This window comes from Massilia atriviolacea, from assembly GCF_003953935.1.
In the GTDB taxonomy this organism is placed as follows: domain Bacteria; phylum Pseudomonadota; class Gammaproteobacteria; order Burkholderiales; family Burkholderiaceae_D; genus Telluria_A; species Telluria_A atriviolacea.
In genome coordinates this window covers 1-57,671 of record NZ_RXLQ01000014.1, presented here as the reverse complement: position 1 = coordinate 57,671, position 57,671 = coordinate 1, and the positions used below count along the sequence as shown (strand labels likewise).

At 66.4% G+C, this 57,671-nt stretch carries 49 protein-coding genes (1 of these 49 running past the window's edge); 28 read left to right on the top strand and 21 right to left on the bottom strand.

Annotated elements, in window-relative coordinates; genetic code table 11:
* Window positions 1–1,798, top strand: the 3' portion of a protein-coding gene (locus EJB06_RS23405; protein ID WP_126076438.1) for a hypothetical protein. Its footprint begins 1,058 nt before the window's first position; 1,798 of the gene's 2,856 nt are visible here — the last part of the coding sequence; the start codon falls outside the window, past its left edge; the stop codon is at window positions 1,796–1,798.
* Between the two features lie 165 nt (window positions 1,799–1,963).
* On the opposite strand, the gene EJB06_RS32920 is transcribed toward EJB06_RS23405, so the two are convergent.
* Entirely contained in the window at window positions 1,964–2,089 is a 126-nt protein-coding gene (locus EJB06_RS32920; protein WP_267876911.1) for a hypothetical protein, read from the bottom strand.
* 38 nt (window positions 2,090–2,127) lie between these two features.
* Window positions 2,128–3,042: a LysR family transcriptional regulator gene (locus EJB06_RS23400; protein ID WP_126076437.1), complete on the bottom strand. Its 915-nt coding sequence runs from the start codon at window positions 3,040–3,042 to the stop codon at window positions 2,128–2,130.
* Between the two features lie 266 nt (window positions 3,043–3,308).
* On the opposite strand from EJB06_RS23400, the gene EJB06_RS23395 reads away from it, so the two are divergent.
* The 10 genes from EJB06_RS23395 (at window position 3,309) to EJB06_RS23350 (ending at window position 14,192) form a co-directional block, all read left to right on the top strand.
* Entirely contained in the window at window positions 3,309–5,615 is a 2,307-nt protein-coding gene (locus EJB06_RS23395; RefSeq protein WP_126076436.1) for a TonB-dependent receptor, read from the top strand.
* Window positions 5,616–5,617: 2 nt separating this feature from the next.
* Window positions 5,618–6,565: an alpha/beta fold hydrolase gene (locus EJB06_RS23390; RefSeq protein WP_126076435.1), complete on the top strand. Its 948-nt coding sequence runs from the start codon at window positions 5,618–5,620 to the stop codon at window positions 6,563–6,565.
* A 51-nt stretch (window positions 6,566–6,616) separates the two neighbouring features.
* Window positions 6,617–7,804 (top strand): substrate-binding domain-containing protein, encoded by a 1,188-nt coding sequence (locus EJB06_RS23385; protein ID WP_126076434.1) that lies wholly within the window; start codon window positions 6,617–6,619, stop codon window positions 7,802–7,804.
* On the top strand, window positions 7,801–8,580 hold the full coding sequence (locus EJB06_RS23380) for an ABC transporter ATP-binding protein (RefSeq protein ID WP_126076433.1): 780 nt from the start codon (window positions 7,801–7,803) through the stop codon (window positions 8,578–8,580). Before EJB06_RS23385 ends, EJB06_RS23380 begins: the two co-directional genes overlap by 4 nt.
* A complete protein-coding gene (locus tag EJB06_RS23375; RefSeq protein WP_126076432.1) occupies window positions 8,573–9,298 on the top strand; it encodes an ABC transporter ATP-binding protein in 726 nt (241 codons plus the stop codon). Before EJB06_RS23380 ends, EJB06_RS23375 begins: the two co-directional genes overlap by 8 nt.
* Before the next feature lie 56 nt (window positions 9,299–9,354).
* Window positions 9,355–10,368 (top strand): branched-chain amino acid ABC transporter permease, encoded by a 1,014-nt coding sequence (locus tag EJB06_RS23370; RefSeq protein ID WP_126076516.1) that lies wholly within the window; start codon window positions 9,355–9,357, stop codon window positions 10,366–10,368.
* Window positions 10,369–10,377: 9 nt separating this feature from the next.
* Window positions 10,378–11,460 carry a branched-chain amino acid ABC transporter permease gene (locus EJB06_RS23365; protein ID WP_126076431.1) on the top strand — a complete coding sequence of 361 codons (1,083 nt, stop codon included), beginning with the start codon at window positions 10,378–10,380 and terminating at the stop codon, window positions 11,458–11,460.
* Window positions 11,461–11,703: 243 nt separating this feature from the next.
* The gene (locus tag EJB06_RS23360) at window positions 11,704–12,366 is read left to right on the top strand and encodes a choice-of-anchor J family PEP-CTERM protein (RefSeq protein ID WP_126076430.1); all 663 of its coding nucleotides are present in this window, start codon (window positions 11,704–11,706) and stop codon (window positions 12,364–12,366) included.
* A 22-nt stretch (window positions 12,367–12,388) separates the two neighbouring features.
* On the top strand, window positions 12,389–12,769 hold the full coding sequence (locus EJB06_RS23355; RefSeq protein ID WP_126076429.1) for a post-PEP-CTERM-1 domain-containing protein: 381 nt from the start codon (window positions 12,389–12,391) through the stop codon (window positions 12,767–12,769).
* On the top strand, window positions 12,759–14,192 hold the full coding sequence (locus tag EJB06_RS23350; RefSeq protein ID WP_126076428.1) for a PA domain-containing protein: 1,434 nt from the start codon (window positions 12,759–12,761) through the stop codon (window positions 14,190–14,192). The genes EJB06_RS23355 and EJB06_RS23350 overlap by 11 nt, the downstream gene beginning before the upstream one ends.
* 89 nt (window positions 14,193–14,281) lie before the next feature.
* Here EJB06_RS23350 and ppa read toward each other — a convergent pair whose 3' ends face one another.
* The 5 genes from ppa to hemC form a co-directional block, all read right to left on the bottom strand.
* Window positions 14,282–14,827: an inorganic diphosphatase gene (ppa, locus tag EJB06_RS23345; RefSeq protein ID WP_126076427.1), complete on the bottom strand. Its 546-nt coding sequence runs from the start codon at window positions 14,825–14,827 to the stop codon at window positions 14,282–14,284.
* Window positions 14,828–15,002: 175 nt separating this feature from the next.
* Complete coding sequence (locus EJB06_RS23340) at window positions 15,003–16,199, bottom strand: heme biosynthesis protein HemY (protein ID WP_126076426.1); 1,197 nt, start codon at window positions 16,197–16,199, stop codon at window positions 15,003–15,005.
* Window position 16,200: 1 nt separating this feature from the next.
* The gene (locus EJB06_RS23335) at window positions 16,201–17,367 is read right to left on the bottom strand and encodes a uroporphyrinogen-III C-methyltransferase (protein WP_126076425.1); all 1,167 of its coding nucleotides are present in this window, start codon (window positions 17,365–17,367) and stop codon (window positions 16,201–16,203) included.
* Window positions 17,364–18,134, bottom strand: coding sequence for a uroporphyrinogen-III synthase (locus tag EJB06_RS23330; protein ID WP_126076424.1), 771 nt, complete (start codon window positions 18,132–18,134; stop codon window positions 17,364–17,366). The genes EJB06_RS23335 and EJB06_RS23330 overlap by 4 nt, the downstream gene beginning before the upstream one ends.
* Entirely contained in the window at window positions 18,127–19,158 is a 1,032-nt protein-coding gene (gene hemC, locus EJB06_RS23325; RefSeq protein WP_370660150.1) for a hydroxymethylbilane synthase, read from the bottom strand. Before hemC ends, EJB06_RS23330 begins: the two co-directional genes overlap by 8 nt.
* Window positions 19,159–19,300: 142 nt before the next feature.
* Here hemC and ppc point away from each other — a divergent pair, with 142 nt between their 5' ends.
* Window positions 19,301–22,111 carry a phosphoenolpyruvate carboxylase gene (gene ppc, locus EJB06_RS23320; RefSeq protein ID WP_126076423.1) on the top strand — a complete coding sequence of 937 codons (2,811 nt, stop codon included), beginning with the start codon at window positions 19,301–19,303 and terminating at the stop codon, window positions 22,109–22,111.
* A gap of 177 nt (window positions 22,112–22,288) precedes the next feature.
* A complete protein-coding gene (locus EJB06_RS23315; protein ID WP_126076422.1) occupies window positions 22,289–23,656 on the top strand; it encodes a PAS domain-containing sensor histidine kinase in 1,368 nt (455 codons plus the stop codon).
* A gap of 752 nt (window positions 23,657–24,408) precedes the next feature.
* On the opposite strand, the gene rpoD is transcribed toward EJB06_RS23315, so the two are convergent.
* Window positions 24,409–26,976: an RNA polymerase sigma factor RpoD gene (gene rpoD / locus EJB06_RS23310; RefSeq protein ID WP_126076421.1), complete on the bottom strand. Its 2,568-nt coding sequence runs from the start codon at window positions 26,974–26,976 to the stop codon at window positions 24,409–24,411.
* Between the two features lie 541 nt (window positions 26,977–27,517).
* On the opposite strand from rpoD, the gene EJB06_RS23305 reads away from it, so the two are divergent.
* Together EJB06_RS23305 and EJB06_RS23300 are read left to right on the top strand one after the other, a co-directional pair.
* On the top strand, window positions 27,518–28,000 hold the full coding sequence (locus tag EJB06_RS23305; RefSeq protein WP_126076420.1) for a ProQ/FINO family protein: 483 nt from the start codon (window positions 27,518–27,520) through the stop codon (window positions 27,998–28,000).
* Between the two features lie 10 nt (window positions 28,001–28,010).
* Window positions 28,011–28,619, top strand: a complete 609-nt coding sequence (locus EJB06_RS23300; protein ID WP_126076419.1) for a 3'-5' exonuclease — start codon at window positions 28,011–28,013, stop codon at window positions 28,617–28,619.
* 41 nt (window positions 28,620–28,660) lie between these two features.
* On the opposite strand, the gene EJB06_RS23295 is transcribed toward EJB06_RS23300, so the two are convergent.
* From EJB06_RS23295 to EJB06_RS23285, 3 genes are all read right to left on the bottom strand, one after another.
* Entirely contained in the window at window positions 28,661–30,763 is a 2,103-nt protein-coding gene (locus tag EJB06_RS23295) for a PQQ-dependent sugar dehydrogenase (protein ID WP_126076418.1), read from the bottom strand.
* Window positions 30,764–30,875: 112 nt separating this feature from the next.
* Window positions 30,876–31,280: a RidA family protein gene (locus EJB06_RS23290; protein WP_126076417.1), complete on the bottom strand. Its 405-nt coding sequence runs from the start codon at window positions 31,278–31,280 to the stop codon at window positions 30,876–30,878.
* A gap of 98 nt (window positions 31,281–31,378) precedes the next feature.
* The gene (locus tag EJB06_RS23285; protein ID WP_126076416.1) at window positions 31,379–32,266 is read right to left on the bottom strand and encodes a LysR family transcriptional regulator; all 888 of its coding nucleotides are present in this window, start codon (window positions 32,264–32,266) and stop codon (window positions 31,379–31,381) included.
* 154 nt (window positions 32,267–32,420) lie between these two features.
* Between EJB06_RS23285 and EJB06_RS23280 the strand changes: the two genes are divergently transcribed.
* Both EJB06_RS23280 and EJB06_RS23275 read left to right on the top strand, forming a co-directional pair.
* Entirely contained in the window at window positions 32,421–33,125 is a 705-nt protein-coding gene (locus EJB06_RS23280; RefSeq protein ID WP_126076415.1) for a c-type cytochrome, read from the top strand.
* Window positions 33,126–33,140: 15 nt separating this feature from the next.
* On the top strand, window positions 33,141–34,415 hold the full coding sequence (locus EJB06_RS23275) for a c-type cytochrome (protein WP_126076414.1): 1,275 nt from the start codon (window positions 33,141–33,143) through the stop codon (window positions 34,413–34,415).
* A 78-nt stretch (window positions 34,416–34,493) separates the two neighbouring features.
* On the opposite strand, the gene EJB06_RS23270 is transcribed toward EJB06_RS23275, so the two are convergent.
* From EJB06_RS23270 to EJB06_RS23260, 3 genes are all read right to left on the bottom strand, one after another.
* Window positions 34,494–35,087 carry a putative adenosine monophosphate-protein transferase Fic gene (locus EJB06_RS23270; protein ID WP_126076413.1) on the bottom strand — a complete coding sequence of 198 codons (594 nt, stop codon included), beginning with the start codon at window positions 35,085–35,087 and terminating at the stop codon, window positions 34,494–34,496.
* Entirely contained in the window at window positions 35,077–35,238 is a 162-nt protein-coding gene (locus EJB06_RS23265) for a YhfG family protein (RefSeq protein WP_126076412.1), read from the bottom strand. The genes EJB06_RS23270 and EJB06_RS23265 overlap by 11 nt, the downstream gene beginning before the upstream one ends.
* 73 nt (window positions 35,239–35,311) lie before the next feature.
* Window positions 35,312–36,454 carry a Kelch repeat-containing protein gene (locus tag EJB06_RS23260; protein ID WP_126076411.1) on the bottom strand — a complete coding sequence of 381 codons (1,143 nt, stop codon included), beginning with the start codon at window positions 36,452–36,454 and terminating at the stop codon, window positions 35,312–35,314.
* A gap of 156 nt (window positions 36,455–36,610) precedes the next feature.
* Between EJB06_RS23260 and EJB06_RS32685 the strand changes: the two genes are divergently transcribed.
* Complete coding sequence (locus EJB06_RS32685; protein ID WP_229427240.1) at window positions 36,611–37,120, top strand: helix-turn-helix domain-containing protein; 510 nt, start codon at window positions 36,611–36,613, stop codon at window positions 37,118–37,120.
* Between the two features lie 138 nt (window positions 37,121–37,258).
* Here EJB06_RS32685 and EJB06_RS23250 read toward each other — a convergent pair whose 3' ends face one another.
* The 7 genes from EJB06_RS23250 to EJB06_RS23220 form a co-directional block, all read right to left on the bottom strand.
* Window positions 37,259–37,531: a DUF8617 domain-containing protein gene (locus EJB06_RS23250; RefSeq protein WP_126076410.1), complete on the bottom strand. Its 273-nt coding sequence runs from the start codon at window positions 37,529–37,531 to the stop codon at window positions 37,259–37,261.
* 34 nt (window positions 37,532–37,565) lie between these two features.
* Window positions 37,566–38,339, bottom strand: a complete 774-nt coding sequence (locus tag EJB06_RS23245) for a hypothetical protein (protein WP_126076409.1) — start codon at window positions 38,337–38,339, stop codon at window positions 37,566–37,568.
* Between the two features lie 271 nt (window positions 38,340–38,610).
* Window positions 38,611–39,438, bottom strand: a complete 828-nt coding sequence (locus tag EJB06_RS23240; RefSeq protein WP_126076408.1) for an IS5 family transposase — start codon at window positions 39,436–39,438, stop codon at window positions 38,611–38,613.
* 39 nt (window positions 39,439–39,477) lie between these two features.
* Entirely contained in the window at window positions 39,478–40,377 is a 900-nt protein-coding gene (locus EJB06_RS23235; RefSeq protein WP_126076407.1) for a hypothetical protein, read from the bottom strand.
* Between the two features lie 204 nt (window positions 40,378–40,581).
* A complete protein-coding gene (locus tag EJB06_RS23230) occupies window positions 40,582–41,736 on the bottom strand; it encodes a type IV pilus twitching motility protein PilT (RefSeq protein WP_126076406.1) in 1,155 nt (384 codons plus the stop codon).
* A gap of 111 nt (window positions 41,737–41,847) precedes the next feature.
* The gene (locus EJB06_RS23225) at window positions 41,848–43,029 is read right to left on the bottom strand and encodes an MFS transporter (RefSeq protein ID WP_126076405.1); all 1,182 of its coding nucleotides are present in this window, start codon (window positions 43,027–43,029) and stop codon (window positions 41,848–41,850) included.
* Window positions 43,022–44,104 carry a 3-deoxy-7-phosphoheptulonate synthase gene (locus EJB06_RS23220; protein WP_126076404.1) on the bottom strand — a complete coding sequence of 361 codons (1,083 nt, stop codon included), beginning with the start codon at window positions 44,102–44,104 and terminating at the stop codon, window positions 43,022–43,024. The genes EJB06_RS23225 and EJB06_RS23220 overlap by 8 nt, the downstream gene beginning before the upstream one ends.
* 292 nt (window positions 44,105–44,396) lie before the next feature.
* Here EJB06_RS23220 and EJB06_RS23215 point away from each other — a divergent pair, with 292 nt between their 5' ends.
* Genes EJB06_RS23215 through EJB06_RS23170 form a run of 10 tightly spaced genes read left to right on the top strand, consistent with a single transcriptional unit; the run spans window position 44,397 to window position 57,346 of the window.
* Window positions 44,397–45,605, top strand: a complete 1,209-nt coding sequence (locus EJB06_RS23215; protein ID WP_126076403.1) for an isochorismate synthase — start codon at window positions 44,397–44,399, stop codon at window positions 45,603–45,605.
* The gene (locus EJB06_RS23210; RefSeq protein WP_126076402.1) at window positions 45,602–47,227 is read left to right on the top strand and encodes a (2,3-dihydroxybenzoyl)adenylate synthase; all 1,626 of its coding nucleotides are present in this window, start codon (window positions 45,602–45,604) and stop codon (window positions 47,225–47,227) included. Before EJB06_RS23215 ends, EJB06_RS23210 begins: the two co-directional genes overlap by 4 nt.
* Before the next feature lie 14 nt (window positions 47,228–47,241).
* Window positions 47,242–48,117, top strand: a complete 876-nt coding sequence (locus EJB06_RS23205) for an isochorismatase (protein WP_164558009.1) — start codon at window positions 47,242–47,244, stop codon at window positions 48,115–48,117.
* Window positions 48,114–51,974 (top strand): non-ribosomal peptide synthetase, encoded by a 3,861-nt coding sequence (locus tag EJB06_RS23200; RefSeq protein WP_198420902.1) that lies wholly within the window; start codon window positions 48,114–48,116, stop codon window positions 51,972–51,974. The genes EJB06_RS23205 and EJB06_RS23200 overlap by 4 nt, the downstream gene beginning before the upstream one ends.
* Window positions 51,971–52,801: a siderophore-interacting protein gene (locus EJB06_RS23195; RefSeq protein WP_126076401.1), complete on the top strand. Its 831-nt coding sequence runs from the start codon at window positions 51,971–51,973 to the stop codon at window positions 52,799–52,801. Before EJB06_RS23200 ends, EJB06_RS23195 begins: the two co-directional genes overlap by 4 nt.
* Window positions 52,798–53,718, top strand: coding sequence for an ABC transporter substrate-binding protein (locus EJB06_RS23190; protein WP_126076400.1), 921 nt, complete (start codon window positions 52,798–52,800; stop codon window positions 53,716–53,718). The genes EJB06_RS23195 and EJB06_RS23190 overlap by 4 nt, the downstream gene beginning before the upstream one ends.
* Complete coding sequence (locus EJB06_RS23185; RefSeq protein WP_198420901.1) at window positions 53,715–54,692, top strand: FecCD family ABC transporter permease; 978 nt, start codon at window positions 53,715–53,717, stop codon at window positions 54,690–54,692. The genes EJB06_RS23190 and EJB06_RS23185 overlap by 4 nt, the downstream gene beginning before the upstream one ends.
* Entirely contained in the window at window positions 54,689–55,735 is a 1,047-nt protein-coding gene (locus EJB06_RS23180) for a FecCD family ABC transporter permease (RefSeq protein ID WP_126076398.1), read from the top strand. The genes EJB06_RS23185 and EJB06_RS23180 overlap by 4 nt, the downstream gene beginning before the upstream one ends.
* Window positions 55,735–56,529 (top strand): ABC transporter ATP-binding protein, encoded by a 795-nt coding sequence (locus tag EJB06_RS23175; RefSeq protein ID WP_126076397.1) that lies wholly within the window; start codon window positions 55,735–55,737, stop codon window positions 56,527–56,529. Before EJB06_RS23180 ends, EJB06_RS23175 begins: the two co-directional genes overlap by 1 nt.
* Window positions 56,530–56,563: 34 nt before the next feature.
* Window positions 56,564–57,346 (top strand): 2,3-dihydro-2,3-dihydroxybenzoate dehydrogenase, encoded by a 783-nt coding sequence (locus tag EJB06_RS23170; RefSeq protein ID WP_126076396.1) that lies wholly within the window; start codon window positions 56,564–56,566, stop codon window positions 57,344–57,346.
* The last annotated feature ends 325 nt before the right edge of the window (window positions 57,347–57,671 follow it).

The following is a 57,671-nucleotide window of genomic DNA, read 5'->3' as shown; positions in this document are numbered from 1 at the left end:
GGTGGGCTACGAAAAAGGCGAGCTGGCCAACATCCACAACGTGCTGCAGGGCGAAGAGCACGAGCACTTCCAGTCGCGCCTGAGCCGCGCCGACGAAAGCGAAGGCAACTACAACGACGGCGACGCCGAAGTGTCGCAGGAAGAAACCGCCTTCGACCGCTTCGACATGGGCCAGGCGGCATTCCAGACCGCGCGCAAGCAGCAGGACCGCAATGCCAGCATCAACCTGACGTCGAACTACGGCACCGTCAACGCGCAGGCCTCGACCTTCATGAACAACTCGAACGGCGGCGACCAGTCGCGCTCCGCCGACCTGCGCCAGTCGCGCGAAATCATCGACCGCGCCGTGGCCCTGGTGCGCGAACGGGTCGGACGCCAGCGCTTGCGCACCCGCAGCGCCGAAGTCTACGAAAGCGACGTGGTGCGCCACAGCGCGCCGGCGGCCACCGTGCGCGCCCAGTACCGCTGGGTCGACAAGGTCTACCAGGCGCAGGTCTACACCTACGGCGCGCGCGCCATGTACGAGGTGATGGTGCCGGCGCCGGCCGCCATGTTCCGCCACCTGCTGGCCCAGCAGCCAGGCTTCGGGGGCCACGCCGGCCCGGCGCCGCTCAAGCCGCTCCTGCGTCCGGCCGAGATCAGCGACGCCAGCTGGCTGGCCATCGCCGAGCGCTTCGACGTGACCCTGCCGCCGCCGCCGACATCGGCCATCGTCGAATACGCCAGCCTGACGTATCCGGCCGGCGCCAGCGGCGGCACGACAATGAGCGGCACGTTCAACTCGCCGCGCGCGCTGGAACAGGGCTACGCGGCGGCGGCGGCCGGCGTGTCGATGAGCTGGTACGGCGTCGACAACCAGTCCGGCATCACCGCCAGCGTCGGCACCAGGCTGTTTTCCAGCAGCCCGGCCGGCAGCACGCCGATTGCCGCCCAGGCCATCGGCACCAACAGCGGCGCGGTCAGCTACAACGCCAGCGGCTGGGGCCAGCTCGACCAGTTCACTGTCAACTTCTACCTGGTCTGGGCCCGCACCAAGGCGGCTGTCGAGAAGTGGCAGCTGGAATGCCACCAGATCATCATGGACAAGTACGAAAGCGAGCTGAAACTGCACCACGAGCGGCTGGCGGCGGCGCGCGCCGGGGAAGACGGTCCGTACGCGGCGCTGGACGAAGAACAGATGCGCACCATCGAACGCACCGAACTGAAACGGGCGGTGCTGGAAATCGTGCGCAGCGGCAGCGGGCACGCCGCGCCGCCCTCGCCCATCGTCATCGGCAGCGCGGCGCCGGCCATCGCCCCCGAGCGGCTCGAGCAGGCGGCGCGCGAGGTGCGCTTCTTCGAGTACGCCTTCGAATGGGACCAGGCGACCTACAGCTTCTTCCCGTACTTCTGGAACGAGGGGGCGCCGCAGTGGGCGGCCTCGCGCTTCGAGCATCGGGGCGACAGCGTGTTCACGGCCTTCCTGAACGCCGGCTTCGCCTCGGTGATCCTGCCGGTGCGCAGCGGGTATGAGGACGCGGCCGCGCTGTACCTGCAGACCGGGATCGTGTCCGACATCGCCGTGGTGCCGGCCGACAGGGCCTTGGCCGACCTGAACCGCGAAGTGCAGCTGGTCAACCGCAACATGCCGATGGAAGGCGCACCCGAAGGCGCCGCCTGGACCTACCGGGTGCCGACCGCGCTGATGGTGCTCGACGACGGCACCGACATCGCGTTTCCCAAGCTGACGCCGCCGGCGGACCAGGCCGAGACCATCCTGATCCCGCCGCTGTTGATTGAGGATAGCCGGCTGGAATGAACAGGAGGCGCCTCGGCATTCTTCATCTAGAGGCATTTTTTTGAATCGAGGAAAACGCGATGGCGTGATTCGCGATTGAAAACGGGGCCGGGCAAAACCCGGCCTTGTTCATCGCGGCGAATTTTCAAACGACCGCAGCCCGGCAACGAGACCGCCGACATTCCGTCAGCCCCGCGCTTCCTTCTGGTGGCGCACTGCCGGGATCGCCACCGCATCCGGCGTCATACGGTAGCGTACGACATATCCGCTGTCGCCAACATCGACCGCCCGTTCGCGATAGGCCTCAAGCATGTCTTGCGCCGGCCGGCCAAGCTGCGCTCCTCGGCAGATCAGCGCCGCTCCTGCCGCCCATGGACAAACAAGGACGGCTGCCGGTCCGAATACTCGCGCAGCAGATTCCACACCGCCCTGACCCGCTGCAAGCGGTACAGATCGGTCGGCGCCGCCAGCCAGAACGAGCGCTCGGCGAAAAACTGGTCCAGCACCGGCACCAGGCGCCCGTCGTCCGGCACCGCATACGGCGGCGCCATGATCAGCCCCATCCCCAGCGCCGCCGCCTCCACCTGCGCGGTCATCCCGGTACAGCACAGCCTGCGCCTCGGCGTGAAGCCCAGCTCGTTGAGATAACTGAGCTCGCGGCTGGCCAGCCGGTCCTGCACATAATCGACAAAATCGTGATGCGCCAGGTCGGCGCGCTCGCGGATCGGCGGATGGCGCGCCAGGTAGGCGGGCGATGCGTACAGATAGAAACGGAACGAGGCCAGCCGCGTGATCATGTAGCGCCCGGTGCTGGGCGGATCGAGCATCACGCCCAGGTCCGCCTCGCGGTTGGCCAGGTTGGCAAAGCGCGGCAGCACCAGCAGGTCGATGCTCAGGTCCGGGTGCGTCTGCAGCAGCCCGACCAGCAGCGGCGCCACCACGCGCACGCCGAACACTTCCGGCACCCCGAGCCGCACCACCCCGTGCGCCGCCACTTCGGTGCCGCCCAGCTGCTCGGTGGCGGCCAGCGCCGCGCTCTCCATCGCCTCGGCGTGCGGCAGCAGCGCCTGTCCCATCTCGGTCAGCTCGTAGCCCTCGCGGCTGCGGTCGAACAGGGTGGTGCCGAGCTGGATTTCGAGGCGGTCGATGCGGCGCGCCACCGTGGTGTGCTCGACCTCCAGGCGGCGCGACGCACCCGACAGGGTGCCGGCGCGCGCCAGCTCCAGGAAGAAACGCAGGTCTGTCCATTCAGGCAAGGTATTCATGGAGGCGATGTCCGATATTCACGCACAATATTGTGCACCAGTGCACATGGTGCACGCAATCTTTTGATTTTTACGTATTACTAAAAAGTAAAGTGGCAAGCTGACTAGCCCCTGCAAGAACAATAAGTTGCATAAACCACCACTGTGCATTTTTGCACAGTCCTTGGGCGTGTCGTTATCTTTCCCTCAAATTCGAATGGGGGCACACTGTATGGCTTCTTTTCCGGCTTACCGCATTGTCCAAAAAAATCCAAGGAGACAACACCATGCGTTCGACCACCGTTCGACATTTTCCCTTGCATCGCATCGCCGCCGCCGTGCTGGCCCTGTCCGGTGGCGCGCTGGGCTCGGCTCAGGCGCAGACCGAAGCGGGCGCGCCAACCGCCCAGCCCATCCAGGACGCCGGCGTGGTCACCGTCAGCGCCCGCCGCCGCCCCGAAAACCTGCAGGACGTGCCGGTCTCCGTCACCGCGTTCGGCGGCGACCAGCTGTCGAAACAGGGCACGCCCGACATCACCGCGCTGGCCCTGTCGATCCCGAACACCACCCTCAAGGCCTCGCGCGCCACCAATTCGACCCTGACCGCCTTCATCCGCGGCGTCGGCCAGCAGGATCCGCTGGCCGGCTTCGAGGCCGGGGTCGGCATCTACCTCGACGACATCTACCTGGCCCGCCCGCAGGCGGCCGTGACCGACATCTACGACGTCGAGCGCATCGAAGTGCTGCGCGGCCCGCAAGGCACCCTGTACGGCCGCAACACCATCGGCGGCGCGGTCAAGTACGTCACGCGCAAGCTCGGCCCCCGCACCGATGTCCGCGCCCGCCTCGCACTGGGCAACTACAGCCAGCGCGAAGCGGTGCTCACCGCCAGCACGCCGCTCTCCGACACGGTGCGCGTGGGCGGATCGATCGCCCGCTTCAAGCGCGACGGCTACGGGCGCAACCTCGTCACCGGCGCCCACAACTACGACAAGGACATGACGGCCGGCCGCCTCTCGGCCGAATTCACGCCCACGCCGGAGCTGTTCATCCGCCTCTCGGGCGACGCCACCGAAGACGATTCCAGCCCGCGCAACGGCCACCGCATGACGGTCGGACGCACCGGCGGCGCGCCGATCCTGTCGAACGTGTACGACACCCGCGCCAGCCTGACCCGCGCGCTCGGGCACGAACAGGAAGTCTCGGCCCACGGCTGGTCGGCGCTGCTGGAGTACACCATCAACCCGCAGCTGAGCGTCAAGTCGGTGACCGCCTCGCGCCGCGACAAGTCGTACGCGCCGATCGACTTCGATTCGCTGCCCGTGGTCGACTTCGAAGTGCCCGCCCTGTACAAGAACAAGCAGTTCAGCCAGGAATTCCAGTTCACCTACACCGGCGACAAGGTCCAGGGCGTGGCCGGGGTGTACTACATCGACGCCAACGCCTACAACATCTTCGACACCATCCTGGCCGGCGCCTTCCCCAGTTCCACCTACACCCTGGGCGATATCGACACCAAGGCCTGGGCCGTCTTTGCCGACGCCAACTACAAATATAACGAGGCGCTCAGCTTCTCGCTGGGCGGGCGCTACACGGTCGACCAGCGCGAAGCGGGCATCCTGCGCCAGATCTACCTGGGCCTGAACGGCTCGCCGGCGATGGGCAATCCGAACGCCGTGCTGTTCCGCACCGACACCGACTTCACGCGCGGCGAACTGGAACGCGAAGACAAGAAGTTCACGCCCAAGGTCGGCATGGCCTGGAAAGCCAGCGCCAGCCAGAACGTCTACGCCAGCTGGGCGCGCGGCTTCAAGGGCGGCGGCTTCGATCCGCGCATGAACGTGGTCGGCACCAGGCTCAGCCCCGCCAGCGCGCGCGCCGGCTACCTGCCCGAAACCATCGACACGCTGGAACTGGGCCTCAAATCGTCCTACAACAACAACCGCATCCTGACCAACATCGCCGTGTTCGACAGCAAATACAAGGATGTGCAGATTCCCGGCTCGGTGGAGGTCGACACCAACGACGACGGCCGCCCCGACAGCTTCGCCGGCGTGACCACCAATGCCGGCAAGGCCAAGATCCGCGGCGTCGAACTGGAAGCGAGCGCCAGGCTGACCGATGCCTTGAGCGTGACGGGCATGTACAGCCACATCAACGCCGAGTACAGCCAGTTCCTGACCTCGCAGCTGGTCGGCGGCGTGCCGGCCCTGGTCAACGTCGCCAGCGAGCGCTACTTCCAGAACACGCCGAAGAACTCGGCCAACCTGCGCGCCACCTACGACATGCAGGTGCCGCTGCTGGGCCGCGCCGGCACCGCCAGCATCAGCGCCAGCGCCGCCTACAAGGACGAGACCACCCAGTTCGAATACGCTTCGGTGCTCGACCAGCCCGGCTACACCCTGTACGACCTGAGCCTGACCTGGACCAGCGCCGACAGCAAGATCCGCGCCGGCCTGCACGGCAAGAACCTGGGCGACAAGCGCTACCGCACCGGCGGCTACGTCTTCCCGAACCTCGGCAGGGAGGGCGTGCTGACGGCCTTCTACGGCGCCCCGCGCACCGTCTCGGCCACCCTCGAATACCGGTTCTGAGCATGGGAGCCCAGGTGCAGGAACACGATGGCGCACATCTCGCCCACTTCCCCGAGGCCGCCAACGAAGCGGCAAGGGCCCGCCAGTTCAGCGAGGTCAGCTACCTCAGCGACGACGGCCTGACCCTGTACGCGCGCGATTATCCCGGCCACGGCGGGCGCGCGCGCCTGCCCGTGATCTGCCTGCACGGCCTGACGCGCAACTCGGGCGACTTCGACGAACTGGCGCCGTGGATCGCCAGCCAGGGGCGGCGCGTGCTGGCGCTCGACGTGCGCGGGCGCGGCCAGTCCGCGCGCGACCCCGACCCGGCCCACTACAACCCGGCCGTGTACGCGGGCGACGTGATCAAGCTGGCGCACGACCTGGGCATCGAACGCGCCGTGTTCGTCGGCACCTCGATGGGCGGCATCATCACCATGACCCTGGCCCTGCGGCGCCTGAAGCTGATCGCCGCCGCCGTGCTCAACGACGTCGGCCCTGTGATCTCCGAAAAAGGCCTGTCGCGCATCGCCACCTATGCCGGCAAGAGCGCCACCGTGCTGAGCTGGGAACAGGCGGCCGAGTACATGCGCGAGATCCACCAGCCGGCCTTTCCCTCGAACGACATGGCCGAGTGGAACAAGTGGGCGCGCCGGGCCTTTTGCGAAAACGACGCCGGCCACCTGGTGCAGCGCTACGACCCCAACATCGCCCTGCCGCTGCAGTCCGGCAAGATCAAACCCTCGTCCTGGGCCTCGCGCATGGCCTTCCGGCGCCTGGCGCGCAACCGCCCCACCCTGCTGGTGCGCGGCAGCCTGTCGGACCTGGTCGAGCCGGAACAGGCCAGCTACATGCAGCGCACCGCCCCCGCCATGCAGTACGCCGAAGTGCCGGGCGTGGGCCACGCGCCGATGCTGACCGAAGCGCCGGCGCGGCAGGCGATCGAACGCTTTCTGGCGCAGGTAGACTAGCAAGCCAGGCCCCACCATATAAAAGACAACACCATCCCAAGAGGAGACACGATGCACAAACTCAGCACCCTGGCAGCGGCCGTCCTGGCCACGCTGGCGGCCACGCTGCCGGCAGCGGCCGCGCCCGACCTGAAAATCGCCCTCATCGCCGGCAAGACCGGCATGCTCGAAACCTATGCCAAGGAAACCGAAACCGGCTTCATGATGGGACTGGAATACCTGACCGGCGGCAAGATGGAGATCAACGGCCGCAAGCTGAAGGTGATCGTCAAGGACGACCAGAGCAAGCCGGACCTGGGCCGCACCCTGCTGGCCGAAGCCTACGGCGACGACAAGGCCGACATCGCGGTCGGCACCACCTCGTCCGGTTCGGCCATCGCCATGCTGCCGGTGGCGCAGGAATACAAGAAGATCCTGATCATCGAGCCGGCCGTGGCCGACGCCATCACCGGCGAAAAATTCAACCGCTACATCTTCCGCACCGCGCGCAGCTCGATGCAGGACGCGCTGGCCGCCGCCAGCACGCTCAAGGCCGGCAGCGTGGCCTTCCTGGCCCAGGATTACGCCTTCGGCAAGGATGCGGTCAAGGCCGGCAAGGAAGCGCTGGCCGCCACCGGCAGCAAGGCCCAGGTGGTGCACGAGGAATACGCGCCCCAGAGCAGCACCGACTTCACCGCCCCGGCCCAGCGCATCTTCGACGCGCTGAAAAACAAGCCCGAGCCGCGCCTGCTGCAGATCGTCTGGGCCGGGCCGAATCCGATGAACAAGCTGGCCGACATGAAGCCCGAGCGCTACGGCGTCGTCCTGTCCCCGGGCGGCAACATCCTGCCCGTGATGAAGACCTGGAAGAACTTCGCCGGCACCCAGGGCACCATCTACTACTACCACGGCTTCCCCAAGAACAAGATGAACGACTGGTTCGTGGCCGAGCACAGCAAGCGCCACAAGGGCCCGCCCGACATGTTCACCGCCGGCGGCTTCGCGGCGGCCAGCGCGGTCGTCACGGCATTGACCAAGGCCAATTCCGGCGATACCGAGAAGCTGATCGCGGCCATGGAAGGCATGGATTTCGAAACGCCCAAGGGCAAGATGACCTTCCGCAAGGAAGACCACCAGGCCCTGCAATCGATGTACCACTTCAAGATCAAGAAGGATCAGAAGAACGAGTGGGACCTGCTGGAACTGGTGCGCGAAATCCCGGCCAGCGAACTGCCGCTCCCGGTGAGGAACAAGCGATGACGCCGGCGGCCATGCCGTCGCTGTCGACGCGCGAGCTGAGCATCCGCTTCGGCGGGCATGTGGCGGTCGACCAGGTCAGCGCCGATTTCTATCCCGGCACCCTGACCGTGATCGTCGGTCCCAACGGCGCCGGCAAGACCACCTACTTCAACCTGATCTCGGGCCAGTTGCCGGCCAGCTCGGGCACGGTCCTGCTCGACGGCGCCGACATCACCCGCCATGGCGCGGCCAGGCGCACCGCGCTCGGCATCGGGCGCGCCTTCCAGCTGACCAACCTGTTCCCGCACCTGACGGTCGCCGAAAACGTGCGCCTGGCGGTACAGAGCCGGGCGGGCGCCGGCATGAACATGCGCTCGATGTTGACGCGCTGGTCCAGCCATACCGACCTGATCGTGCGCGCCGACTATTACCTGGAGCGCGTCTCCATGGCAAGCCGGCGCGACACGCGCGTGATGGCCCTCTCGCACGGCGACAAGCGCAAGCTGGAAGTGGCCATCCTGCTGGCGCTGGAACCGGCGGTGATGATGTTCGACGAACCGACCGCCGGCATGAGCGTGGACGAAGTGCCGGTCGTGCTCGACCTGATCCATCAGGTCAAGGCCGAGCGCAACAGGACCATTTTGCTGGTCGAACACAAGATGGACGTGGTGCGCTCGCTGGCCGACCGCATCATCGTCCTGCACAACGGCAGCCTGGTGGCCGACGGCAATCCGGCCGAGGTGATGGCCTCGCCCATCGTCCAGCAAGCCTACCTGGGGACGCCCGAACATGCCTGATCCGATCCTTCAACTGAGCGGGGTCCACACCCACATCGGCGACTACCACATCCTGCAAGGCGTGGACCTGGTGGTGCCGCGCGGCGGCCTGTCGGTCCTGCTGGGGCGCAACGGCGCCGGCAAGACCACCACCCTGCGCACCATCATGGGCTTGTGGAAAGCCTCCGCCGGCACGGTGCGCTTCGACGGCCACGACATCGCCGCCCTGCCCACGCCCGACATCGCCCGGCGCGGCATCGCCTACGTGCCCGAATCGATGGCCGTGTTTTCCGACCTGAGCGTGCGCGAGAACCTCTACCTGGCGGCGCGCGACGGCCCGCTCGACGAGGCGCGCGTGGAATGGATCTTCGGCTTCTTTCCGGCGCTGCGCAAATTCTGGCACTACCCGGCCGGCAATCTGTCGGGCGGGCAAAAGCAGATGGTGGCGATCGCGCGCGCCATCGTCGAACCGCGCAAGCTGCTGCTGATCGACGAGCCGACCAAGGGCCTGGCCCCGGCCATCATCCAGAGCCTGATCGCCGCCTTCCGCGAGCTCAAGCAGACCGACACCACCATCCTGCTGGTCGAGCAGAACTTCAGCTTCGTCAGGCGCCTGGGCGACACGGTCTCGGTGATGGACGACGGCAAGGTAGTGCACGCCGGCGCCATGGGCGCGCTGGTGGACGACGAAAACCTGCAGCAACGCCTGCTCGGGCTGTCACTGAGCGCCCATCAATGATGAACACGGAGACCAACAACGTGACCACCAAATCGCCTCCGGTGAGCGCCGCGACCATGCTGCCCGCCGCCCCGGCCGACGCGCCCCTGCCGGCCGCCAGGCGCGACCTCGCCCCGCTGCTGCTGGTGCCGGCGCTGATCCTGCTGATGCTGCCGGCGGTCGGCAGCTTTCCCACCTGGGTCACCCTGACCGTCGCCGGCCTGGCCATGGGCATGATGATCTTCATCATGGCCAGCGGCCTGACGCTCGTGTTCGGGCTGATGGACGTGCTCAACTTCGGCCATGGGGCCTTCGTCTCGGTCGGCGCCTATGCCGCCACCATGGTCCTGATTCCCATGCGCGGCTGGCTCGAGGCCGACGCGCTGCTGCTCAATCTGGGCGTGCTGGGCCTGGCGATCGCGGTGGCGATGCTCTCCACCGCGCTGCTCGGCTGGGCCTTCGAGCGCATCGTCATCGCGCCGGTGTACGGCCAGCATCTCAAGCAGATCCTGATCACCATGGGCGGCATGATCGTGGCCGAACAATCGATCAACGTGATCTGGGGCGCCGAGCAGATTCCCCTGCCGCTGCCGGCCAGCCTGCGCGGCGCCGTGCTGCTGGGCGACGCGGCGGTCGAAAAATACCGGCTGGTGGCGGTCGTGATCGGGCTGGTGGTGTTCGCCGGCATGTTCCTGGTGCTGAACCGCAGCAAGATCGGCCTGCTGATCCGCGCCGGCGTCGAGAACCGCGAGATGGTCGAAGCCATGGGTTACCGCATCCGGCGCCTGTTCGTGGCCGTGTTCGCGGCCGGCTCGGCGCTGGCCGGCCTGGGCGGCGTGCTCTGGGGCCTGTACAAGGAAACCCTGAACGCGGCCATGGGCGGCGAAATGATGGTCATGATCTTTATCGTCGTCATCATCGGCGGGCTGGGCTCGGTCGGCGGCTGCTTCATCGGCGCCCTGCTGATGGCCCTGGTGGCCAACTACGCCGGCTTCCTGCTGCCGAAATTCGCGCTGGTGTCGAACATCGCCCTGATGATCGCCATCCTGCTGTGGCGCCCGGCCGGCCTGTATTCCAACCTGCGCCGCTAAGGAAACTCCATGCTCAATCACCTGTTATCCGGCGACCTGCCGCGCAGCCGGGCCTTGTCCGCCACCCTGCTGCTGATCCTGCTGGGACTGGCGCTGGCGCCCTTCCTGACCAGCGGCGCGCGCCCGCTCAACACCGCCGCCACCATCTGCGTCTACATCGTGCTGGTGGCTTCCTACGACTTGCTGCTCGGTTACACCGGGATCGTGTCCTTCGCCCACACCATGTTCTTCGGCATCGGCGCCTACGGCGTGGGCCTGGGGCTGTCGCATGGCGAGCCGAGCTGGAGCGCCTTATGCATCGGCGTCGCGCTGGCCCTGCTGCTGACCCTGGCATTGGCGCTGGTGGTGGGCCTGTTCGCGCTGCGCGTGCGCGCCATTTTCTACGCCATGATCACGCTCGCCGTGGCGGCCTCGTTCGCCGTGCTGGCCTCGCAACTGTCCGACCTGACCGGCGGCGAGGACGGCAAGACCTTCAGCGTGCCGGAGCTCCTCACGCCGGGCTTTCGCCTGGTCGAGAACGAGGTGTTCGGGCGCGCCATCGACGGCAAGCTGATTACCTACTACATCGTGTTCGGCGGCTGCCTGCTGCTCTTCCTGTTCCTGCTGCGGCTGGTCAATTCGCCCTTCGGCCGCGTGCTGCAGGCGATCCGCGAGAACGAGTTCCGCGCCGAGGCGCTCGGCTACCGCACGGTGCTGTACCGCATCTGGGCGAATGTGCTGGCGGCCCTGGTGGCGGCGCTGGCCGGCGCGCTGATGGCGCTGTGGCTGCGCTACGTCGGCCCGAAAACCATGCTCGGCTTCGAGGTGATGACCGACATCCTGCTGATCGTGGTGATCGGCGGCATGGGCACCATGTACGGCGCGGTGGTCGGCGCCACCCTGTTCATCATCGCCCAGAACTACCTCAAGTCGCTGATGGCCGAAGGCTCGGCCGCGCTCGCAGGCCTGCCGCTTCTGGCGCAGGCCCTGCATCCGGACCGCTGGATGCTGTGGCTGGGCGTGCTGTTCGTGCTGTCGATCTACTTCTTCCCGATCGGCATTGTCGGCAAGCTGCGCCTGCGCAAGCCCGCCGCCCGCACTGCCAGCAACTGACTGTTCGCGACGGCGTCCCTGCGCCCGCAGGGACGCCCTTTTTTTGTCCGCCTGCCCCGCCGCATCAGGCTTCACCGCGCTTGTTCATTGAAGTTCCCCGGAAGCGCCCGAAAACGCCCCCCGTTCATTAAGCGCACATCAATGCCGGCGGTTTGCCCCCTCCTATGATGGGTCAACCGTGGCCTCGCGCCTGCCAGCGCGAGTGGAACAGCCATCCTTCTGGCAATTGCTGAAAGAACGACCATGAAATCCCTGCACAAACTGATTGCCGTGGCGGCCATCGCCGTGGCCGCCGCGCTGCCCGCCGTGTCGCACGCGATCGAACCCATCGTCGTCCTCAACGAAGACTTCAACGACATCGGCACGCTCGACAACTGGTCCCTCGTCAACAACAGCGTGCCGCCCGGACAGGCCTGGTCGCAAGGCAACCCGGGCGTGTTCCCCGCCCCGTCCGGCCCGCCATCGTCCTATCTCGCCGCCAATTACCTGAGCGCGCAAAACGGCATGGGCAGCATCGACAACTGGCTGATCACCCCGGTCGTGACCCTGATCGGCCCCAGCGAACTGTCGTTCTTCACCCGCTCGGCCAGCGCCACCGGCTTCGGCGACACGCTCGAAGTGCGCTTTTCCCCCGGCACGGGCAGCGATACCGGCGGCTTCAACACGGTGCTCGGCATCCTCGGCGGCATCTCGGACTATCCCACTGTCTGGCAGCAAGTTATCTCCAGCATCAACTACGACGGCCAGGGGCGTTTCGCATTTCGTTACGTCGGCGACGCCTCGGCGGCGAACTATATTGGCCTCGACGCTGTCGTAGTCACTACGGTGCCCGAACCCGGCACTTATTGGATGCTGCTGGCCGGCTTGGGCAGTCTGGTCTTGCTTCGCCGCAGGCAGATAACGTGAACCAACTCTGGAGACTTTCGATATGTTGAGTAAAACCCTGATCAGCTGCTGCGCGCTGGCTGCCCTGTCGACGACAGCCGTGGCGGCGGAGCAATCCGAGGGCATGGCGGTGGTGCGCGACAAGCAAACCGGCCAGCTGCGTCCGGCCAGCGCCGCCGAACTGCGCGCCATGCAGGGCCACCTGCCGCAGCCGCGCGTGGCCGCGCCGCAGGCGCAAGCGAGCGTGCGTGCCGACGGCACCCGCAGCGCGCCGCTCGGCGAGCGCGGCGTGGTGTATTCCGTGCTCGCGCGCGCGCCGGACGGCAAGCTGGTGCAGCGCTGCCTGGAAGGCGAAACCGGCGCCCGGCACGCTGTCCATCACGATGCCGCAGCGCCAGCCGGGGAGCAGCGTCATGAGCAATAAGCGCACGTCCCTGCGGCACGCCGCCGCCATCCTCGCCCTTGCCTGCTGCAGCTTCGGCGGCGCGCAGGCGGCCGCCACCATCACCATCGTCAACGGCAACGCGCCCAACGCGGGCTTCAACGACCCCACGCCGGCGCAAGCGGTCGGCGGCAACCACGGGCGCACGCTCGGGGCGCAGCGCCTGATCGCCTTCCAGCACGCGGCCGACATCTGGGGCCGCACCCTCAACAGTCCGGTGCCGGTCAGGGTGGCCGCCTCGTTCGAGCCGCTGCCCTGCAACGCCGAGGGCGCGGTGCTCGGTTCGGCCGGCGCGACCGAAGTGTTTTCCGACTTCCCCAAGGCGCCCAAGGCCGGCACCTGGTATCCGGGCGCGCTGGCCAGCAAGCTGGCGGGCAAGGACATGGCCTCGCCGGGCGAAGCGCATATCCGCGCCCGCTTCAACTCGCGCCTCGGCCTGTTCCCCGACTGCATGCCCGGCTCCGGCTTTTACCTCGGACTCGACCGCAAGGCCGGCGACCAGGTCGACCTGGTGGCCGTGCTGCTGCACGAACTGGCGCACGGCCTGGGCTTCCAGAACTTCACCGACGAAGGCACGGGCGAATTTTTCCTGGGCACGCCATCGATCTGGGATCACTTCCTGGTCGACATCCGCAGCAACAAGGCCTGGGTCAACATGAAGGACGAAGAACGGCGCCTGTCGGCCATCGGCGGCAGCACGCTCTCGTGGAACGGCGAGCGGCTCTACAAAGTCACCGCCCAGGTGCTCGCGCCCCAGCCCAACCTGGCCATCAGCGGCATGGCGGCGGGCCAGGCCGGCGGCAACCACAAGGTGGGCGAGGCATCCTTCGGCCCGCAGCTCGGGCTCAACGCGGTGACGGGCGAGCTGATGCCCGTGATCGACCAAGCCAACGGCAGCGGCCTGGCCTGCACGCCGCTCAGCCCGGCCAACGCCATGGCGGTGCGCGGCAATATCGCCCTGGTCGACCGTGGCGCCTGTCCCTTCGTCACCAAGGCGCGCATCCTGCAGAACGCCGGGGCGCGCGGCATGATCGTCATGGAAAATACCGGCGATCCGGTCAGCGGCCTGGGCGGCAGCGACCCGGCCGTGCGCATTCCTGCGGTGCGCATCGACAAGGCCACCGGCGAGCAGCTCAAGTCGGTGATGTACCGGCGCTCGCGCACCTCGTCGGGCGTGATCGCCAGCCTCGGGGTCGATCCCGACAGGCTGTCGGGCACCGACTGGGTGCGCCGGGTGCGCATGTACAGTCCGGAAGAATACTCGCCGGGCTCGTCGGTATCGCACTATTCGGTCGATACCAGGCCGAACCAGCTGATGGAGCCGTCCATCAACGCCGACCTGATGCACGACGTGATTCCGCCGCACGACCTGACCTATCCCCTGCTGCAGGATATAGGCTGGTAAGCGCGCCACGAAACGAGGACCCGCGAAAGCGGGTCCGTAAACGCACGACGCGCTCCGTGGGGAGCGCGTCGGGTAACTGCCTGGACGACTTAAGCGTTTGCCGCTTTGTCCTTATCGTAAGCGGCGATGCCGTTCATGATTTCTGCCTTGGCATCCTCGGGACCGCCCCAGCCTTCGACCTTGACCCACTTGCCCGGCTCCAGGTCCTTGTAGTGCTCGAAGAAGTGCTGGATCTGCTGCAGGCGCAGTTCGTTCATGTCTTCCGGCTTTTGCCAGTGCTTGTAGATCGGCAGGATCTTATCGACAGGAACCGCCAGCACCTTGGCGTCGCCGCCCGCTTCGTCGGTCATTTTCAGCACGCCGATGGCGCGGCAGCGGACCACGACGCCAGGGATCAGCGGGAACGGGGTGATGACCAGCACGTCGCACGGATCGCCATCGTCGGCGATGGTGTTCGGCACGTAGCCGTAGTTGCACGGGTAGTGCATGGCGGTGCCCATGAAGCGGTCGACGAAAATCGCGCCCGATTCCTTGTCCACTTCGTACTTGATCGGATCGGCATTCATCGGGATTTCGATGATCACGTTGAAATCGTTCGGCACGTCGCGGCCGGAGGAGACTTTATTCAAACTCATGGGATTTCCTTAGATTGCTGAGGGGTCAATGGCCGACATTATAACGAAGTTTCACGCGGGCTTGTGCATTGCAGCAAGCGGATGCGGATGCGCGGTGCGCCACAGGGGATAAGGTCAAGGCCGCCGCCGCCGCGCCCGGGTGGCTCCCGGTGGCGGCAAGGGCGGCCGTGGCGGGCTATAAAATACTGGCCAGCGCGCACTGCCTGAAGTGCGCGTTCGCCTCTTCCTGCTGTCCCAGCGCTTCGTGCATCTGCGCCAGTTTCAGGTGCGCCTCGCGCACCATGCGCGGCTCGGTCGCGTCCGACAATGCCTGTTCCAGGTAACGCTGCGCCTTGCCCCACAGTTTCTGTTTCAGGCACAGCGAGCCGAGCGTCAGCGCCAGTTCGGCATCGGTCGGGCGCTGTTTCATCCACGCTTCGCAATGCTCGATCTGGGCCAGCAAGGCCGGCGAGCCGGCCTGCGCGGCGGACTCGCGGTAGGCGCGCACCACGCGGTCGTCCCAGTCGGCGCGCAGCGCTTCTTCGGCGCTGGCGCGCGCTTCGTCGTGCAGACCGCGCGCATTCAGGGCCGCCGCCGCGCGTGCCGCGATGTAGGGTTTTACCCGGTCGGCGGTCGGCACGGTGGACCAGACGCGCAGGATCGATTCGGCGTCGTGCGAACTGTCGCACAGCAAGGCGTCATAGGCCAGCTCGCGCAGGCGTGCCGACAGGGCCGGATGCAGCGCCTTGTGCTTGTCGAGCGAGCGCACCAGGCGCAGCACTTCGGGCCAGTTCTTGGCTTGCTGGTGCGCCTTCATCGACCATTGCAGCGCGTGGATGTGGCGCGTGCCGCTGGCATTGAGTTCGGCCACGGCGTCGAGCGCCGCCTGCGGCTGATGATCGTCGACCAGCAGTTCGGTCATGGTCATCAGGCGCGCGGTTTTCAGCGAATTGTCGTGCACCACGCCGGCCAGCCAGTTGTCGCGCCGCGCGGACTGGCGCATGCGGTGCGCGGCGCGCGCCCCGATCAGGGCGGCGATGCCGGCGTTTTCGGGCAGTTCGGCGGCGCGCATGGCGGCTTTTTCGGCATGTCCGAAGCGGCCTTCGAACAAGGCCTTGAGCGCATCGCGCAAGCCCTTGTTGCCGTCGCGTTCGCGCTTGGCTTTGCGGTAGGCGGCCACCCGCGCCGGCATGCCGAAGGTGGCGCGCGCCGCGCGCAGCAGCGCGTAGACGACCACGAACAGCAGGGCCACGACCACGACGAAGAAATTGAGCGACATGTCGATCCGGTGCGGCGGATAGAAAAACACCACGTTGCCCGGATTGAAGCGTGCCGTCACGGCAATGCCGATGGCCGCTGCCATCAGCGCGACTAACCAGAGAAGAAGACGCATGTTATGGCTTCGCCTTGTAGTTGCGCACGGCGTTCAGGCTGTCGGACAGGGACGGCATCTCGATCGCCAGATTGCTGGCCTGGACATGGCGCAACTGCGCCTGCGCGGTCTGGGTGCTGCCCGCGCGCGTGTCGAAATACTTGCTCAGCGCATCCTGCGCCGCCACCAGGTCGTTGCGGAAGGCGACTTCGTTGCGCGCCAGCAGCGCCATGCGCGCGTTCAGCAGGCGCAGCTTGACGTTTTCGCGCACAAAATACGTTTCCGAGGGCGAGAGCATCAGCGCTTCCGGCGTGTCGACGCGGCGCACGCGGATCAATTGACGAATTTCATCCCACATCTCGCCGGTCCAGCTCGACCACACGTCCTGTACCTTGTCCAGCATCGAGTCCTTGGCCGCGGCAGTAGCCGCAGCGCTGCCCGGCTTGACCGCCGCCTGCGCGGCCATCGCCTTGGCCACCTTGGCCGTCTTGACCGGCAGCGCCGGCGTTTCGTCGGCCAGCATCGGCAGGGTGTTGACCTGGGTAATCACGTTATCGAGGCGCAGCGCCACGCCGGTCAGGTCCAGCGCCGGCAGGGCCTTGAGCTTGTCGATATCGCCGGCGATGGCGCGGCGGATGGTGATGAACTGCGGCGTGTCCGAGCGCGACAGCGAACGGTCGGCGTTCTGCAGCGCGATCAGGGCGCCCTGCACATTGCCGGCCAGCTGCAACTGCTGGCTGGCGGTCGAGAGCACCTGCTCGATTTCGGCCAGCGCCCATTCGTCGCGGTTCTTCGACAGATCCTGGTACAGCTGCTCCAGCGCCAGTTGCTGGCTCTGGGCTTCGACCTGGCGGTTTTCGAGCAGGCTCACCTTGGCCTGCAAGTCCTTGGTCTGGTCCTGCACGGTGCGCGCCAGCACGCTCGTTTCGGTATTGACGACTTCGCCCTTTTGCAGGCGGTTGGCCATTTCCATGCGCAGCTTGAGCAGATTGCTGCGGGTCGACCAGGCGTGCGCGGCCAGCAGCAGGGCCAGCAGGATGACGACCACCGTCATCGGGCGCTGCAGGATCTCGGTCATGCTCTCGCCGCCGGACGAGCGCGCGCGCGCCTTGTACTGGTCGGCCGGAGCAGGCTGGGGTGCGGCGCCGGGCGCCGCGTTGTGTTCAGGTAATGTAGGCAATTCGTTCATGCTCGTGATTGTAACGCGGCAAGCAAACGTTCGTCGCCTGATCCGCACAGCGTCAACCGGTGCAAGCCCAGCCCAGTTGCCGTTTCGGCAATACGGGCATGCGGCACGATCAGATGCTGTTGTTGCATTTTTTCCACAAGGGCGGGGTCGCCCATCTGCGCGACCAGCGCCACCAGCCCGCGCAGCGCTTCCGAACTGGTGACGATCCAGTCGTTCTCGCGCTCCAGCACGCTGCGCAGCTGCTGCGCCAGCGCCTCGGTCAGGGGCGGCACGCTGCGGCGGTAGGCCGGCACGGTGGCGACGATGACGCCGGCCGCGCGCAGGCCGTCGGCCATCAGCTCGCGCCCGCTTTCGCCGCGCACGATCAGCACTTTCTGGCCGGCCAGGGCCGCCAGGTCGAGCGTCTCCAGCAGGTTTTCCGAGTCGCTGCGGGCGGGGTCGCGCGGACTGACGATGGTGGCCGTGTTGTTGTTGATGCCATGCCGCTCCAGTGCCGCGCGGCTGCCCTCGCCCAGCACCGCCAGGGTCACCCAGGTCGGCCACACCGTAATGTGGGCGAAGGCGGCGTCGATCGCGTTGGGCGAGACGAAAGCCACCATCGCGCAGTCGTGCATGCCGGCCAGCGCCGCCTTGAGCGGGCCCTGGTCGTCCAGCGGCGCAATGTCCAGCAGCGGCAGCAGCACCGCCTCGCGCCCGAGCGCCGTCACCTGCTCGGCCAGCGCGCCGGCCTGCGCCAGCGGACGGGTGATGATGACGGGATCAGGCATCGGCAAGCGGCGCCGGTGGCGCTGAGGCGGCCTCGTCCGCTGCGGCGGCGTCGGCCTTGCAGTCGGCCAGGATCGCGCGCGCATCTTGCGTGTCGAGCAGGTCCGACACTTGCTGTCCCAGCAGTTCCGGGTCGTCGGCCGGGCCATGCAGTTCGGCGTGCGCGCTGCGCTTGCCGTCCGGCGTGGCGACCATGGCGCGCAGGTGCATCACGCCATCGTCGATGGTGGCGTAGGCCGCCAGCGGAATCTGGCAGCTGCCGCCGAATACCTTGGAAACCTTGCGTTCGGCCGCCACCCGCTGCGCCGTCGGCACATGGTTCAGCGGCGCCAGCACGGCACGCAGGTCGACCCCGTTGGTGCGGCCCGACACGATTTCGATCGCCATCGCGCCCTGCCCGGCGGCCGGCAGCGAGTGCGCCGGGTCCATCAGCGAGCGGATGCGCTGCGGCAGCCCCAGGCGCTTGAGCCCGGCGGCAGCGAGGATGATGGCGGCGTAGTCGCCGCGGTCGAGCTTGCCCAGGCGCGTGTCCAGGTTGCCGCGCAGCGGCTTGATCGTCAGGTGCGGGTAGCGCGCCGCGATCAGCGACTGGCGGCGCAGGCTGCTGGTGCCGACCACCGCGCCCGGCGGCAGTTCGTCCAGGCTGCCGAAGTCGTTCGACACGAAGGCGTCGCGCGGGTCTTCGCGTTCCAGCACGGCGGCCAGTTCGAAGCCTTCCGGCAAGTCCATCGGCACGTCCTTGAGCGAATGCACGGCCAGGTCGGCCCGTCCTTCGGCCATGGCCACTTCGAGTTCCTTGACGAACAGGCCCTTGCCGCCGACCTTTGATAAAGTGCGGTCCAGGATCTGATCGCCCCGGGTGGTCATTCCCAGAATCTCGATGCTGCACTGCGGATATAATAAAGCCAATTGCGCGCGAACATGCTCTGCCTGCCACATGGCGAGCCTGCTCTCGCGCGAAGCGATAATGAGCTTGGAGGGCTGCTGCGGACGCGAAGGCGTACCAGTCAATTCAGTTGCTTTCAAAACGGATTCTTTCACTGTCGTAAAACCTCAAACCGGTTATGGCAGTCATCGGCACATGCATAAGATCACAAATTTTATCATGCGTCCCCTTTGCAGAACCTGGCCAGAAGCCTTTGCACCAACTTTCACTCTGTGGTCCAACATGGTAAATTCATCCGCTGCACAAGAAAACCCTCCAGTCCTCGACAAGGACGCCCCGCTGAAAGAAGATATCCGCCTGCTCGGCCGCCTGCTCGGCGACGTGCTGCGCGACCAGGAAGGCGAAGCCGTCTTCGATGTCGTCGAGACCATCCGCCAGACGGCGGTGCGGTTCCGGCGCGAAGACGACGCCCAGGCCGGCCAGGACCTGACCGCCCTGCTGCACAAGCTCACGCGCGAGCAGACCATTTCGGTGGTGCGCGCGTTTTCGTATTTTTCGCACCTGGCTAATATCGCCGAAGACCAGCACCACATCCGCCGCCGCCGCGCCCACCTGCTGGCCGGGTCGGCCCCGCAGCAGGGCAGCGTCAGCTTCGCCCTGTCCAAGCTGAAAGCGGCCGGCGTCGCCAGCGACACCGTGCGCACCTTCTTCGGCGACGCCCTGATCGCCCCGGTCCTGACGGCGCACCCGACCGAAGTGCAGCGCAAGAGCATTCTCGACGCCGAGCACGACATCGCGCGCCTGCTGGCCGAACGCGACCTGCCGCTGACCCCGCGCGAGCGCGTGGCCAACATGCAGCTGCTGCACGCCCGCATCGCCACCCTGTGGCAGACGCGCATGCTACGCTACTCCAAGCTGACCGTGGCCGACGAAATCGACAACGCCCTGTCCTACTACCGCATCACCTTCCTGCACGAACTGCCCGGCCTGTACGACGACATCGAAGAAGAAATCGCCGCCCACTACCCGGACCAGGCGGCGCACGCGATCGACAATTCCTATGTGCAGATGGGCAGCTGGATCGGCGGCGACCGCGACGGCAACCCGAACGTCAACGCCGGCACCATGCAGCACGCGCTGGTGCGCCAGGCCACCACCATCCTCGACTTCTACCTCGACGAAGTGCACGCGCTCGGCGCCGAGCTGTCGATTTCGACCCTGATGGTCGGCGCCAGCCCGGCCCTGCAAGCGCTGGCCGACGCCTCGCCCGACCAGTCGCCGCACCGCAGCGACGAGCCCTACCGGCGGGCCCTGATCGGCATGTACGCGCGCCTGGCCGCCACCGCGCGTTCGCTCGGCGCCACCAACATCCTGCGCAAGGAAGTCGGGCACGCCGCGCCGTATGGCGACGCGGCCGCATTCTGCGCCGACCTGGACGTGCTGGCCGACTCGCTGCGCGCCAACCACGGCCAGCTGCTGGTCAAGCCGCGCCTGGCCACGGTGCAGCGCGCCGCCGCCATTTTCGGCTTCCACCTGGCCTCGCTCGACATGCGCCAGACCTCGGACGTGCACGAGCGCGTGCTGGCCGAACTGTTTGCCGCGGCCGGCGTCGAAGCCGACTACACCAAGCTCGCCGAAGAACAGAAGGTGCAGCTGCTGCTGGCCGAACTGGCGCAGCCGCGCCTGCTGTATTCGCCGTACGCGCAACTGAGCGAAGAGACCGCGTCCGAACTGGCGATCCTGCGCGCGGCCAAGGATATCCGCCAGCGCTACGGCAAGCGCGCGATCCGCAACTACATCATCTCGCACACCGAGACCGTGTCCGACCTGCTCGAAGTACTGCTGCTGCAGAAGGAAACGGGCCTCTTGCGTCCGCGCGACAGGCAGCTCGACGCCATGGTCATTCCGCTGTTCGAGACCATTCCCGACCTGCAGCGCGCGGCCGGCATCATGAACGAATGGATGGCGCTGCCGCTGGTCAAGGAACTGATCGCGCACCAGGGCCAGCTGCAGGAAGTCATGCTCGGCTACTCCGATTCGAACAAGGACGGCGGCTTCCTGACCTCCAACTGGGAGCTGTACAAGGCCGAGATCCACCTGGTCAAGGTGTTCGCCGACGCCGGCGTCAAGCTGCGCCTGTTCCATGGCCGGGGCGGCACGGTCGGGCGCGGCGGCGGACCTTCGTACGAAGCGATCCTGGCGCAGCCGCCGGGCACCGTGAACGGCCAGATCCGCCTGACCGAACAGGGCGAAATCATCGCCTCCAAGTTTTCGAACGCCGAAATCGGCCGCCGCAACCTGGAGCTGCTGGTCGCCGCCACGCTCGAGGCGAGCCTGATGCCGCACCCGGCCGAAGGCGCCAAGGCGGAGCAGCTGGCCGGCTTCGAAGCGATCATGGCCGACCTCTCCGAGCGCGCCTACAAGGCTTACCGCAACCTGGTCTACGAAACGCCGGGCTTCACCGACTACTTTTTCTCGGCCACGCCGATCGCCGAAATCGCCGAGCTCAATCTCGGTTCGCGCCCGGCCTCGCGCAAGTCGACCAAGCGCATCGAAGACCTGCGCGCGATTCCCTGGGGCTTTTCCTGGGGCCAGTGCCGCCTGCTGCTGCCGGGCTGGTACGGCTTCGGCTCGGCCATCACGCAATGGGCCGAGGAAGGCAGGCGCGACGAGAAGATCGCCACCCTGCAGGCCATGTTCAAGGAGTGGCCGTTCTTCGCCACCCTGCTGTCGAACATGGACATGGTGCTGGCCAAGACCGACCTGGCGATCGCCTCGCGCTACGCCGGCCTGGTGGCCGACGTCGAACTGCGCGAGCGCATCTTCAAGCGCATTTCGGCCGAACACGGCACCACCCTGCGCTGCCTGGAGATGATCACCGGCGCGCATGAACGCCTGGCCGGCAACCCGCTGCTGGCGCGCTCGATCCAGAACCGCTTCGCCTACCTCGACCCGCTGAATCACTTGCAGGTCGAGCTGATCCACCGCCACCGCGCGCTGTCGGGCGAACCGGGCAAGGTGGACGAACGGGTCCATCGCGGCATCCACCTGTCCATCAACGGCGTGGCCGCCGGCCTGCGCAACACGGGTTAAACCACCCGCCGGGCGGCGCGCACCAGCTGGCGCGCCGCCCTGTTTTCACCTCCCATCCCCTGCCCGCATGCACGCGGCATACGCCCGATTCGTTGTCCTGAACAAAGCATGCTTTTTCCAAAAAGTTGGCATAGAATGAATTAAGCAACAACCTGTCTAAAACACAAGGGGGTGCGCATGAAAACGTGGAGCGTGGAGTCGCTTTGCCTGACCGTAGCCGCCATCGCCCTGGTGCTGGCGTCCCTGGTGGCCCTGATCGCCGTCGGCGACGCCCACGCGGTGCCGCGCTGGTTGTTTTCCCTCACGATGGCGCTCTCCGGCGCCGCGCTGGTGGTCAGCCTGCGCATCCGCGCGCTGGCCATGGCGCGCAATGCCGCCCAGCGCCGCTACCGCCACTTCATCGACACCGCCCACGAGGGCGTCTGGACGCTCGACGGCGAGGCCCGCACCACCTTCGCCAACCCGCGCCTGGCCCAGATGTTCGGCGCCACGCCCGGCACCCTGCTGGGGTGCCCGATGCAGGATTTTCTTGGGGATAACCCACGGCGCGACCTGGCCGAAATGACCAGCGCCGACGCCGCCCATGTCGGCTGCACCCACGATCTGACCTACCGCCGGGTGGACGGCAGCGTCGGCTGGGCCATCGTCAGCGGCCGGCCGATGCTGGGCGACGACGGGCTGGCGCAAGGCACTTTGCTGATGCTCACCGACATCACGGGCCGCAAGGCGGCCGAGCTGGAACTGGCGGCGGTGCAGATCGGCCTGGAAGTGCGGATCCGCATGCGCACGGCCGAGCTGGAGCGCAGCAACGCCCAGCTGCGCATCGAAGTGGCCGAGCGCCAGATGGCCGAGCACGCGCTGGCCGAATCGTTCCGCGAGCTGCGCCAGTTGAGTTCGCATCTGGAAACCATCAAGGAAGAAGAGCGCAAGCGCATCGCCAAGGGCATCCACGACGAGCTGGGACAGAACCTGATGGCGCTCAAGATCGATGTCGAAATGCTGCACGCGCGCGCCGGCCAGCGCCACCCCCTGCTCAAGCGCAAGGTGGGCGACGTGCTCGACACCATCGACCTGACCATCCGTTCGGTGCGCGCGATCATGAACGACCTGCATCCGAGCACCCTGGAACTGGGCTTGCCGGCGGCGGCCGAGTGGCTGGTGCAGCAGTTCGAGAAGCGCAGCGGCATCGCCACCTCGCTGTCGGTGGCCGAGGGGGACGGGCCCTTGCCGGACAGCCACCGCACCGAAGTGATTTTCCGCATCATCCAGGAATGCCTGCTGAATATCCTGCGCCACGCCCAGGCCACCAGGGTCGAGGTCGGGCTCGATATCGGCATGGAGTACCTGACCATCACCATCGTGGACAATGGCGTCGGCATGGCGCCGGGGGATGCGGCCAAGGCGGCTTCGTTCGGGCTGCGCGGGATCCGCGAGCGGGTCGATGTGTTCGGCGGGCAGATGGTGATCGACAGCCGGCCGGGCGGCGGCACCACCCTGGCCATGATGATTCCGCTCGAAAGCCACGCAACGGCCAGCCTCGATTAGCGCGGATACAACAATACGAAAAATGTAAGAATCGAAGGGCGTGACGTATGTACAATGATCCCGGATAAAACGGGAGCGGCAAGTTCGGCCCGGTTTATTGACTACCCCTGTTTGCGCGTCCGGACTTCCGGATGCGCATTTTTTTTGGCTGCCGCTCCGCCCGCACCGTGGCTGCGCCCGCACCAACCGCAATGTCGCTCCGCCCGCACCGTCGCTCCAGGACCACCGTCGCTCCAGGACCACTGTCGCTCCAGGACCACTGTCGCTCCAGGACCGCCGTCGCTCCAGGACCACTGTCGCTCCCGCGAAGGCGGGAGCCCAAGTTCGTCGAGCCGCCGTTAACTGAGCGAGCAACTTGGGCTCCCGCCTTCGCGGGAGCGACGGTGCGGGCGGTGCGGGCGGTGCGGTTGATGCGGTTGGTGCGGGCGGTGCGGTTGATGCGGTTGGTGCGGGCGGAGCGACGGTGGTCCGAAAGCGACGCTGGTCCGAAAGCGACGGTGTTCCGGAAGCGACGCTGGTCCTGGAGCGACGCTGGTCCGAAAGCGACGCTGTTCCGGAAGCGACGCTGGTCCGGGAGCGACGCTGGTCCGGAAGCGACGGTGCGGGCGGAGCGACAGTCCGAGGCGGAGCGACAAGCGTAGCGACGAGCAAGATGATCCTGTGAGCATGCAAAAAAGCCGTGCCCACCCTTGCGGGCGAACACGGCCTTTTCCGCCATCGCACCGGCCAGCGGCCGGCGCGGCAAGCGCGTCTTAATGGTTGTGCAGGAAGCTCTTGAGCTTGTCCGAACGCGAGGGCTGGCGCAGCTTGCTCATCGCCTTCGCTTCGATCTGGCGGATCCGCTCGCGCGTCACGTCGAACTGCTTGCCCACTTCTTCCAGCGTGTGGTCGTTCGACATCTCGACACCGTAGCGCATACGCAACACTTTGGCTTCGCGCGGGGTCAGCGAATCGAGCACTTCCTTGATCACATTGCGCATCGACGCGTGCAGCGCGGCGTCCAGCGGCGCCAGGGTCGCGTTGTCTTCGATGAAGTCGCCCAGCTGCGAATCGCCATCCTCGCCCATCGGCGTTTCCATCGAAATCGGCTCTTTCGCGATCTTCATGATCTCGCGAACCTTGTTCTCCGGCATTTCCATCTTCAGGGCCAGGGTCGCCAGGTCCGGCTCGCTGCCGGTTTCCTGCATGATCTGGCGCGAGATGCGGTTCATCTTGTTGATCGTCTCGATCATGTGCACCGGCACGCGGATGGTGCGCGCCATGTCGGCGATCGAACGCGTGATCGCCTGGCGGATCCACCAGGTCGCATAGGTCGAGAACTTGTAGCCGCGGCGGTATTCGAACTTGTCGACCGCTTTCAGCAGGCCGATATTGCCTTCCTGGATCAGGTCGAGGAATTGCAGGCCGCGGTTGATGTACTTCTTGGCGATCGAAATCACCAGGCGCAAGTTGGCGACCGTCATTTCGCGCTTGGCGTGGCGCGCGCGCTTTTCGCCGGCGGCCATCTGCTTGTTGATCTTGCGCAGGTCCGCCAGCGGCAGCGCCACGCGCGCCTGCAGGTCGATCATGCGCTGTTGCAGTTCCTTGATCGCCGGTACGTTACGGCTCAGCACCACGCTGTACGGATAGGCGCAGTCGACTTCGCGGTCGACCCATGCCAGGTCGGTCTCGTTGCCCGGGAAGACCTTGATGAAGTGGGCGCGCGGCATGCCGCAGCGGTCCACGCAGATCGCCAGCACGGCTTTTTCGATATGGCGCACTTCATCCATCTGGCCGCGCAGGGTGTCGCACAGCTTTTCGACGACCTTGGCGGTGAAGCGGATCCCCAGCAGCTCGTTGGAAATGACTTCCTGCGCCTTGACGTAGTTCTTGGAACCGTAGCCATCCTTCTCGAAGGCCTTGGCCATCTTGTCGAATTCGGTTTCGATGATCTTGAACTTGTCGAGCGCGTTCTTGCGCAGCTGGACCAGCTGTTCGGCCGAGAAACCGGCCGCGCCGCCGTTGGCGTCGCCGTCTTCTTCCTCGACTTCTTCTTCCTCTTCCTCGTCATCTTCCGATGGCGCGGCGTGCACCACGGGCGCGGCCGGGGCCGAGCTCTCGTTGTGGTCCACGAAGCCGTCGACCACTTCGTCGACCTTGATGTCGTCGTTGGCGATCTTGTGCGACAGCGCGATGATTTCGGCAATCGTGGTCGGGCAGGCCGAAATGGCCTGGACCATGTCTTTCAGGCCGCCTTCGATGCGCTTGGCGATTTCGATCTCGCCTTCGCGCGTGAGCAGCGCGACCGCGCCCATTTCGCGCATGTACATGCGCACCGGGTCGGTGGTGCGGCCGAAGTCGGAGTCGACCGTCGACAGCGCCGTGGCCGCAGCCGCTTCGACTTCGTCGTCGCTGGTGGCGGTGGCGACCGTGTCGGTCAGCAGCATCATTTCGGCGTCCGGCGCGCGCTCGTAGACGGCGATGCCCATGTCGTTGAAGGTGGCGATGATGCCTTCGACCGCTTCCGGATCGATGATGTTTTCCGGCAGTTGATCGTTGATCTCGGCATAGGTCAGGTAGCCGCGCTCCTTGCCCATGTTGATCAGGTTCTTGATCTGCTGGCGGCGCCGTTCCATGTCCGCTTCCGACGCTTTCGGGTCGGCTGCCAGCATGCCGTTCACGCCGCCCTTGGCCTTGCGTTCCTTGGCTTTCGACACCGCCTTCAGTTCGGCGCGCTCGACCGCGTTGAGCGCGGCGACTTCGTCGTTTTCCGGCGTGAATTCGCTTGGCTTGCGGCCACGGCGGCCCGGTACCTTGACCGATGGCAGCAGGTAGCCGGAGGTGTCGATCGCGGCCAGCGCGGCCGCGTCGGTGGTCTGGCTGACGGCCTGGCCGGCGGTCTGGATCATGGTCGGTTCCGGGTCCATCTTCTTGACCGCGGTGCGCGCTTTCGGCGCCACTTTCATGCCCGGCACCAGGTCGGCATCGACTTCGGCGGCCAGGTCGGGCCGCACGGCCAGCTTGGAGCGCTTGCGCACCACCACCGGCACGGCCGCGCCGTCGCCAGCGGGCGCGGAGGCCAGCATGGTCTCGGCGCCGGCGCTTTCCTGCACCGCGTCCTGGATCGTGTCGGCAGGCACACCCACCTCGACCAGCTCGACCGGATCGGCGGCAGCCATCACCGCCGCCAGGCGCGAACCCTTCTTGACCACCGTGACCTTGGCCGCCGCTTCCGTTTCGAGGAAGTAGGAGGTTGCGGTTTTCGGTACGGCCAGTTGGGCACTGCTCTTGCGCGGCGCTTTGGTGGCGGTCAGGGTTAAGGTCTTCGCGGTGTTCTTCATTAAAACTCCAGTCAATAATCCACCCGAGCCCGGCGTACCGCGCTCGATGGAACGTGTATCAGGATGGCCCTAGCTAAGGGCGATGTAGCCGAATTGCAAGCACGACCGGATGCATCGATGGCCCTGGTGGGCGTACCCCGAGCGGGGGTGCTGTGGTGCGTGTGCTATGATCAAAATGGCGCTGTGCATGGCGGAACGAAAAAAAGCCCGTGGCAAAACGGGCTTGTATCTATTTTCAGATGAACAATAGAGGAGACATTCACCATTATGCACCATGGCGAGATATCGCGATAATTGATATATCGAATACCAGATATAAGCCAAATAGATAACTTTGGCCAACACCACCGGTGCCGGGACGCCCTCTACCTACTGGCTGAACCTTCTGCGCTTCGTCAACCCGCGCGCAGGACAAGAGGAGCATCATACACGATTTCGCGCCCTTACGCGCATGCGCGTGTTGGTCAAAAGCGAATAAAATCCGCGCACGCCCCTATGGCCGCATGCTATCCTTCCGGTTCCAGCTCTTACAATGAAGTCGATGAATACAACTAGTCTTGCCGCCGAGTCCGCGGATGCTCCCGTCACCGCACCGGCGACCGCGCCAACCCCGGCCCCGGCACCCGCGCAAAGTGCGCGTTCCCTGCTCAAGCAATTGCAACAACAGTTCCCCGCTTTCCGCGACTGCCTGCCCCTGGCGATCGGCATCGACAAGCAACTGCTGGCGCGCGTTCCCGGCCTGGACCGCAAGACCATGCGCGCCGCGCTCGGCATCCACACCGGATCGCTGCGCTACCTGCGCGCCATGGAAAAAGCCACGGTCCGCTACGACCTCGACGGCGTCGCCGGCGCGGAAGTGACCGACATCCACCGCACCCACGCCAAAGAAACCTTGCAGCAGCGCTTCAAGAAAGAAGCCGAGCGCAAGAAGGCCGAACGCGAGGCCGCCCAGGCCGACGAAGCGAACCGCCTGCGCCAGGAAAAGCTGCTCCAGCTCGCCTCCAAGTTCTCGCGCAACGGTTGATCCGGCCGCGATGACGAGCGATCCGGACGCGCTGCTGCCGCCTTACGACGGCATCACGATGGCGAGCGTGCGCATGGTCCGGTCCGAGCAGGATGCGGCCGAGGCACTGGCGGCGCTCTCCTCGACCGACGTGCTCGGCTTCGATACCGAATCGAAGCCGACCTTCCTCAAGGGAGAACAGTCGACCGGCCCGCACCTGGTGCAGCTGGCAACCGACGAGGTCGCCTACCTGTTCCAGATCGGCGCCAGGCCGGCGGCCGATGGATTTGTCGACGTGCTCAAGGCCGTGCTCGAATCGAAGGCCATCCTGAAAGTGGGTTTCGGCTTGAAGGATGACATCCTGCGCCTGCAGGTCAAGCTCGGCATCGACGCGGTCAATGTGCTCGACCTGTCGAACGCCCTGCGCAAGGGCGAACGCAACAGCCTGGGCGCAAAGACGGCGGTGGCGCGCTTTTTCGGCCAGAAGCTGCAGAAATCCAAGAAGATCACCACCACCAACTGGTCCCTGCCGCGCCTGAGCGACAAGCAGATCCTGTACGCCGCCGACGATGCGCATGTGGCCCTGCGCGTGTACCGGCGCTGGCGTGCGGACCAGGCCGCTGCAAAAGCGGCCGTGTAAGCTGTCGGCAAGCACGCTGCCGGTCCGGGCAGCGCCTTCACTTACGGCTTCAACGTCACCTTCCACACCCTGGTATTGGTGTTATTCGGCACGCTGTCCTTGTCGCCGGCGGCATCGCTGTTGGCCATCCACAGATTGCCGTCGATGCCAGGCTCCACCGTGCGCAGGCGGTCGTAGGTGCCGACAAAAAACTGGCGCGCATTGATTAACCGGTCGCCGCTGATGTCGCTGCGATACAGGCGCTTGCCGGCCAGGCAGGCGACGTACAGCGCCTCGCGCACGATGGCGATGCCGCTGCACGATCCTTCCGAATTGCGGTAGGTGGTCTTGGGCGCGATATAGCCTGCCGTGGCACAACCGGCGCCGGCGCGCGAGGTGACGCCTTCGCAATTCGGCCAGCCGTAGTTGCCGCCCTTGACGATCAGATTGGTTTCGTCCTGCGAATCGCCGAATTCCTGTTCCCACAAGCGCCCGCGCGCGTCGAAGGCCAGTCCCTGCGGATTGCGGTGGCCGTAACTCCAGACATAGTTGCCGAACGGGTTATCGGCCGGCAGCGTGCCGTTGGGATTGAGGCGCAGGACTTTGCCCGCCAGATTATTCTTGTCCTGCGCGTACGCACCGTTCTGCGCGTCGCCCGTGGTGGCATACAGCTTGCCGTCCGGCCCGAAGCGCAGGCGCCCGCCGTTATGGTACTTGTTGCGGCCGATGCCCTTGAGTAAAACCTCGAGCGAGGCCGTGTCGAGCGCGCCGTTCACGTAGCGCAGGCGCACGATCCGGTTGTCCGTCGGGCTGGTGTGATACACGTACAGCCAGGAATCCTGGTCCGGGAATCCGGGCGCAATGGCCAGGCCGAGCAGCCCGCCTTCGCCGTCGGTCCCCTGGACGTTGGGAATCGCGCCGACGCTCTTCTTGACGCCGGACACCGGGTTCAACAGGATGACGTCGCGCGCATCGCGGCGGCTGTACAACACGGTTCCGTCCGGCAGCGCGGCCAGGCCCCATGGAATATCGGTGTCGGTCGCCACCTGCGCCGTCCCGCAGATGACGTCGGCGCAGGCGCTGCCGGAGGTCAGGGACAAGGTCGTCCCGCGTGGCGAGACGTTGCCCTGCGCATCGCGCGCAGCCACGTTGTACTGGTAGGTGGTGTTGGCGGCCAGCCCGGCATCGGTGTAGCCGAGCGAACCGGTGCTGCCGACGCGCACGCTGTCGCGGTAGATGTCATAGGCGGCCACGGCCACATTGTCGGTGGAGGCGGCCCAGTTCAGGGTGGCCGTGGTGCCGGCAATCGTTCCCCGCAATTCCGTGGGAACGGACGGGGCCTGGGTATCGACCTGGCATTGCGGCACCTTGACCTGGAGCGAGGTGCTGGCCTGCGACACATTGCCCGCCGCATCGCGCGCGTTGACGTACACGCCCCAGCTCGCGCCGGGCGTGAGCACGATCCGGGCGGTGAGCGTGCTGGCGTTGACCGTGCCGAGGGCCTGGCCGTCGCGGTAGATATCGTAATAGGCAACGCCGACGTTGTCGGTCGACGCCTTCCATGTCAGCGTGGCCGAGCGGCATGCCAGCGCATCGATCGCCAGGCCGCTCGGCGGCGTCGGCGCCTGGGTGTCGGCCGGCGACGGCGTGACCGTGCCGAACGCCCATTGCTGATGGGTGCTGCCTTCGCAGCGCCACATGTCGATGCCGGTGGAATTGGCGCTGGCGCCGCCCTTCACGGTCAGGCACAGCCCGGACTGCGCGCTGACGATGGTCTTGTTCGGCGCGAGCGTCCATTTCTGGTTGGCGCCGCCGTTGCAGGTATACGATTGCACGATGGCCTGCGGCTGGGTGCTGGCGCCGCGCACATCCAGGCAACGGGCGCCGTCGAAAGTCCTTAATTCACCTGCCGCCGTCAGTTCCCATTTCTGGTTGGCGGCGCCGTGGCAGTCGAAGATGATGGCGGGCGTGCCGGGCTGCTGGCTGCCCTGGGCGACATCCAGGCACCGTTGCGACGCGCCGCTGACCAGCGTGGCGGGCGTTGCCGCGTGCGCCGGCACGGCGCCGGCCGCCCCGAGAACGGCAATGGCCGCCAGGCCGCTTGCGCGCAGCGCGGGTGCAAGGCGCAAGGTCGGGAAACGGGACTCGTTCGGGACAGGCTTCATCGGTGTCATCCTCATGCATGCGGTGGGTGTGGGAATCGGATAAATTAGCTTTTTTACAAACTATACACGCCGCCTGCAAAGGGAGAGCTCGATTGACACGGCCCCGCACTGCTCATGCATTGCCGACCCGCGCCAGCGCTTCGATTTCGATCAGCGTTTCCGGCGACGCCAGCGAGGCCACGCCGATGCCGGTCAGCGCCGGGCGCGATGCGCCGAAGTACTTGTTCATCACCGGCGCCAGCGCCGCCATATGCTCGCCCAGTTCGCCCCGCACATACACGCGCAGTTGCAGCACCCGGGCCGCCGACGACCCCGCCGCCTCCAGCACCGTCAGCAGGTTGTGCAAGGCGCCCTCGGCCTGCGCCTCCATCCCGCCCTGCCTGACCTGATAGCCGGTGTCCCAATCGACCTGTCCCGACACGAAGACCAGGCCGCTGCCGGCGTCGACAACGGCCTGGGACATGCCGAACGGCGCGCCGTCATACAAGGCGGGCGGATTGATGTGTTGGATGTTCATGAACGACCTCGCTGGAAAAGAATGAGGCCGCAGTATGCTGGCGCGCGCCAGGCCCATCAATCGGGCTGCGCTTGTAAGCGATACAAGCGAACCGATGCTCAGGCCTTCAGCAGCAGCCTTACCCGCCCCAGCAGCCAGCGCATGAAGGGGTCCTTGTTCGCGCTGGGATGGTAGGCCGCCACGACTTCGTATCCAGGCGGGTATTTCTCCAGCGGGATATCGAACAGGCCCGCGCAAGGCAGCAGGCGCGCCGGCATAAAACCCACCATCGACGACTGCCGCAGATACTGCTGCGCCATGAAAAACGAGGGCGCCGAGAGCACCACCTTGCGGCGCAGGCCCTGGCGTTCGAACCACGCATCGGCCGATCCCTTGAAACTGCCGATCCCCGGCGAGGTGACGATGAAGTCGTACCCGACCAGTCTGTCGAGCGGCATGACACCGCCGGCGAGCATGGCCTGGTCGGCCGCCACGCAGCGATACTGTTCGATAAACAGCGGCTCGGAAACGAGTCCGGGCGGCACATAGCCATCCGACGTGAAAGCCAGGTCGATCTCGCCCTGCTGCATCTTTTGCGTCAGGTGATGCACCGCGATGCCGCTGACGATGAGCTTCACCCCGGGCGCGGCGATGCGCAGGTCGCGGATCAGGGGGCCGACGATGACCTGCTGCGTGTAATCGGTGGCGCAGATCGCCAGCGTGCGTTCGACCCGGTCGGGGGTGACCGAATCGGGCAAGGGAATGGCGCTGATGTCCGCCAGCACCTGCTGGACGTGCGGCTCGATCAACCTGGCGTAGGGCGTGGCCGCCATGCCGTGTCCGGTGCGCACGAACAGCGGATCGCGCATCAGGTCGCGCAGTTTCTTCAACTGCAGGCTGACGGCCTGCTGCGACACGCCCAGGTGCTCGGCCGCCGCCGACAGCTTGCCGAGCTTGAACAACGCATCGAGGATGCGTAAATGACTGATCTCCAGCTTGTCGATCATGACGGTATTTCCTGCCTTTCCTGAATGGCGCTGCCGGGCCGGCAGCGCCTGCGCCGCCCGCCCTGATCCGCTTTTTCGCCGCGCACTGCACCTGTCGTGCCCTGCCCCGACGCGTTATGATGTTGTCACCGGTAACCTTATCAGAGAATCATCCATGCGAAACACCCTCACCAGCGCGCTTGTGCTCGGCGCGCTCGCGTCCGCCGCGGCGCCGCTGCACGCGGCCGAGCGCCCCGCCGTGCTGCCGGACACGATGGCCCAGCGCCTGCTGGCCTGCGCCTCCTGCCATGCCAAGAAAGATGTCAACGACGCCTATTTCCCGCGCATCTCCGGCAAGCCGGCCGGCTACCTGTACAACCAGCTGATCAATTTCCGCGAAGGCCGCCGCCAGTATCCGCTGATGACCTATATGGTCGATCACCTGTCCGACGCCTACCTGCTCGAGATCGCCGACCATTTCGCTGCCGAACACTTGCCGCCACCGCCAGCGCAGGCCACCCCGGCCGCGCCCGCCGTCCTCGCGCGCGGCCGCCAGCTGGCCCTGCAAGGCGACCCGGCCCTCAAGGTACCGGCCTGCATCGCCTGCCACGGCGAAAAACTGACCGGCGTCACCCCCGCGATTCCCGGCCTGGCCGGCCTGCCGCGCGACTATCTCAACGCCCAGTTCGGCGCCTGGCGCAACAAGACGCGCCGCGCCCACGCGCCCGACTGCATGGCCGTCATCACCGAACGCCTCAGCCTGGAAGACGTGAACGCCGTCTCGGCCTGGCTCGGTACCCAGCAAGTGGCGCCCGAAGCGCGCCCCGCCGCCGCCATCGCCCGCCCGCTGCCCATGCAGTGCGGCAGCGCCCCGGACTAAGCCAGGAAACACCTCATGAAAAAGAAAATCCTCCTCAGCCTCGCGGGGCTGGCCAGCGTCATTGGCGTGGCCGTGGCAGTGGCCTGGCCGCGCAACGACTTCATCGCCTCCCGATCGCCGGCCGACTTCGCGCCGACCGCCCAGAACATTGCCCGTGGCGCCTACCTGGCCAAGGCCGGCGACTGCATGGCGTGCCACACCGTGCGCGGCGGAGCCGAATATGCCGGCGGGCGCGCGCTGGAGACGCCCTTCGGCAGCCTGATCGCGCCCAACATCACGTCCGACCGCGACACCGGCATCGGCGCCTGGAGCGCCGACGACTTCTGGAACGCCCTGCACAACGGCAAATCGCGCGACGGCCGCCTGCTGTATCCGGCCTTCCCGTACACCAACTACACCAAGGTCAGCCGCGCCGATTCGGACGCGCTGTACGCCTTCATGCAGAGCATCCCCGCGCAGAAGGCGCCGAACAAGCCGCACAGCCTGGCCTTTCCGTACAACCAGCAGATCATGCTGGCCGGCTGGCGCCTGCTGTACTTCAAGCCGGGCGAATACGTGCCGGTCGGCACCCAGAACGCCCAGTGGAACCGCGGCGCCTACCTGGTCGAGGGCCTGGGCCACTGCGCCGCCTGCCACAGCACGCGCAACAGCTTCGGCGCCAGCGAAGACGGTTTGTCGGGCGGACTGATTCCGACCATCGGCTGGTATGCACCCTCGCTCACGTCCGACGCCGAAGCGGGGCTGGGCAGCTGGGAAGTGCCGCACATCGTCGACCTGCTCAAGACCGGCGTCTCGCCGCGCGCGACCGTGTTCGGGCCGATGGCCGAAGTCGTGCAGCGCAGCCTGCAACACATGGAGACCGGGGACGTGACGGCGATGGCGGTGTACCTGAAGTCGCTGCCGGCCACGCCGGCGCCGGCCGTGGAAGTGTCGACCGATCCGAGGGTGGCCGAAGTGCTGGCGCAGGGCAAGAAGCTGTACGAAGCGAACTGCATCGAGTGCCACGGGGCCGACGGCAAGGGCTTGCCGCCGCACTACCCGCCGCTGGACGGCAACCGCGCGCTGACCATGAAGGAAGCGGTCAACCCGATCCGCATCGTCCTCAACGGCGGCTTTGCGCCGAGCACGGGCGGCAATCCGCGCCCGTACGGCATGCCGCCGTACAGCCACGTCATGGACGACTATGAAGTGGCGGCCGTGGTGAGCTACCTGCGCAATAGCTGGGGCAACAAGGCGCCGCCGGTGACGGCGTCGGAGGTGAACAGGTATCGGGGCGTGCCGCTCGATTGAGATACAGGCGGGGCACGCTTTTGCTGCCCCGCAATCTGATGACGTGCACGGGAATGCGTACTTGGGCGCTCGCAGGAGTCAGATCGGAGTAAGAACACGATCCAGTAGTGTAGTGAGCAAATCGAGTTGGCAATTGAATGCGGCAATGTTGGCATCAATCCATTCGGCGCGTGAAATCGCTTGCCAGCGGACCTCAAAGCCAGCATTAATCCCAATCAATTCGAACATGAGACGCTGTGCGCGACCATTTCCGTCACGGAATGGATGAATAACATTCAGCTCAGAGTAGTAATGAGCGAGTCGGGCAACAAAGTGCGCACGCGGCAAAGCAACTAGCAAGTTTTCTTGTTGCAGCTGCCGAAACAGCTTTTCCGCTTCAGGTTCAATGCGACTGACTGTTGCAAACCGGGTGCTACCTTTGCTAATGTCAACCGTGCGGAGCTCGCCCGCCCAGTCATACAGATCTTGAAACAGATGGAAATGGATTGCGCGCAGCGCCGGCAACGAAAAATTATCGAAATCCGGATGGAACTGTTCGATACGTGTTTGGCTTAGCTGGACTTCAGCCGCTTGCAGTGCATCCTCGTCAGTGATGCCAAGCTTATTGATCAGCACGTTAGAGTTAGGATAGCAATACTCACCATCCTCGTCTGAACCGTATTTACCGGCCATGCTTCTTCTTGAGAGGGAGCGCGATTTTTTTGACGACCGGCTCGCTGGTGCTTACCGGACTCGGCACGAGCCCTTCGAGCCGAAGGCTGGCGCGGTAATTTTCGGAACGCAGTTTCAAGAAAATTTGCCGCTTCATTTCATTCGTCAACATCTGAGTACTCCCGCGTAATAGGTACGCCGCCCACAGACATTGTACCTGAAACGCTTTTTGCCGCAGTCTCCCTTCACGGCCGGCCGGCATCGAAGCGTGCCGACAGCACATCGCGGTAGTACACCCCTGCCGCGTCGTTGCCGCCGATGACGAACAAGCGCCCGTCCGCCTCCACCGCGCCCAGGCCGGCGCGCCCGGCCGGCAGCTTGCCGGTGGGCGCGATGCGCCAGCGGCCGAGCGCGTCCGGCAGGCTTTCGTTGCGCCGCACGTAGTTGTAGTTGATCCAGTTGGCATAAGCGCCGGTGCCGGGCTGGCCGCCCACGGTCAGCAGCATCGGCGCCTGCGGCCCTTGCGGCGAGGGTACGAACACCGAGGCGTGGCCGTACAGGCCGGACGTCAGGCGCGCGGGCGAGGTCTGCCATGGCGCCAGCGTGCCGTCCGGGCGCGGCGCCGTGACCTGCACGTCGTCGAAAACGTCGTACAGATCCAGGTCGCCCCAGCCGCCGATCGCCACGATGTGCTTGCGCACCGCCAGCGCCTGCGGCGAGCTGCGCCCGCCTTTCATGTGGAAGTTGGCGATCTGCCAGGGGCCGAGCGCGCAGTCGTTGCCGACTTTGGCGACCTCCACATCGTCCAGGTGCACCGTGTCGGTCCCGATCTGGGTCACTCCCGCCACCGCATACAGAAACGTTCCCTGATCGGCCGTGATGGCCAGCAGGCTGTGGTTCGAGCGCGGCGTTTTCAGGCGCGCCGGGCTGGTCGTCCAGGCCGACAAACGCCCGTTGGCCTGGATGCGCGCGAACTGGACGTCGTCATAGTAGTTGAGCGAGGTCGGCGTCGAGGAACTGCCGCCGCCCAGGAACAGGCAGTTGCCGGCCTGCGCCAGCGCCGTTCCCGCGCGCGCCGTGGCAAAGGCCGGTTCGACGCTCCACGCACCGAGCCGGCCGTTGGCGCCGATACGCGACAGCAGCACGCTGTTGTAATACGTCACCACGCCGGTCGACGCGGTGAACTGGTAGCCGCCGGCGACGTAGATGTTCTTGCCCACGCTCGTGACGGCATGATAGGTGCGCGCTTCCGGCAGGGACGGCTCGGGTTCGAACGGACAGAAGGCGGGTGCGTCGGGCGGCATCCAGGACTGGCGGCAGTCGCTGTGCTGGGCCATGGCGGCGGGGAGAATGAAGACGGCGAGGATGGGCGCGTACAGCGGTGTCATGATCGGGTCCTGTTCGATGCCATGCCGGGATGCGCGGAGGAAAGCTGTATCAGGGAGCCTGCTCCGCCGGCATGTCTACCGAAGCGAGCTGCGCAATGTCTACGAGGTAGATTGCTATCGTAGTACCTGGCTGAGGCCGATGTTTGAGCGGTGTCAATGCAAGACGATTTGAGCTGTGGACTGTTGCGCCTGTGGCCGAAACCGGTCGCCGACAGCCGGCTGAACATGATCGATGGACCAACGCGGCTTAATGAAGTTGGGGTTATCGATAAGGCCTCCAAAACCGATGAAGGCTGGTGTGGTAAATGGGGAAACGCCGGTGCGAGGTCACTTGCGGCGAGGCAATCGGCAACGCGCATCAACACAAAAGAGATAATGCCAGCGCTGGCTGATGCCCTCGGCTTGCATGTTACGCCGGTCAAGCGCTATGAAGCAGGCGCGTCCCTGCCATCGCTGGAAGCGATCAAGAAGATCGCCCAGGTCTTGCCCGTGACGACCGATTTTCTGATTTTCGAGGAGAGCGAACTGGTGCCGGACGCCAACTTGGCCCTTCAGTTCCTGGCCATCGCCGGCATGCCGGAGCCGCAACAGGCCGTCATCCGCCAACTGCTGGAAGGGGTGATCATCAAGTACGAGGCCGAACGCTGGTCCTCTCGGCTCAAGTAGCTTTCTCGCTGCCATCCGAGCAGCCGAAAAAAGCCGCACCCGGCGCCTCCACTTCAGCGAGCAGGGGTTGGAGGCTGCTTTTTTTATTCAAGATATGAATCCTGATGAGGCCGTGTCCACATATCAGACTTGGCACCGCTACTGCGGACTAGGTACCAAGGCATAAGTATCAAAATGATTCTTATTGATTCTACTTTCCACGTGTAATCTACGACAAACCGGGCATCGGTAGACTGTATGTTTCACCTCATCAATCATGTTGAAAAACTGCTCATCCGTCATTTTTACTTCACTTGCCAAGAAATCGGCAATCTCCTCAATGCGTTTCTCTGGAATAAGGGCTAACTCAAAATCAGGCCGACCTTGTGAAAGATTCATGTCGTGACCGCAACTACATGTGAATTTTGGCATTTTTATTTACCTCCTTTTGGGCGGTTGAAACGAGCTATTGCTCCGTCTTTATTCTGAAAAAAAGTGTATCAATATTTTTTACGTTCGGCTTCCCCCAAGTCCGTTCAGCAATCGAATTAAGATCAACACCACTCAACTCGGTTTGTATAAATATTCCGGATGCTTGCGAATCTTTGCTCTCAATCATCCTTACAATAGTATTTGGATTTACTGACTCAGGCGTATAAACATCAACATTTCCGACCTTACTCACCGCCATATCGGCCGTACGGACATTTTTAATGCCCTGTGACGAAGCTGTTGGCAAAAAATCTACATTATGGCCTAATTCTGCCAATCCATGGCCAGCACGCAATTCGTTCGCATCAGGAATTGCACCATTAAGAATGGTGACCCGTCCCGTTGCTACAGGCATTGGCGCTACCGTGCCGCGTGTTTGGTAACGAGGACTCAATGCGGCCAAGCCCATTCCTATACCAAACTCGGCATAGTCACCTACGTCTGTAACATACGGTTGCTTAACACCATCCATGAAAGAAATGTAATCAATCTGACCAGGCATTGTTAAGCTAAGATTCAAATTATTTCCAAGAAACTCCACTGTATTTGCGAATAGATTTATAGGAGCTCTAAGGAAGGAATCCAACGCCGCGTTACTCCCATAACGTTGGAACGGTGTTAATTCCTGGCCCGGCAAGTCGGACCACTGATAGCCTGCGTCCGCGAAACTGGCACTGCCGCCGCGCACGTCAACCGATCTGCTTTTTTCGCTAAAACCTGGCAAGGTACCAAGTTTTCCTTCGATCAATTCGGTCGTCCCTGGATTTGATAAAAATCTATTAAGAAAGGCGACCTCATCATTACTTACGGGAACGTCCGCGACGGGACTCTGCGGTGAGCCGTCGCGAGAGATTGAATAACGCGATCGATCACGGCTATTAGGATTTGGTCCAGACGAATAAGAGTCGCCTTCATCCGCCCAATCGGAGAAGCTCCCTCCTGCGTACCCGCTTGAATAGTCAACTGGAATTACATTTTCAGCCGTGTGGGCTTAACGTTCTGAGAGACTGTTTAAAAACTTAGCGGAAACGAATCCGGTGCAATAGCGATGAGCCAAGCGCAATGTACATCATGGCCTCGGATACGTCGAGACGCTGCTCGTAATCCCGCACCAGACGGCGGTAGCGCATCAGCCATGCAAACGTGCGTTCGACGACCCAGCGGCGAGGTTGTACCTTAAAGCAGATTTGCCCCTGCAAGCCCCGTACAACGTCGAGCGTAAAATCAAGATAGGCAGCCTTGTCGAGCAGCGTGCGCCTGTCATAAGCGGCGTCGCCGAAGAGATGTTGAACCCAAGGCCAGCGCTTGACCAGGGCATCAAGTACGAACTGGGCACCGGTCGAATCAGCGATATCAGCAGGTGTCAGGTGCATTGCCAGCAAGCGCCCGTCGGTGTCGACTGCAATGTGGCGTTTGCGCCCGCCAATCTTCTTGTGTGCGTCATAACCGCGCTCACGTGCGCCAGGAGCCCTTACCGACTGGCTATCGACGATGCCAGCCGAGGGAACGACCTCGCGTTGCTCGCACATCCGATCAAGCATGAGCGCCAGGTCGTGGATTGTTCTGAACAGGAAGCGTCGCATCAGGCGGCGGAACCAGTAATACACCGTTTGGTATGGAGGAAAGTCGTTGGGCAACATACGCCATTCGCATCCTGAACGCACCAGGTAACGTAGCGCATTGATGACTTGGCGAAGCTCCGTCTTGCGTGGGCTGCCTGTCCGAGACCGGCCCGGAAGTAAGGGCTCAACAAGCTTCCACTCCTGGTCACTGATGTCAGACCGATAGCCACTACGTCCTTTGGACGCCGACAACGAATGTCGCGCCCGTTGCTCTGCTGTCCACATGACCTCCTCCTTGCAGGGAAAATCATTTGGACAGCAAAGTTACCTGTGAGTTTTTAAACAGTCTCTCAGCACCTTGTTACGGAAATCGTAGCTCATCTCGATGACGCGGTCGGCCACCCCGTCGGCGCGTGCCAGCGCAGCGCGCAGGGATGCCGGGTCGAGCGTGGCGGCCGTGAACGCCGTCACCGGCACCAGGCCCAGGTTGGCCTTGACCCGGTCCGCGAACATCTTGCGGTCGGTCTCGCTGGTCTTGCTGTCGTCCATGCGCGCCAGCATCGCCAGCACCGCATGCACACGCGACTTCTGCCTGGCCAGATAGGCCAGGTCGATCAGTTCCTCGCCCGGCGCGTGGTGCAGCATGGCTTGCGACAGCGCCTTCACGAAACTGGTCGGATCGGTGCTCGATGGGTAGCGGCTCGCGCCCTCGACACTGTCGAGCAGTTTGTTGGCAAAGTCCAGCCGGCTCATGCCATCCAACAAAAGAACCAGGCCCTCGGCCAGTTCGGCCGGGAACGGCGAACGGTCCAGCACCGCCGCGTACAGTTCCGTCACCGCGACCTGCTGCGCCAGGTCGCCGCGCGCCGGCAACACCGCGTCGAGCATGGCGTTCCAGGCACGCAGTTCGGCCGCGCCTTCGATATTGTGCAGTACGGTGTCGAGAAAGGCGCCGCGCGTGACATCAGGCGCTGTTGCCATCGCCAGCCATCTGTCGAATTCCGCATCGGTGGCCGAGCGCCCGAAGGCCTTGTTGAACACCTGCGCCACAAACGATCGGGGCTCGATGCCGCCGACCGGGTAGAACACGTTCGCGTCCGGGTGCACGATCAATTGCATCGCGACTTCGGCAAAAGTGGCGCCGGCCTTGAACCTTGCGCTCCACTGGGCAAGCTCGTCGGAGGTCGGTGCGCGTGCGAGCAGAACCAGGAACAGCTCGGTCACCTGGCGCTGGTTTTGCAATTCACAAGGCGAATTCAGGCAAGCATCACCGGACGGCAGTGCTGCGATGCTTGTTCGATTCGAGGGACATGTCGAGTCGGGAGGGCGCTGCCGGGCGCCGATCCGGCGTGAAGAGACAAGGCGGCGTTCAGGCCAGCCGCACAATCGGCCTGGCCGCCCGCGAGCGGCCAGACGGGAAAAAATGCCTCACGCCGCGTCCAGCATCCCGCTATAACACGCATCGGCGAACCCGATCCGGTCGGTGGTCGCATTGCGCGCATCCTCGACGCTGATCTTCTTCTCGCGCAGCAGGTTCACCAGCGCCGTGTTCATCGAATGGCAGCCCGCATTGAACTTGCCGGTGCCGCCATCCATCAAGGTGCGCACCTCGCCCACGCGGCCCGATTCGATCATGCGCACCACTTCCGGATTCGAACTGAGGCACTCGGTGGCCAGGTAATAGCGCTCCCCGCCCACCGACGGCAGCAAGGCCTGGCACAGCACGCCGCGCAAGGCGCTCGCCAGGGCCTGCGCCTGCGCGTCCGAATTGCCCAGCAGGCGCAGCATCTTCTGCAAACCCAGTTCGGTCGAACGCGCGTGCAGGGTGGCCAGCACCAGCGGACCCGATTCGGCCAGCGCCAGCGCTTCCTGCGCGGTCTGGGCGTCGCGGATCTCGCCGATGACGATCACGTCCGGCCGCTCGCGCAGCGCGTCCAGCGCACCGAGGTAGTAGCTCTCGACGTCGCCGTCGAAGCCCACTTCGCGCTGGGTGATGATGCATTTACGCTGGGGGATCAGGGTTTCGACCGGGTCTTCGATGGTGATGATGTGGCCCGAGCGCGTCTTGTTGATCTGGTCGATCATCGAGGCGATGGTGGTCGACTTGCCCTGGCAGGTGTCGCCGATGATCAGCACCAGCCCGCTGGTGAGCAGCGCAAAATCCTGCTCCGCCGCGCGCAGGCCCAGCTGATTGAGCGGCAGCGGTTCGCGCGGAAAGCGCCGCACCACGCAGCCGAGCCGCTTCTTGCCCTGGAAGGTAAAGCAGTTGGCGCGGATGCGCGCCGTATGCAGGTCGATCGAGCGGTCGAAGGCGCGGTCGGCGATGCGCTCGGCCCAATCGGGCTCGATCACTTCGAAGAACTCTTCCAGCTCCTCCTTGGTGATCGGCGAATCGGTCACCGCCACCAGCCCTTTCGGCTGGCGCAGCATCAGCGGGCTATTCTGGTGAATGATGATGTCGCTGAAAATCAGCTTCGAATTGAGCAGGTGAAGAATCTGTTCGACCAGGGTGCCGAACACCGGATGGTCTTCATTCTCCACATAGGACAGGGTACGGATCTGCGAGGACTGGTGGTTTTCCATCTGGCTCTTGGCGTGGTCAATAGTGCCGATAATTATAAGACCAGTCCTCGCGAAAAATTGCAATCCTGAAAGATTATTTTTCAGGATTGCGCGTTGGCGCCCCTTCCCCTGTCACTCCAGCGCAACAGCGCGGCGCGTACCGGCCAGCCGCGCCAGTCCGCACGCCACCGCCACGGCGATGACGGCCGCCAGCGCCGCCACCGGCGCCATGCCGGTCAGGCGCCCGTCGGCGGCCTCGCCCAGCTGCCAGCTGGTCACCAGCGCGGCCGCGCCGATGGCCACGTCCTGCACCAGGCTTTGCAGCGACATGAAGCCGGCCCGCTCGTGCGGCGACGGCACCTGGCTGACGGTGGCCGCCATGGTCACGTTGCGTCCCGCGTTACCGGCCATGAACAGCACGAAGAACAGGATCGGCAGCACGGCGCCCGCGCCGAAGAAGGGCGCCAGCCCGGCGCAGAACGCGCTCGACGCCAGAGCGGCGGCCAGCACCGGCCCGGCGCGGTCGGCCAGGCGTCCGAGCAGCTGCACCGTCAGCAGCGCGACCACCCCGCCGGCGAAGTACAGCATGCCGAGCTGCGCGCGCGGAAAGCCCAGGTTCAGCAGGAAGTATGCCGAAAAATGCGGGATCACCAGAAAGGCCGAGAACGCGCTGCCGGCCTGCAGCAGCATCGCCAGGCGCACCGCGGGCCGCGCCAGCAGAATGCGCGCCGAGACCTTCTCGCGCGCGTTGAGGTGCCCTTCCAGGGCCGGCAACAGCCACGCCATCGCCGCCAGCACCAGCGCCGCCAGCCCCGCCACCATGTAGAACGGCGCCTGCCAGCCGCCGATCCGGGCCAGTTCGAGGCCGAGCGGCACGCCGGCAATCGCCGCCAGCGAAAAGCCCAGCATCACCTTGGCCATGGCCTTGCCGCGCTGTTCCGGCGGCGTCATGTCGATCACGATGGCCATGCCGATCGCCACCGCCGGTCCGCCGAAGGCGCCGGTCAGCGCGCGCGCCACCATCAGCGCCGGCAAGCCCTGGCACAAGCTGGTGGCGAAGGTGGCCAGCGCCAGCAGGCCGAAGGTCAGCAACAGCGCCGGCTTGCGGTCGAAGCGGTCCAGCAGGCGGAAGGTGACCAGGCCGGAGAGCGCCGACGCCAGCGTATACGCCGCCGCCAGCCAGCCCAGGCGGTCGAGCGCAAAGCCATGCTCGCGCGCCAGGTCGGGACCGAGCGGCAGCACCATCATGAAGTCGACCAGATACACGAACTGCAGCGCCGCCACCAGGGCGATTGCGCGGGAAGCCTTAGTCATCGCTGCTTCTCCGGCGCGCGGCGACGTCCTCGCGCAGCGCCTCGCGCGCGGCGCGCAGCATGGCCACCGTGCCGTCCCAGTCGACGCAGGGATCGGTCACCGAGCAGCCGTAGCGCAGTGCCGACAGTTCGGCGGGAATGGACTGGTTGCCCGCTTCGATGAAGCTTTCGATCATCACCCCGGCCACGCTGCGGTTGCCCGCCAGGCGCTGGCGCACCACGTCGGCCATCACGCCGGCCTGCAGGGTGTGGTTCTTGTTCGAGTTATCGTGCGCGCAGTCGATCACGATGTTGGGCGGCTGGCCGCCCTTCTCGAGCGCCTGTTCGGCCGATGCCACGCTGGCCGCGTCGTAGTTGGGACGTCCGCCGCCGCCGCGCAGCACCAGGTGCCCGTACGGATTGCCGGGCGTGCGCACCACAGCCGCGCGGCCCGCCGCATCGATGCCGAGGAAGGCGTGCGGATGCGATGCCGAGGCGATCGCATTGACCGCCGTATCGACCTTGCCGTCGGTGCCGTTCTTGAAGCCGACCGGCACGCCCAGGCCCGAGGCCATCTCGCGGTGCGTCTGCGATTCGGTGGTGCGCGCGCCGATCGCGGCCCAGCTGATCAGCTCACCGACGTAATGCGGCGAGACCGGGTCCAGCGTTTCGGTCGCCGCCGGCAGTCCCAGTTCGGCCACTTCGATCAGGAACTGGCGCGCCAGCGCCAGGCCCTCGTCGATGCGGAACGAGCCGTCCATGCGCGGGTCGTTGATCAGCCCTTTCCAGCCCACCCGCGTGCGCGGTTTTTCGAAGTACACGCGCATCACCACGAACAGGGTGTCGGCCACTTCGTCGGCCAGCGCCTTGAGGCGGCGCGCGTAGTCGCGGCCCGCGTGCAGGTCGTGGATCGAACAGGGACCGACCACCACCATCAGGCGCGCATCGCGGCGGTCGAGGATATCGCGCACGGTCTGGCGCGCGGCGCCGATCAGCAGGGCCCCGGTATCGGACAGCGGCAGCTGCGCGCGCAATTCGGCCGGCGACGGCAAGGGGCCGGGCGTGTCGTGCGACAGCGGAGACAGGTCGCGCTTCATGCCGGTCCACCACGGCGGTTGGCGTGGACGGCATGGACCGGCGCGGCGGGCGCCGGCAGGCCCGGTTGGCGAACGGCGAGGTGAAGTGCGGGCATGGTAGGTCTTTTCAGGTTGGATGAACAATTGCCATCGTTGACAGGTGTGAAACTTAAGCATACCATACTCGCTAAATGCGAATCAATCTCATTTGCATTAATATTTAGGTTGTAAATGATTATCATTCCGATCTATAGTTCGGCCCCGCCCATCCGGCGAATCGCTCCGACTGCCCTCCTAACGCAAGGATTTCACCATGAATGACAGATTGCACGGCCATTACCTGAGCCGCACCAGCGCGGCCGACCTGTGCGCGCACTACGAAGCTGGCGCCACCCTGTTCTCCTCGCCCGGCCACACGCTGCTCGCCAGCGGCAAGCGCAGCATCCTGGCGCCGCAGTCCGGGGCCGCCCTGGCCGGCGCCGCCAGCACCCTGCTGCGCGCGGCGCGCCGCGACGGCGAGATGCTGCCGGTGCTGATCGGCGCCGTGCCCTTCCTGGCCGACGCCCCGGCCCACCTGTTCATCCCCGAGCACGTGCTGATGGCCACCGGTCCCGCCAACCTGCCTTCGCCCGCCCCGCAAGCGGCGGCCACGCGCGCCCGCTTCCCGCGCACCATCGCCGCCGTGCCCGACCAGGCCCAGTACCGCCGCGCCGTGGCCCAGGCGGTCGAACGCATCCGCGCCGGCCGGATGGAAAAAGTGGTCCTGTCGCGCTCACTGACCCTGGAAACCGAGATCGATGTCGCTTCCCTGCTGGCCCGGCTGGGCGCACGCAATGCGCACGGCTACACCTTCGCCATCGACATGGCGCCGGAACAGGATGGCCGCCGCACCCTGATCGGCGCCAGTCCCGAACTGCTGCTCTCGCGTATTGGCACGCGCGTGCGCTGCCATCCGCTGGCCGGCTCGATCCCGCGCAGCGCCGATGCGCAGGAAGACCAGCGCCGCGCGCAAGGGTTGCTGACATCGCAAAAAGACCTGCACGAACACGCGCTGGTGGCCGACATGGTGGCCGATTCGCTGCGTCCGTTCTGCCATTCGGTCCAGGTGCCGGCCGTGCCCTCGCTGATCGCCACGCCCACCATGTGGCACCTCGGCAGCGAAGTGACTGCGGAATTGAACGAGCCGGAGATGACCTCGCTGGCCCTGGCCATGGCGCTGCACCCGACCCCCGCCGTCTGCGGCCACCCCGCCGCCGTGGCGCGCAGCTTCATCAACGAGGCCGAAGGATTCGACCGCGGCTTCTTCGCCGGCCTGGTGGGCTGGATGGACGCCAACGGCGACGGCGAATGGGCCGTCACGCTGCGCTGCGCCGACGTGCGCGCCCACAGCGCCACCCTGTACGCGGGCGCCGGCATCGTGGCCGGCTCCGACCCCGAACTCGAATATCTCGAAACGTCCGGCAAGCTGCGCACCATGCTGCGCGCGATGGGCCTCGAAGCGGTGCTGGAGGACGCGGCATGAACACCGACTATCTGCCCGGTTTCACCCCGTATCCCGACGACTTTGCGGCGCGCTATCGCGAAGCCGGCTACTGGCTCGGTGAAACCTTCGGAGCCCTGCTGCGCGAACGCGCACGCCAACACCCCGACAGCACCGCCCTGGTCTGCGGCACGCGCCGCTGGAGCTACGCCGAACTCGATCGGCGCGCCGACCGCTTCGCCGCCGGCCTGACCGGCCTCGGTATCGCCGCGCGCGACCGCGTCGTGGTGCAACTGCCCAACGTCGCCGAATTCTTCGTCGCCTGCTTCGCCCTGTTCCGCATCGGCGCACTGCCCGTCTTCGCCCTGCCCGCGCACCGCCGCCACGAGATCGGCCACCTGTGCGCCTTCACCGACGCCGCCGCCTATATCATCGCCGACAGCGACGCCGGCTTCGACTACCGCACCCTGGCGCGCGAAGTGCAGGCCGCCGTGCCGGCCCTGGCGCGCGTGATCGTCCTCGGCGACGCCGCCGAATTCATCGCCTTCGATTCGCTGTATGCGGATGCCATCGAGATCGCCGGCCCGCAGCCGGGCGACGTGGCCTTCCTGCAGCTCTCCGGCGGCACCACCGGCCTGCCCAAGCTGATCCCGCGCACCCACGACGACTATTTGTATAGCGTGCGCGCCAGCGCCGACATCTGCGAACTGGATCGCGGCAGCGTGTATTTATGCGCCCTCCCGGTCGCGCACAACTTCCCGATGAGTTCTCCGGGCACCTTCGGCGTGTTCCACGCGGGCGGCTGCGTGGTGCTCGCGCGCCGTCCCACGCCGGACGACGCGTTCCCGCTGATCGAAGCCGAAGGGGTGACCATCACCGCGCTGGTGCCGCCGCTGGCCATGGTGTGGCTCGATGCGGCAGGCGCCACCCGCCACAAGCTCGATAGCCTGAAGCTGCTGCAGGTCGGCGGTGCGCGCCTTTCCGCCGAAGCCGCATGCCGCGTCAGGCCGGTGCTCGGCTGCGCCCTGCAACAGGTCTTCGGCATGGCCGAAGGCCTGGTCAACTACACCCGCCCGGACGACACACCCGAGCTGACCGCCAACACGCAGGGACGCCCGATCTCGCCGGCCGACGAAGTGCGCATCGTCGACGACGAAGACCGCGACCTGCCCGATGGCGACATCGGCCACCTGCTCACGCGCGGCCCGTACACCATCCGCGGCTACTACCGCGCCGACGAACACAACGCGCGCGCCTTCACCAGCGACGGTTTCTACCGCACCGGCGACCTGGTGATGCGCCTGCCGTCCGGCCACCTGGTGGTCGAAGGCCGCGCCAAGGACCAGATCAACCGTGGCGGCGACAAGGTCGCGGCCGAGGAAGTCGAAAACCACCTGCTGGCCCACCCCGCCGTGCACGACGCCGCGCTGGTGTCGATGCCCGACGCCTACCTCGGCGAGCGCAGTTGCGCCTTCATCGTCACGCGCGGCGCGCCGGTACGCGCCATCGAACTGACGCGCTTCCTGCGCGAACGCGGCGTGGCCCAGTACAAGATCCCCGACCGCATCGAATTCGTCGAGCGCTTCCCTGTCACGGGCGTCGGCAAAGTCAACAAACGCCAGCTGCGCGAACAGATCGCCCAGCTGATCGGCACTCCACTATAAGAACGGCAAGCACCATGACCATCCCGAAAATCGCCTCCTACCCCATGCCCACGGCCATGCCGGACAACCGCGTTAGCTGGATGCCCGAATCCAAGCGCGCCGTACTGCTGATTCACGACATGCAGGAGTACTTCCTCGACTTCTACGACAACGCCGCCGCGCCGATTCCCGAGCTGATCGCGCACATCGGACAGTTGCGCGACGCCGCCGACGCCGCCGGCGTACCGGTCGTCTACACCGCGCAGCCGGCCGTGCAATCGCCCGAAGACCGCGGCCTGCTGACCGACTGGTGGGGCCCCGGCCTGACCGCGCGTCCCGAGCGCGCCCCGGTGGTGGCCAGCCTGGCGCCGCGCGCGCAGGACGTGGTGCTGACCAAATGGCGCTACAGCGCCTTCTTCCGCAGCGACCTGCTGGCGCGCATGCGCGAACAGGGCCGCGACCAGCTGATCGTGTGCGGCGTGTACGCCCACATCGGCTGCCTGATGACCGCCGCCGACGCCTTCATGAGCGACATCCAGCCCTTCCTGGTGGGCGATGCGCTGGCCGACTTCTCGGCCGAACAGCACCGGATGGGCCTCGACTACGTGTCGCAGCGTTGCGGCGTTGTCGCCAGCACCGCGACCGTGAGCGGTGCGCTCAAGCCGGCCGCCGCATGGCACGCCACGCGCTCCGCCCTGCAGGCGGAAGTGGCGGAACTGCTGGCGGTGCCGGCCTCGGACCTGCTCCCGGACGACAACCTGCTGTTCGCCGGCCTCGATTCGATCCGTTTAATGAGCCTGATCGAACGCTGGCGCCGTGCCGGCATCGAAACCACCTTCGTCGAACTGGCCGAACGCCCGACCCTCGCCGACTGGTGGGAACTGCTCGACGCGCGCCGGGTGAACAAGTGAGCGGCACGCGCCTGGCGCTCACCAGCGCCCAATACGGCATCTGGCTGGGGCAGCAGCTGGACGCCGCCAGCCCCGCCTACTGGACGGCGGAAGCGGTCGAACTGAGCGGCCCGCTGGACGCCGCCCTGTTCGAAGCCGCGCTGCGCCAGGCCGTGCGCGAATGCGACGCCCTGCACATGCGCTTTGCCAGCGACGGCAACGCGGTCTGGCAAACGCCCGCCCCGAGCGAAGACTGGCCGTTCGCGCGCCACGCCATGGACGATGCCGAAGCCAGGAGGTGGATGCAGGACGACCTGCAACAACCGGCCGACCTGGCGCGCGGCCCGCTGTTCGCCAGCGCGCTGCTGCAAACCGGCCCGGACAAGGCGCTGTGGTACCTGCGCGCCCACCACATCGCCCTCGACGGCTTCGCCTACGCCATGCTGGCGCAGCGCGTGGCGGCCCTGTATTCGGCCCGCTGCGCCGGTACCGAGGCGCCGCCCGCGCGTCCCGGCAAGCTCGATCCGGTGGTGGCCGAAGACGCGGCCTATGTCGCCTCCCCCGCCTACGTGCGCGACCGCGATTTCTGGATGGCGCGCATGATGGACGCCCGCGCGCCGGCCATGCTGGCGCCGCCGGCCACCGTGGCGCGCGGCGTGCGCCGTGTGCGCGGCGCCATCGCCGCCAGCACCATCGAACGCTGCCAGTCCATCGCCAGCGCCGCCGGCGTGGACTGGGCCGCCGTGCTGATCGCCGCCACCGGGGCCTGGCTGCGCCGCCACGCCTCGGCGGGCGAGCTGACACTGGGCCTGCCCGTCATGGGCCGCCTCGGATCGGTCGCGCTGACGATTCCCTGCATGGCGATGAACATCGTGCCCCTGCGCCTGGCGCCGGCGCCGGCGCAATCGCTGGCCGAGCTGGCGCGCGCGGTCGCCGCCGAGATGAAGGCGCTCCGCCCGCACCAGCGCTACCGCTACGAACATTTAAAGCACGACCTGGGCATGAGCGGCGGCGCGCGCCGCCTGTTCGGCGCCGTCGTCAACCTGATGCCCTTCGACCGCCCGCCGGTCTTCGGCCCGCTGCACGCGGTCTCGCACCCGGTGTCCGCCGGTCCGGTCGAAGACCTGTCGATCACGATTGCGCCGGGCACGCACAGCCGCATCGACATCGAAGCCAATCCGGACGCCTACGACGACGCCACCGTGCGCGCGCTGCATGCGTCGCTGCTGCAAGCGCTGACCGACCTGCTCGCGCAACCCGACGCGCCGCTGTCCAACGTGCTCGGACAGGCGCCGCACGCCACGCCCGCCCTGGCGTCCGGCGGCCCGCTGCCGACCGCACCCGACTCCGTCCTCGCCTCGCTGCTGCGGCACGATGCGCAAAAAACCGCCCTCATTCACGGCGACACCGAACTCACTTACCTTGAACTGGTAACGGCGGTCCAGACCATGGCCGGCCGCCTGCGCGACGCCGGCGTGACCGAAGAGAGCCGCGTGGTCCTGCTGCTGCCGCGCAGCGCGGACACCATCGTCGCCATGCTGGCCATCATGTGGGCCGGCGGCGGCTATGTACCGCTCGACCCGGACGGCCCCGCCCTGCGCGTGGCCGCCGTGCTGGAAGACGTGAAACCCACGCTGGTGGTCAGCCTGCGCAAGTACGCGCCCCTGCTGCCGGCCGCCTTGCCGCTGCTGTGCATCGACGAAGCCGCGCCAGGCGAGCCGATGATCGCCCCGCTGGCGGTTGCCGACAGCGCGCTGGCCTACATCATCTACACCTCCGGCTCCACCGGCCGGCCGAATGGCGTCATGATCGAGCGCGCCGCGCTGGCCCACTTCGGCGCCGGCGCCACGGCGCGCTACCAGGTCACGGCAAACGACCGCGTACTGCAATTCGCACCGCTGCATTTCGACGCCAGCGTCGAGGAGATCTTCCTCACCCTGGGCGCCGGCGCAACGCTGATCCTGCGCGACGACGCCATGCTCGAATCGCTGGAGCGCTTCATCGACGCCTGCACGCGCCTGCGCATCAGCGTGCTCGATCTGCCGACCGCCTTCTGGCACGAACTCGCCTTCCACGTCGGCCAGCACAATGCCAAGCTGCCCGACTGCCTGCGCCTGGTCATCATCGGGGGCGAGGCGGCACTGGCCGAACGCGTGGCGCGCTGGCGCACCGCCGCCCCGAGCCATCTGGTGCTGCTCAATACCTACGGCCCGACCGAAGCGACCGTCATCTGTACCACCGCCCGGCTGGCGGGGCCCGAGGCCATCGACTGGAACGGCGACGCCGTGCCGATCGGCCGGCCGCTGCCCGGTGTCGACATCGCCGTCTGCACCGAGCACCCGGTCGGCATCGGCGAAGAAGGAGAACTGTGCCTGATCGGCGGCGGCCTCGCACGCGGCTACTTCGACCGCGCGGCATTGACTGCGCAGCGTTTCGTGACCCTGCCCGACGGCCGCCGCGCCTACCGCACCGGCGACCGCGTGGTGCTGGGCGAAGATGGCGAGCTGCGCTACCTGGGCCGGCTGGACGACGAAGTCAAGATCAGCGGCCACCGTATCGACCCGACCGAGATCGAAGCGGCGCTGCTGCAATACCCCGGCGTGCGCGAAGCGGCGGTGGTGTGCCAGTCGCAGCCCGATGGCGGCAAGCACCTGCGCGCCTTTGTCGCCACCGCCGGCAAGCTCAATGCGCCTGCCCTGCGCGCCTTCCTGGCCGAACGCCTGCCGGCGGCGGCGGTGCCGGCCAACTACGCCAGCCTGGCGCGCCTGCCGCGCAACGCCAACGGCAAGATCGACCGCTCCGCATTGCGCGCCAAAGAACCCGATGCCGCGCCAACGGCGGCCGGCGCCACCCCGCTCGAACAATCGGTCATGTCGATCTGGCGCGAGGTGCTCGGCGTGGAAGCGTTGACGCCATCGGACGACTTCTTTGCGCTGGGCGGCAAATCGCTGCAGGCGATCCAGGTCGCCAACCGCCTCGGCGCGGCCTTGAAGCGCGAAGTTGCGGTGTCGGCCCTGTTCCGCCACCGCACCGTGGCCGCGCTGGCGCATTCGCTCGGCACCGTCGGCCACGCGCCGCCGGCGGCGGCTGCGGGCGGCGAATTCGCCCCGCTGCTGACCATCCAGCGCGGCAGCGGTCCGGCCCTGTTCTGCGTGCATCCGGCCGAAGGCCTGTCGTGGTGCTACCTGGGCCTGGCCGCCTACCTGCCGCACACGCCGATCTACGGCTTGCAGGCGCGCGGCATGAGCGGCACGCCACCGGCCGACATCGACATGCAGGTCGACGACTACCTTGGCCTGGTGCGCGGCGCCCAGCCGCAAGGGCCGTACCGCCTGATCGGCTGGTCCTCGGGCGGCGGCCTGGCCCACGCCCTGGCGGCGCGCCTGCAGGCGCTGGGCGAAACGGTGTCGCTGCTGGCGATGATGGACTCCTACCCGAGCGACATCTGGGAAGGCAAGCCGGAAGCAGAGGAACGCGACGCCCTGATCGCCATGCTGGACGTGATCGGCGCGCCGTCGGTGGACGCCGACGGCCAGCCGCTGGCGCGCGACGCATTGCTGGCGCAGTTCCGCCAGCCGGGCAGCTCGCTGGCCATGGCCGACGACGCCCACATCGAACGCATCACCACCACCGCACTGCTGTCGATGCGCCTGTACCGCCAATTGCGGCACCCACGCTATGAAGGCGACGTGCTATTCTTCCACGCCAGCCGGCGCGGCCCCGACGCCCCCGACTGGAAAGGCTGGACGCCGTATGTGAACGGCCAGCTGGAACGCATCGACGTCGATTGCACCCATTCGTCCATGAGCCAGCCGGCGCCCCTGGGGCACATCGGCCGCGTGCTGGCACAACGTATTGACCCGGAAGGCAGACCATGACCACTCCCAAACGCACACCGCCAAGGATGCTGCACGTGCGGCGCATTTTGCAACTGACCCCGCTGATGCGCCGCATCACGCTGGCCGGCGACGCCCTGGCCGGCTTCCCGCCGGACAGCGACGGCGCTCACATCAAGCTCCTGCTGGCGCGCGAAGGCCAGCGCGAACCGGTGCTGCCGACGCTCGGCCCCGACGGCCCGGTGTGGCCGCCGGCCGACATCCGCCCCATCGCCCGCACCTACACCGTGGCGCGCTACGACGCCGAAGCGGGCGAGCTCGATGTGGACCTGGTGCTGCACGGCGACGACGGCCCCGCCTCGCGCTGGGCCGTGCACGCGCAGGAGGGCGACGCCGTCGGCGTGGCCGGTCCCGGCGGGCCGCCGCGCTTCGTGCCGCAAGCCGACTACCACCTGATGATCGGCGACCCGAGTTCGCTGGCCGCGATTGCCGCCGCCCTGCGCGGCGTGCCCCGCAAGGCGCGCGGCACGGTGCTGATCGAAGTGCCCGACCACTCCGAAGTCCAGGCGCTGCCCTACCCGGCCGGATTCACGGTGCATTGGCTGTCGCGCCGTGGCGCGCGTCCCGGCATCAGCACCCTGCTGCTCGACGCGGTCAAGGCGCTGGCCTGGCCGCCGGGGCGCGTGTCGGTCACGCTGGCCGGCGAGAGCAACCAGCTGCTGGCCGTGCGCGACTTCCTGCTGCACCAGCGCGGCGTGGCCCGCGCCGACATGTACGCCGTCCCGTACTGGAAGGACGAACACACCGAAGAGGCGTACCACGCCGAACGCCACCGCATTATGGATGAACTGGAAGAAGCCGAATCATGATCACATTCTCACCCCTGCGCCGAGTTGCCCTGTTTGCCCTCATGGCCGTGTGCGCCGCGCCGGCGCTGGCGCAGCGCAACATCGTCGACGCCGCCAACCGCGCCGTCACCGTGCCCGAACGCGCCCAACGCGTCGTCGCCTTGTCCGAACTCGATCTCGACGCCCTGCTGGCATTGAAGATCAAGCCCGCCGGCGCCACCAAGGGCCGTGGCCAGACCGCCATGCCGCGCTACCTCGGCGCGGCGGCCAATGCGATCCCGAGTGCAGGCAACTTCGCCGCGCCCGTGCTCGACCTGGTGGTCGGCATGCAGCCCGACCTGATTCTCGCCGGCGGCATGAGCGACCCCGAGCTGCTGACCCAACTGGCCAAGATCGCCCCCACCGTCGTCACCTACCAGCCGGGCGAGAACTGGCAAGCCACCTTCCGCCGCATCGGCACCGTGATGGGCAAGACGCCCGAGACCGAGGCGTTTTTGACCGACTACCTGGCCAGGGCCGACGCGCTGCGCAAGCGCCTGGGCGAGCGCGCCAACACCACGGTGAGCGTGGTGCGCTGGAATCCACAGGGTCCGTCGTACATGCTGCGCGACTCGTTTGCCAGCCTGGTGCTGGCCGACCTGAAGATGCGCCGTCCCGCCGCGCAGATGCAGCCGGGCGCCGCGCACTCGCGCCCACTGAGCCTGGAAGCGCTGGCCGCCATCGACGCCGACTGGATTTTCGTCGGCACCCTGAGCACCAGCGGTCCGGCCAACGACGCCCTTGCTGCCGCGCGCCAGTCGCCGCCGTTCCGCCAGCTCGGCGCATCGCAGCGTAACCAGGTGCGCGCGGTGGACGGCTCGCTCTGGACCAGTCCCGGCGGCCCGCTGGCCGCCCTGGCGATCCTGGCCGACGTCGACAAAGCCTTGGCCGCGCCTTGAGTCCAGGCAGTCGCATCGCGCTTCTCGCGCCCGTCCTGCCGGCGCTGCTGCTGGCATCGATGCTGGTCGGCGCCGGCGACGCCGGCATGGCCGACCTGCGCGCCGCGCTGGCCGGCGGCGACGACTCGCCGCTGCAGATGATCGTGCGCGACGTGCGCGCCCCGCGCACCCTGGCCGCGCTGCTGGTCGGCGCCGCGCTGGGCGTGGCCGGCATGCTGATGCAAACCGTCACCCGCAACCGCTTGGCCGAGCCGGGCCTGCTGGGCGTGAACGCCGGCGCCGCGCTCGGCGTGGTGGCCGGCATTACCTGGGCCGGCGCCGAATCGGGCCTCGCATATCTGCTGTGGGCCGGCGCCGGCGCCCTGCTGGGCAACGCCTGCGTGCTCGGCGTGGCCAACGCGGGCCGCCAGTCGGGCAGTCCGTTGCGCCTTGTGCTGGCCGGCGTGGCGCTGGGCGCGACCTTTCATGGCTTGAGTTCCGCCATGCTGCTTAGCCAGCCGTCCGGCTACGACCAGTACCGCTTCTGGGTACTCGGCTCGCTGGCCGGCTCGAACGGCGGCATGATCCTGCTGGCCGCCCCTTTCATCGTGTTCGGATTATTGGCCGCCCTGTTCCTGGCGCGGCCGTTGTCGGCCATGCTGCTCGGCGACGACATCGCCCGCTCGCTCGGGCACTCGCCGCGCATGCTGCGCGCCGCCGTCGCCTTTACCGCCACGCTGCTGACCGGCAGCGCGGTGGCCCTGACCGGGCCGATCGCCTTTCTCGGGCTGCTCGCCCCCTTCCTCGCGCGCGCGCTGGCGCAGGGACTGGCGGCGCAACTGGCGGCATCGGCCTGGGTGGGCGCCATCGTGCTGCTGTTCGCCGACCTGGGCGCGCGCCTGGTGGCGCAGCCCTTCGAAACGCCGATCAGCGTACTGACCGCCCTGTTCGGCGCGCCGCTGCTGGTGTGGCTCGCGCGCGGGAGCACCCGATGATGGCGCCCGAACCAGGTCTTGTCGTCCTGCGCGGCGGCGCGCTGTCGGTGCTGGTCGCCCGCCGCTCGCTGTACGCCACCTGCGCCCTGCTGCTGGCGCTTGTGCTGGCCGTGGCGGTCGCCTTGTCGGCCGGCCCGGCGTGGCTGACGCCATCCCAGCTGCTGGCCGTCCTCAATGGCGATGCGCCCGGCGGCATGCGCCTGATGGTGCTGGAATTCCGCCTGCCGCGCGTGCTCACCGGCCTGCTGGCCGGCGCCTCGCTGGGCCTCGCCGGGAGCCTGATCCAGACCCTCACGCGCAACCGCCTCGCCTCGCCGGACATGCTCGGCGTGGCCGATGGCGCCATGCTGGGCGTCTTCATGGCCCTCATCGCAGGTACCACCGGCATGCTGGGCCCATGGTGGGTGGGACCGCTGGGCGCCCTGGGTGCGGTGGCCCTGCTGCTGTTGGCCAGCGGCCCGCTCGACAGCCGCGGTCACCGCCTGCTGGTGGTCGGCATCGCGATTGCGAGCCTGTTGCGCGCGGGAGCCGAACTGCTGCTGTCGCAGCAGGAGCTGATGCACGCCAGCGCGCTGTACGCATGGAGTATCGGAAGCCTGAGCGGGCGCACCTACGGCTCGGCCCTGCCGCTCGCCGTCGCATTACTCGTGCTGCTGCCGCCCGCGCTGCTGGCCAGCCGTCGCCTGGCGCTGCTGCGCTTCGACGCGGATGTCGCAACAGGCCTCGGCCTGCCGGTGCGCGCCACCCAGTGGCAGGTGCTGCTGTGCGCCGTGCTGCTGGCCGGGATGGCAGTGGGCGTGTGCGGGCCGATCGCCTTCGTCGCTCTGGCCGCCCCGTTCATCGGCGAACGGCTGGTCGGCTACGGGCGCGGTGCGCTGCTGGCGTCGGCCTTGTCCGGCGCGTTGCTGGTGGCCGCCGCCGACACGCTGGGCCGCGTCATCCTGGGCGACGCCGAACTGCCGGTCGGCGTGATCTGCAACCTGCTGGGCGGACCGTTTTTGCTGTACCTGCTCCTTCACGAGCGCAATGGAGAAACGCAGTAATGAATAAACAAGTGACGCAATTGCGTGTGCAGAACCTGCATGCCGGCCATCCGGGCCGCCCCGTGCTGCACGGGATCGACCTGGCGATCGAGCCGGGCAAGGTTACGGTCATCGTCGGTCCGAACGGTTGCGGCAAATCGACCCTGCTGCGCTGCATGGCGCGCCTGCACCGGCCGCAGCAAGGCAGCATCACGCTCGGCGCGCAGGACCTGTGGCAGATGCGCCAGCAGCAGGCATCGCGCAGCCTGGCGATGCTGCCGCAGACGCCGCAGGCGCCGGAGGGCATCACTGTCAGCGGGCTGGTTCGCTTCGGGCGGCATCCGCACCAGGGTTTGTTCCGCCAGTGGTCGCACGAGGACGAACAGGCGGTCAACGCGGCCATGTCGGCCACCGATGTCGGCGCGCTGGCGCAGCGCCGGCTCGACCAGTTATCCGGCGGACAGCGCCAGCGCTGCTGGCTGGCGATGACGCTGGCGCAGGAGACGCCGATCCTGCTGCTCGACGAGCCCACCAGCATGCTCGATCTGGGGCACCAGGTCGATGTATTGGACCGCGTGCGCGCGCTGGCCGCCGACGGACGCGCGGTGGTGATCGTGCTGCACGACCTGGCTGCGGCGGCGCGCTATGCGGACACCCTGGTGGCCATGCGCGATGGGCGCATCGTCGCCGCCGGCGCGCCGCGCGACGTGGTCACGCCCGCGCTGGTGCGCCAGTTGTACGAGCTGGAGGTGGACGTGCTGTCCGCTCCCGGCGACGGCGCGCCGGTGGTGGTGCCGGTCAGGCGTTTTCATTAGTTTTTCACCAAACGAACAAGAAACAAGGAACAGGATGACGAATCAATTCGAAGGCAAGGTCGCGCTGGTCACCGGCGCGGCGCAGGGCATCGGCGCGGCGGTGGCGCGCAAGCTGGCGGCGGGCGGCGCCGCGGTGGCGGTATTTGACGTAAAGGCGGGCGCGGTCGAGGACATGGCGGCCACCTTGCGCGCCAGCGGCACCCGAGCCATCGGCATCGCAGTGGATGTGACGGACAGCGCGGCCGTGAACGCGGCAGTGGCTCAGGTCGAGCGCGAGCTGGGCGAGATCGACGTGCTGGTCAACGTGGCGGGCATCCTGCGCATGGGGTCCATACTGGATTGCAGCGATGACGACTGGGAGCGGACCTTTGCGGTCAATGCCGGCGGCGTGTTCCGCCTGTGCCGCGCGGTGGCGGCCGGCATGGTGGAGCGCAAGCGCGGCGCCATCGTGACGGTGGCGTCGAATGCGTCAAGCGTGCCGAGGATGCAGATGGGGGCCTATGCGGCGTCGAAAGCGGCGTCCACGCAGTTCATGCGCTGCCTCGGGCTGGAACTGGCGCCCCATGGGATTCGCTGCAATGTGGTGTCGCCGGGATCGACCGACACCGAGATGCAGCGCCAGTTGTGGAACGGCGCCGATGGGTCCCAGGGCGTCATCGGCGGTTCGCTGGAGACGTTCAGGCTGGGGATTCCGTTGAAACGGATTGCCACGCCCGAGGATATCGCCGAGGCGGTGCTGTATCTGGCGTCGGACAGCGCACGCCACATCACCATGCACGACTTGAGGATTGACGGAGGGGCGACGTTGGGCGGATAGAGTAGGACGAAACGATGGGTTGAACGCCGTCGGCTGAGGGAGTGAGGTAGTGGCAGAGATGACGGTGAGGGCGCATCCAGTTAGATGTAGACGTAGAAAACAGGCCGCTTTCGCCCTATGACGAACATAACAACCGTTCCGTAGCGGACGCAAAACGTCAGGAAGCGCCCGTTCAACGTAAAACCGAAAGGCGTCGACTGGAATGCATCGTCCCCATTTTTCGATTTCACGTTTTCCTCGGCTTTTCACCTGTGCGCCGAACGGCATAGCGCTTCAGCGCAGCATCTACAGTTGCTGTGGTCTAATTTGCCCGGACACCTCAATA

Bases quoted from the DNA above. Each gene is read 5' to 3' on its own strand.
- EJB06_RS23230 (WP_126076406.1), bottom strand. From the start codon at position 41,736: ATGGAAAACCACCAGTCCTCGCAGATCCGTACCCTGTCCTATGTGGAG.
- EJB06_RS23395 (WP_126076436.1), top strand. From the start codon at position 3,309: ATGCGTTCGACCACCGTTCGACATTTTCCCTTGCATCGCATCGCCGCC.
- EJB06_RS23370 (WP_126076516.1), top strand. From the start codon at position 9,355: ATGCTGCCCGCCGCCCCGGCCGACGCGCCCCTGCCGGCCGCCAGGCGC.
- EJB06_RS23225 (WP_126076405.1), bottom strand. From the start codon at position 43,029: ATGACTAAGGCTTCCCGCGCAATCGCCCTGGTGGCGGCGCTGCAGTTC.
- EJB06_RS23330 (WP_126076424.1), bottom strand. From the start codon at position 18,134: ATGCCTGATCCCGTCATCATCACCCGTCCGCTGGCGCAGGCCGGCGCG.
- EJB06_RS23275 (WP_126076414.1), top strand. From the start codon at position 33,141: ATGAAAAAGAAAATCCTCCTCAGCCTCGCGGGGCTGGCCAGCGTCATT.
- EJB06_RS23260 (WP_126076411.1), bottom strand. From the start codon at position 36,454: ATGACACCGCTGTACGCGCCCATCCTCGCCGTCTTCATTCTCCCCGCC.
- EJB06_RS23240 (WP_126076408.1), bottom strand. From the start codon at position 39,438: ATGTGGACAGCAGAGCAACGGGCGCGACATTCGTTGTCGGCGTCCAAA.
- EJB06_RS23250 (WP_126076410.1), bottom strand. From the start codon at position 37,531: ATGCCAAAATTCACATGTAGTTGCGGTCACGACATGAATCTTTCACAA.
- EJB06_RS23265 (WP_126076412.1), bottom strand. From the start codon at position 35,238: ATGTTGACGAATGAAATGAAGCGGCAAATTTTCTTGAAACTGCGTTCC.
- EJB06_RS23385 (WP_126076434.1), top strand. From the start codon at position 6,617: ATGCACAAACTCAGCACCCTGGCAGCGGCCGTCCTGGCCACGCTGGCG.
- rpoD (WP_126076421.1), bottom strand. From the start codon at position 26,976: ATGAAGAACACCGCGAAGACCTTAACCCTGACCGCCACCAAAGCGCCG.
- EJB06_RS23375 (WP_126076432.1), top strand. From the start codon at position 8,573: ATGCCTGATCCGATCCTTCAACTGAGCGGGGTCCACACCCACATCGGC.
- EJB06_RS23280 (WP_126076415.1), top strand. From the start codon at position 32,421: ATGCGAAACACCCTCACCAGCGCGCTTGTGCTCGGCGCGCTCGCGTCC.
- EJB06_RS23180 (WP_126076398.1), top strand. From the start codon at position 54,689: ATGATGGCGCCCGAACCAGGTCTTGTCGTCCTGCGCGGCGGCGCGCTG.
- EJB06_RS23190 (WP_126076400.1), top strand. From the start codon at position 52,798: ATGATCACATTCTCACCCCTGCGCCGAGTTGCCCTGTTTGCCCTCATG.
- EJB06_RS23195 (WP_126076401.1), top strand. From the start codon at position 51,971: ATGACCACTCCCAAACGCACACCGCCAAGGATGCTGCACGTGCGGCGC.
- EJB06_RS23335 (WP_126076425.1), bottom strand. From the start codon at position 17,367: ATGAACGAATTGCCTACATTACCTGAACACAACGCGGCGCCCGGCGCC.
- EJB06_RS23210 (WP_126076402.1), top strand. From the start codon at position 45,602: ATGAACACCGACTATCTGCCCGGTTTCACCCCGTATCCCGACGACTTT.
- EJB06_RS23175 (WP_126076397.1), top strand. From the start codon at position 55,735: ATGAATAAACAAGTGACGCAATTGCGTGTGCAGAACCTGCATGCCGGC.
- EJB06_RS23205 (WP_164558009.1), top strand. From the start codon at position 47,242: ATGACCATCCCGAAAATCGCCTCCTACCCCATGCCCACGGCCATGCCG.
- EJB06_RS23290 (WP_126076417.1), bottom strand. From the start codon at position 31,280: ATGAACATCCAACACATCAATCCGCCCGCCTTGTATGACGGCGCGCCG.
- EJB06_RS23390 (WP_126076435.1), top strand. From the start codon at position 5,618: ATGGGAGCCCAGGTGCAGGAACACGATGGCGCACATCTCGCCCACTTC.
- EJB06_RS23340 (WP_126076426.1), bottom strand. From the start codon at position 16,199: ATGCGTCTTCTTCTCTGGTTAGTCGCGCTGATGGCAGCGGCCATCGGC.
- EJB06_RS23270 (WP_126076413.1), bottom strand. From the start codon at position 35,087: ATGGCCGGTAAATACGGTTCAGACGAGGATGGTGAGTATTGCTATCCT.
- EJB06_RS23295 (WP_126076418.1), bottom strand. From the start codon at position 30,763: ATGAAGCCTGTCCCGAACGAGTCCCGTTTCCCGACCTTGCGCCTTGCA.
- EJB06_RS32685 (WP_229427240.1), top strand. From the start codon at position 36,611: ATGCAAGACGATTTGAGCTGTGGACTGTTGCGCCTGTGGCCGAAACCG.
- EJB06_RS23355 (WP_126076429.1), top strand. From the start codon at position 12,389: ATGTTGAGTAAAACCCTGATCAGCTGCTGCGCGCTGGCTGCCCTGTCG.
- ppa (WP_126076427.1), bottom strand. From the start codon at position 14,827: ATGAGTTTGAATAAAGTCTCCTCCGGCCGCGACGTGCCGAACGATTTC.
- EJB06_RS23305 (WP_126076420.1), top strand. From the start codon at position 27,518: ATGAATACAACTAGTCTTGCCGCCGAGTCCGCGGATGCTCCCGTCACC.
- EJB06_RS23300 (WP_126076419.1), top strand. From the start codon at position 28,011: ATGACGAGCGATCCGGACGCGCTGCTGCCGCCTTACGACGGCATCACG.
- EJB06_RS23380 (WP_126076433.1), top strand. From the start codon at position 7,801: ATGACGCCGGCGGCCATGCCGTCGCTGTCGACGCGCGAGCTGAGCATC.
- EJB06_RS23215 (WP_126076403.1), top strand. From the start codon at position 44,397: ATGAATGACAGATTGCACGGCCATTACCTGAGCCGCACCAGCGCGGCC.
- EJB06_RS32920 (WP_267876911.1), bottom strand. From the start codon at position 2,089: ATGCTTGAGGCCTATCGCGAACGGGCGGTCGATGTTGGCGACAGCGGA.
- EJB06_RS23170 (WP_126076396.1), top strand. From the start codon at position 56,564: ATGACGAATCAATTCGAAGGCAAGGTCGCGCTGGTCACCGGCGCGGCG.
- EJB06_RS23315 (WP_126076422.1), top strand. From the start codon at position 22,289: ATGAAAACGTGGAGCGTGGAGTCGCTTTGCCTGACCGTAGCCGCCATC.
- ppc (WP_126076423.1), top strand. From the start codon at position 19,301: ATGGTAAATTCATCCGCTGCACAAGAAAACCCTCCAGTCCTCGACAAG.
- EJB06_RS23365 (WP_126076431.1), top strand. From the start codon at position 10,378: ATGCTCAATCACCTGTTATCCGGCGACCTGCCGCGCAGCCGGGCCTTG.
- EJB06_RS23285 (WP_126076416.1), bottom strand. From the start codon at position 32,266: ATGATCGACAAGCTGGAGATCAGTCATTTACGCATCCTCGATGCGTTG.
- EJB06_RS23360 (WP_126076430.1), top strand. From the start codon at position 11,704: ATGAAATCCCTGCACAAACTGATTGCCGTGGCGGCCATCGCCGTGGCC.
- EJB06_RS23400 (WP_126076437.1), bottom strand. From the start codon at position 3,042: ATGAATACCTTGCCTGAATGGACAGACCTGCGTTTCTTCCTGGAGCTG.
- EJB06_RS23350 (WP_126076428.1), top strand. From the start codon at position 12,759: ATGAGCAATAAGCGCACGTCCCTGCGGCACGCCGCCGCCATCCTCGCC.
- EJB06_RS23220 (WP_126076404.1), bottom strand. From the start codon at position 44,104: ATGAAGCGCGACCTGTCTCCGCTGTCGCACGACACGCCCGGCCCCTTG.